The organism is Microseira sp. BLCC-F43 (genome assembly GCF_041929235.1).
Classification (GTDB): Bacteria; Cyanobacteriota; Cyanobacteriia; order Cyanobacteriales; family Aerosakkonemataceae; genus Microseira.
Map to the genome: position 1 here is coordinate 1 of NZ_JBHFNP010000031.1, position 56,317 is coordinate 56,317.

Annotated in this window: 63 protein-coding genes, 1 tRNA gene and 1 pseudogene (1 of these 65 cut by a window edge); 46 read left to right on the top strand and 19 right to left on the bottom strand. The window is 46.7% G+C overall.

The annotated features are described in order from the left end of the window. The first annotated feature begins 302 nt into the window (after positions 1-302). A complete protein-coding gene (locus ACE1CM_RS04805; protein ID WP_374876274.1) occupies positions 303-2,162 on the top strand; it encodes a leucine-rich repeat domain-containing protein in 1,860 nt (619 codons plus the stop codon). A gap of 212 nt (positions 2,163-2,374) precedes the next feature. Here ACE1CM_RS04805 and ACE1CM_RS04810 read toward each other — a convergent pair whose 3' ends face one another. The 9 genes from ACE1CM_RS04810 to ACE1CM_RS04850 all read right to left on the bottom strand — a co-directional run bounded on the left by ACE1CM_RS04810 (position 2,375) and on the right by ACE1CM_RS04850 (position 10,797). Continuing rightward, positions 2,375-3,160: an HAD family hydrolase gene (locus ACE1CM_RS04810; RefSeq protein ID WP_374876364.1), complete on the bottom strand. Its 786-nt coding sequence runs from the start codon at positions 3,158-3,160 to the stop codon at positions 2,375-2,377. Positions 3,161-3,349: 189 nt separating this feature from the next. After that, positions 3,350-3,421: transfer RNA gene (locus tag ACE1CM_RS04815), tRNA-Gln, on the bottom strand. 154 nt (positions 3,422-3,575) lie between these two features. Then, positions 3,576-5,372: a R3H domain-containing nucleic acid-binding protein gene (locus ACE1CM_RS04820; RefSeq protein ID WP_374876275.1), complete on the bottom strand. Its 1,797-nt coding sequence runs from the start codon at positions 5,370-5,372 to the stop codon at positions 3,576-3,578. Positions 5,373-5,498: 126 nt separating this feature from the next. Next, positions 5,499-6,728, bottom strand: a complete 1,230-nt coding sequence (gene ldpA / locus ACE1CM_RS04825; protein ID WP_374876276.1) for a circadian clock protein LdpA — start codon at positions 6,726-6,728, stop codon at positions 5,499-5,501. Positions 6,729-7,153: 425 nt separating this feature from the next. Beyond that, positions 7,154-7,762, bottom strand: a complete 609-nt coding sequence (locus ACE1CM_RS04830) for a VWA domain-containing protein (protein WP_374876277.1) — start codon at positions 7,760-7,762, stop codon at positions 7,154-7,156. Between the two features lie 186 nt (positions 7,763-7,948). Next, entirely contained in the window at positions 7,949-8,554 is a 606-nt protein-coding gene (locus tag ACE1CM_RS04835; RefSeq protein ID WP_374876278.1) for a VWA domain-containing protein, read from the bottom strand. Between the two features lie 318 nt (positions 8,555-8,872). Next, positions 8,873-9,505, bottom strand: a complete 633-nt coding sequence (locus tag ACE1CM_RS04840; protein WP_374876279.1) for a salt stress protein, Slr1339 family — start codon at positions 9,503-9,505, stop codon at positions 8,873-8,875. An 11-nt stretch (positions 9,506-9,516) separates the two neighbouring features. Beyond that, a complete protein-coding gene (locus tag ACE1CM_RS04845; RefSeq protein ID WP_374876280.1) occupies positions 9,517-10,122 on the bottom strand; it encodes a VWA domain-containing protein in 606 nt (201 codons plus the stop codon). A gap of 198 nt (positions 10,123-10,320) precedes the next feature. Then, positions 10,321-10,797, bottom strand: coding sequence for an NAD(P)H-quinone oxidoreductase subunit N (locus ACE1CM_RS04850; RefSeq protein WP_226591246.1), 477 nt, complete (start codon positions 10,795-10,797; stop codon positions 10,321-10,323). 761 nt (positions 10,798-11,558) lie between these two features. Here ACE1CM_RS04850 and rplC point away from each other — a divergent pair. The 33 genes from rplC to ACE1CM_RS05015 all read left to right on the top strand — a co-directional run bounded on the left by rplC (position 11,559) and on the right by ACE1CM_RS05015 (position 31,231). After that, positions 11,559-12,194, top strand: a complete 636-nt coding sequence (gene rplC / locus ACE1CM_RS04855; RefSeq protein WP_374876281.1) for a 50S ribosomal protein L3 — start codon at positions 11,559-11,561, stop codon at positions 12,192-12,194. Positions 12,195-12,290: 96 nt separating this feature from the next. Then, entirely contained in the window at positions 12,291-12,926 is a 636-nt protein-coding gene (gene rplD / locus ACE1CM_RS04860; RefSeq protein WP_374876282.1) for a 50S ribosomal protein L4, read from the top strand. Continuing rightward, positions 12,919-13,233: a 50S ribosomal protein L23 gene (locus ACE1CM_RS04865; protein WP_374876283.1), complete on the top strand. Its 315-nt coding sequence runs from the start codon at positions 12,919-12,921 to the stop codon at positions 13,231-13,233. The genes rplD and ACE1CM_RS04865 overlap by 8 nt, the downstream gene beginning before the upstream one ends. Before the next feature lie 96 nt (positions 13,234-13,329). Next, complete coding sequence (gene rplB, locus ACE1CM_RS04870) at positions 13,330-14,193, top strand: 50S ribosomal protein L2 (RefSeq protein WP_374876284.1); 864 nt, start codon at positions 13,330-13,332, stop codon at positions 14,191-14,193. 104 nt (positions 14,194-14,297) lie between these two features. Continuing rightward, positions 14,298-14,576, top strand: a complete 279-nt coding sequence (rpsS, locus tag ACE1CM_RS04875) for a 30S ribosomal protein S19 (protein WP_226591235.1) — start codon at positions 14,298-14,300, stop codon at positions 14,574-14,576. A 109-nt stretch (positions 14,577-14,685) separates the two neighbouring features. Then, positions 14,686-15,039: a 50S ribosomal protein L22 gene (gene rplV / locus ACE1CM_RS04880; protein ID WP_374876285.1), complete on the top strand. Its 354-nt coding sequence runs from the start codon at positions 14,686-14,688 to the stop codon at positions 15,037-15,039. A 96-nt stretch (positions 15,040-15,135) separates the two neighbouring features. Continuing rightward, positions 15,136-15,867, top strand: coding sequence for a 30S ribosomal protein S3 (gene rpsC, locus ACE1CM_RS04885; RefSeq protein WP_374876286.1), 732 nt, complete (start codon positions 15,136-15,138; stop codon positions 15,865-15,867). A 104-nt stretch (positions 15,868-15,971) separates the two neighbouring features. Then, positions 15,972-16,391: a 50S ribosomal protein L16 gene (gene rplP / locus ACE1CM_RS04890; RefSeq protein WP_374876287.1), complete on the top strand. Its 420-nt coding sequence runs from the start codon at positions 15,972-15,974 to the stop codon at positions 16,389-16,391. Between the two features lie 3 nt (positions 16,392-16,394). Beyond that, complete coding sequence (gene rpmC / locus ACE1CM_RS04895; protein WP_374876288.1) at positions 16,395-16,631, top strand: 50S ribosomal protein L29; 237 nt, start codon at positions 16,395-16,397, stop codon at positions 16,629-16,631. Between the two features lie 12 nt (positions 16,632-16,643). Continuing rightward, positions 16,644-16,892, top strand: a complete 249-nt coding sequence (rpsQ, locus tag ACE1CM_RS04900; RefSeq protein WP_374876289.1) for a 30S ribosomal protein S17 — start codon at positions 16,644-16,646, stop codon at positions 16,890-16,892. A 49-nt stretch (positions 16,893-16,941) separates the two neighbouring features. Next, positions 16,942-17,307 carry a 50S ribosomal protein L14 gene (rplN, locus tag ACE1CM_RS04905; RefSeq protein ID WP_226591220.1) on the top strand — a complete coding sequence of 122 codons (366 nt, stop codon included), beginning with the start codon at positions 16,942-16,944 and terminating at the stop codon, positions 17,305-17,307. Continuing rightward, entirely contained in the window at positions 17,307-17,666 is a 360-nt protein-coding gene (rplX, locus tag ACE1CM_RS04910) for a 50S ribosomal protein L24 (protein WP_374876290.1), read from the top strand. Before rplN ends, rplX begins: the two co-directional genes overlap by 1 nt. Positions 17,667-17,784: 118 nt before the next feature. Further along, positions 17,785-18,330 carry a 50S ribosomal protein L5 gene (gene rplE / locus ACE1CM_RS04915; RefSeq protein WP_374876291.1) on the top strand — a complete coding sequence of 182 codons (546 nt, stop codon included), beginning with the start codon at positions 17,785-17,787 and terminating at the stop codon, positions 18,328-18,330. Between the two features lie 10 nt (positions 18,331-18,340). Then, on the top strand, positions 18,341-18,742 hold the full coding sequence (gene rpsH, locus ACE1CM_RS04920; protein ID WP_374876292.1) for a 30S ribosomal protein S8: 402 nt from the start codon (positions 18,341-18,343) through the stop codon (positions 18,740-18,742). A 122-nt stretch (positions 18,743-18,864) separates the two neighbouring features. Then, positions 18,865-19,404 (top strand): 50S ribosomal protein L6, encoded by a 540-nt coding sequence (rplF, locus tag ACE1CM_RS04925; RefSeq protein ID WP_374876293.1) that lies wholly within the window; start codon positions 18,865-18,867, stop codon positions 19,402-19,404. Between the two features lie 2 nt (positions 19,405-19,406). Beyond that, complete coding sequence (gene rplR / locus ACE1CM_RS04930) at positions 19,407-19,769, top strand: 50S ribosomal protein L18 (protein ID WP_374876294.1); 363 nt, start codon at positions 19,407-19,409, stop codon at positions 19,767-19,769. A 348-nt stretch (positions 19,770-20,117) separates the two neighbouring features. Continuing rightward, positions 20,118-20,684 (top strand): 30S ribosomal protein S5, encoded by a 567-nt coding sequence (gene rpsE / locus ACE1CM_RS04935; RefSeq protein WP_374876295.1) that lies wholly within the window; start codon positions 20,118-20,120, stop codon positions 20,682-20,684. Between the two features lie 62 nt (positions 20,685-20,746). Then, on the top strand, positions 20,747-21,205 hold the full coding sequence (gene rplO, locus ACE1CM_RS04940) for a 50S ribosomal protein L15 (RefSeq protein WP_374876296.1): 459 nt from the start codon (positions 20,747-20,749) through the stop codon (positions 21,203-21,205). A gap of 51 nt (positions 21,206-21,256) precedes the next feature. Then, the gene (gene secY, locus ACE1CM_RS04945; protein WP_374876297.1) at positions 21,257-22,555 is read left to right on the top strand and encodes a preprotein translocase subunit SecY; all 1,299 of its coding nucleotides are present in this window, start codon (positions 21,257-21,259) and stop codon (positions 22,553-22,555) included. After that, entirely contained in the window at positions 22,552-23,118 is a 567-nt protein-coding gene (locus ACE1CM_RS04950) for an adenylate kinase (RefSeq protein WP_226585455.1), read from the top strand. The genes secY and ACE1CM_RS04950 overlap by 4 nt, the downstream gene beginning before the upstream one ends. A gap of 222 nt (positions 23,119-23,340) precedes the next feature. Then, positions 23,341-23,565 (top strand): translation initiation factor IF-1, encoded by a 225-nt coding sequence (gene infA / locus ACE1CM_RS04955; RefSeq protein WP_006196724.1) that lies wholly within the window; start codon positions 23,341-23,343, stop codon positions 23,563-23,565. Positions 23,566-23,680: 115 nt separating this feature from the next. Then, positions 23,681-23,794, top strand: coding sequence for a 50S ribosomal protein L36 (gene rpmJ, locus ACE1CM_RS04960; protein WP_006618079.1), 114 nt, complete (start codon positions 23,681-23,683; stop codon positions 23,792-23,794). 263 nt (positions 23,795-24,057) lie between these two features. Beyond that, positions 24,058-24,441: a 30S ribosomal protein S13 gene (gene rpsM, locus ACE1CM_RS04965; protein ID WP_374876298.1), complete on the top strand. Its 384-nt coding sequence runs from the start codon at positions 24,058-24,060 to the stop codon at positions 24,439-24,441. Between the two features lie 83 nt (positions 24,442-24,524). Further along, positions 24,525-24,920, top strand: a complete 396-nt coding sequence (rpsK, locus tag ACE1CM_RS04970) for a 30S ribosomal protein S11 (RefSeq protein WP_226585451.1) — start codon at positions 24,525-24,527, stop codon at positions 24,918-24,920. Positions 24,921-25,106: 186 nt separating this feature from the next. Then, on the top strand, positions 25,107-26,060 hold the full coding sequence (locus tag ACE1CM_RS04975; RefSeq protein ID WP_374876299.1) for a DNA-directed RNA polymerase subunit alpha: 954 nt from the start codon (positions 25,107-25,109) through the stop codon (positions 26,058-26,060). Between the two features lie 98 nt (positions 26,061-26,158). Continuing rightward, the gene (gene rplQ, locus ACE1CM_RS04980; protein WP_374876300.1) at positions 26,159-26,521 is read left to right on the top strand and encodes a 50S ribosomal protein L17; all 363 of its coding nucleotides are present in this window, start codon (positions 26,159-26,161) and stop codon (positions 26,519-26,521) included. Between the two features lie 114 nt (positions 26,522-26,635). Next, positions 26,636-27,460: a tRNA pseudouridine(38-40) synthase TruA gene (gene truA, locus ACE1CM_RS04985; RefSeq protein WP_374876365.1), complete on the top strand. Its 825-nt coding sequence runs from the start codon at positions 26,636-26,638 to the stop codon at positions 27,458-27,460. A gap of 109 nt (positions 27,461-27,569) precedes the next feature. After that, positions 27,570-28,022, top strand: a complete 453-nt coding sequence (rplM, locus tag ACE1CM_RS04990) for a 50S ribosomal protein L13 (RefSeq protein ID WP_374876366.1) — start codon at positions 27,570-27,572, stop codon at positions 28,020-28,022. Then, positions 28,022-28,435 carry a 30S ribosomal protein S9 gene (rpsI, locus tag ACE1CM_RS04995; RefSeq protein ID WP_374876301.1) on the top strand — a complete coding sequence of 138 codons (414 nt, stop codon included), beginning with the start codon at positions 28,022-28,024 and terminating at the stop codon, positions 28,433-28,435. Before rplM ends, rpsI begins: the two co-directional genes overlap by 1 nt. A 541-nt stretch (positions 28,436-28,976) precedes the next feature. After that, positions 28,977-29,234: a 50S ribosomal protein L31 gene (gene rpmE / locus ACE1CM_RS05000; protein ID WP_374876302.1), complete on the top strand. Its 258-nt coding sequence runs from the start codon at positions 28,977-28,979 to the stop codon at positions 29,232-29,234. 113 nt (positions 29,235-29,347) lie between these two features. Then, positions 29,348-30,442: a peptide chain release factor 1 gene (gene prfA / locus ACE1CM_RS05005; RefSeq protein ID WP_374876303.1), complete on the top strand. Its 1,095-nt coding sequence runs from the start codon at positions 29,348-29,350 to the stop codon at positions 30,440-30,442. A gap of 13 nt (positions 30,443-30,455) precedes the next feature. Beyond that, positions 30,456-30,980, top strand: coding sequence for a type II toxin-antitoxin system RelE/ParE family toxin (locus tag ACE1CM_RS05010; protein WP_374876304.1), 525 nt, complete (start codon positions 30,456-30,458; stop codon positions 30,978-30,980). Then, positions 30,977-31,231 carry a hypothetical protein gene (locus tag ACE1CM_RS05015; RefSeq protein ID WP_374876305.1) on the top strand — a complete coding sequence of 85 codons (255 nt, stop codon included), beginning with the start codon at positions 30,977-30,979 and terminating at the stop codon, positions 31,229-31,231. Before ACE1CM_RS05010 ends, ACE1CM_RS05015 begins: the two co-directional genes overlap by 4 nt. Before the next feature lie 15 nt (positions 31,232-31,246). Here ACE1CM_RS05015 and ACE1CM_RS05020 read toward each other — a convergent pair whose 3' ends face one another. After that, positions 31,247-31,726, bottom strand: a complete 480-nt coding sequence (locus tag ACE1CM_RS05020; RefSeq protein ID WP_374876306.1) for a hypothetical protein — start codon at positions 31,724-31,726, stop codon at positions 31,247-31,249. Positions 31,727-31,957: 231 nt separating this feature from the next. Here ACE1CM_RS05020 and ACE1CM_RS05025 point away from each other — a divergent pair, with 231 nt between their 5' ends. From ACE1CM_RS05025 to ACE1CM_RS05050, 6 genes and pseudogenes are all read left to right on the top strand, one after another. Then, positions 31,958-32,308, top strand: coding sequence for a helix-turn-helix domain-containing protein (locus tag ACE1CM_RS05025; protein WP_374876307.1), 351 nt, complete (start codon positions 31,958-31,960; stop codon positions 32,306-32,308). A 14-nt stretch (positions 32,309-32,322) separates the two neighbouring features. Continuing rightward, a complete protein-coding gene (locus ACE1CM_RS05030; protein ID WP_374876308.1) occupies positions 32,323-32,685 on the top strand; it encodes a helix-turn-helix domain-containing protein in 363 nt (120 codons plus the stop codon). Between the two features lie 254 nt (positions 32,686-32,939). Then, positions 32,940-34,067 (top strand): RNA-guided endonuclease InsQ/TnpB family protein, encoded by a 1,128-nt coding sequence (locus tag ACE1CM_RS05035; protein WP_374876309.1) that lies wholly within the window; start codon positions 32,940-32,942, stop codon positions 34,065-34,067. A gap of 42 nt (positions 34,068-34,109) precedes the next feature. Continuing rightward, complete coding sequence (locus ACE1CM_RS05040; RefSeq protein ID WP_374876310.1) at positions 34,110-34,460, top strand: helix-turn-helix domain-containing protein; 351 nt, start codon at positions 34,110-34,112, stop codon at positions 34,458-34,460. A gap of 14 nt (positions 34,461-34,474) precedes the next feature. Beyond that, the gene (locus ACE1CM_RS05045; RefSeq protein WP_374876311.1) at positions 34,475-34,837 is read left to right on the top strand and encodes a helix-turn-helix transcriptional regulator; all 363 of its coding nucleotides are present in this window, start codon (positions 34,475-34,477) and stop codon (positions 34,835-34,837) included. 83 nt (positions 34,838-34,920) lie between these two features. Continuing rightward, positions 34,921-35,695: pseudogene (locus ACE1CM_RS05050) on the top strand (Rpn family recombination-promoting nuclease/putative transposase); the annotation flags it as partial. Positions 35,696-36,089: 394 nt separating this feature from the next. Here the strand turns inward: ACE1CM_RS05050 and ACE1CM_RS05055 are convergent. The 3 genes from ACE1CM_RS05055 to ACE1CM_RS05065 all read right to left on the bottom strand — a co-directional run bounded on the left by ACE1CM_RS05055 (position 36,090) and on the right by ACE1CM_RS05065 (position 38,287). Continuing rightward, positions 36,090-36,956, bottom strand: coding sequence for a DUF4465 domain-containing protein (locus tag ACE1CM_RS05055; protein WP_374876312.1), 867 nt, complete (start codon positions 36,954-36,956; stop codon positions 36,090-36,092). A gap of 352 nt (positions 36,957-37,308) precedes the next feature. Then, positions 37,309-37,482 (bottom strand): hypothetical protein, encoded by a 174-nt coding sequence (locus tag ACE1CM_RS05060; protein ID WP_374876313.1) that lies wholly within the window; start codon positions 37,480-37,482, stop codon positions 37,309-37,311. 520 nt (positions 37,483-38,002) lie between these two features. Beyond that, positions 38,003-38,287, bottom strand: coding sequence for a DUF2470 domain-containing protein (locus ACE1CM_RS05065; RefSeq protein ID WP_374876314.1), 285 nt, complete (start codon positions 38,285-38,287; stop codon positions 38,003-38,005). Between the two features lie 52 nt (positions 38,288-38,339). Here ACE1CM_RS05065 and ACE1CM_RS05070 point away from each other — a divergent pair, with 52 nt between their 5' ends. The 5 genes from ACE1CM_RS05070 to ACE1CM_RS05090 all read left to right on the top strand — a co-directional run bounded on the left by ACE1CM_RS05070 (position 38,340) and on the right by ACE1CM_RS05090 (position 46,894). Then, on the top strand, positions 38,340-38,465 hold the full coding sequence (locus tag ACE1CM_RS05070) for a hypothetical protein (protein ID WP_374876315.1): 126 nt from the start codon (positions 38,340-38,342) through the stop codon (positions 38,463-38,465). Between the two features lie 15 nt (positions 38,466-38,480). Then, complete coding sequence (locus ACE1CM_RS05075; protein ID WP_374876316.1) at positions 38,481-38,627, top strand: hypothetical protein; 147 nt, start codon at positions 38,481-38,483, stop codon at positions 38,625-38,627. 13 nt (positions 38,628-38,640) lie between these two features. After that, positions 38,641-39,165, top strand: a complete 525-nt coding sequence (fabG, locus tag ACE1CM_RS05080) for a 3-oxoacyl-ACP reductase FabG (protein ID WP_374876367.1) — start codon at positions 38,641-38,643, stop codon at positions 39,163-39,165. A 703-nt stretch (positions 39,166-39,868) separates the two neighbouring features. Continuing rightward, a complete protein-coding gene (locus ACE1CM_RS05085) occupies positions 39,869-43,258 on the top strand; it encodes a PAS domain S-box protein (protein WP_374876317.1) in 3,390 nt (1,129 codons plus the stop codon). Between the two features lie 492 nt (positions 43,259-43,750). After that, positions 43,751-46,894: a PAS domain S-box protein gene (locus ACE1CM_RS05090; RefSeq protein WP_374876318.1), complete on the top strand. Its 3,144-nt coding sequence runs from the start codon at positions 43,751-43,753 to the stop codon at positions 46,892-46,894. A gap of 175 nt (positions 46,895-47,069) precedes the next feature. Here ACE1CM_RS05090 and ACE1CM_RS05095 read toward each other — a convergent pair whose 3' ends face one another. After that, positions 47,070-47,768 carry a pirin family protein gene (locus ACE1CM_RS05095; RefSeq protein WP_374876319.1) on the bottom strand — a complete coding sequence of 233 codons (699 nt, stop codon included), beginning with the start codon at positions 47,766-47,768 and terminating at the stop codon, positions 47,070-47,072. Between the two features lie 96 nt (positions 47,769-47,864). Continuing rightward, on the bottom strand, positions 47,865-48,113 hold the full coding sequence (locus tag ACE1CM_RS05100) for a CDGSH iron-sulfur domain-containing protein (RefSeq protein WP_374876320.1): 249 nt from the start codon (positions 48,111-48,113) through the stop codon (positions 47,865-47,867). A 121-nt stretch (positions 48,114-48,234) separates the two neighbouring features. On the opposite strand from ACE1CM_RS05100, the gene ACE1CM_RS05105 reads away from it, so the two are divergent. Next, positions 48,235-48,552 (top strand): winged helix-turn-helix transcriptional regulator, encoded by a 318-nt coding sequence (locus ACE1CM_RS05105; RefSeq protein ID WP_374876321.1) that lies wholly within the window; start codon positions 48,235-48,237, stop codon positions 48,550-48,552. Positions 48,553-48,629: 77 nt separating this feature from the next. Here ACE1CM_RS05105 and ACE1CM_RS05110 read toward each other — a convergent pair whose 3' ends face one another. The 4 genes in view from ACE1CM_RS05110 to ACE1CM_RS05125 are tightly spaced (at most 56 nt apart) and all read right to left on the bottom strand, a layout consistent with a single transcriptional unit that may run on beyond the window. After that, the gene (locus tag ACE1CM_RS05110; protein WP_374876322.1) at positions 48,630-50,192 is read right to left on the bottom strand and encodes a phenylacetate--CoA ligase family protein; all 1,563 of its coding nucleotides are present in this window, start codon (positions 50,190-50,192) and stop codon (positions 48,630-48,632) included. Positions 50,193-50,244: 52 nt separating this feature from the next. After that, positions 50,245-51,738: a diguanylate cyclase domain-containing protein gene (locus ACE1CM_RS05115; RefSeq protein ID WP_374876323.1), complete on the bottom strand. Its 1,494-nt coding sequence runs from the start codon at positions 51,736-51,738 to the stop codon at positions 50,245-50,247. A gap of 56 nt (positions 51,739-51,794) precedes the next feature. After that, positions 51,795-53,813, bottom strand: coding sequence for an adenylate/guanylate cyclase domain-containing protein (locus ACE1CM_RS05120; protein ID WP_374876324.1), 2,019 nt, complete (start codon positions 53,811-53,813; stop codon positions 51,795-51,797). Further along, positions 53,813-56,317, bottom strand: the 3' portion of a protein-coding gene (locus ACE1CM_RS05125; RefSeq protein ID WP_374876325.1) for a PAS domain S-box protein. Its footprint extends 1,806 nt past the window's final position; only the last 2,505 of its 4,311 coding nucleotides appear in the window; the start codon falls outside the window, past its right edge — the gene reads right to left on this strand; its stop codon occupies positions 53,813-53,815. Before ACE1CM_RS05125 ends, ACE1CM_RS05120 begins: the two co-directional genes overlap by 1 nt.

Here is a 56,317-nt window from a genome sequence, read left to right on the forward strand (position 1 = left end):
AAGCAACGATTAAAATCGCGCCTATACAAACAAAACCTGCCTCCGCAGGTTTTAAATTCAAATCCGCCTGCGCGGACTTTGTGGAAGCAACGATTAAAATCGCGCCTATACAAACAAAACCTGCCTCCGCAGGTTTTAAATACCTTGCTTTTCTTATAGTCCGCGCAGGCGGACTTTGTTTGTGTAGCCGCGATTTTAATCGTTAAGGCATTGTTTGTGTAGCCGCGATTTTAATCGTTAAGGCATATTCGGGGATATAAATCATCCAAATTAAACACACATTTATAAAATACCATTGCGCCATGTCCGAACAAAAGCCAAACCACAACCCCACATTCAGCAGCTTTGCTGACTGGTGTAAGAACAAAGACAGCCTTTCAAAAGAGGCAAGGAAGACGGTTGAAGCGTTGTTAAAGGATGCTCGCACTTCGGATTGTAATGAAGCAGAGCGGATACTTTCAAGCTGTACTGAACTTAGCGTTTATAGCTATCGGGACATTTCCGACCTGAGTCCGCTGTCAACCTTGACCAACCTGAATAAACTGTGGATCTCGGACAATCAAATTTCCGATCTTAGTCCGCTATCAACCCTGACCAACCTGACTAAGCTGAAGAGTGGTAGCAATCAAATTAGCGAATTAAGTCCACTGTCAGGACTGACCAACCTGACTCAACTGGGGATCTCGAACAATCAAATTTCCGATCTTAGTCCGCTGTCAACCCTGACCAACCTGACCGAACTGAACCTCTACGTCAACCAAATTTCTGACCTTCGTCCGTTGTCAGGACTGACCAACCTGACTCAACTGATTCTCGGTCACAATCGAATTTCCGATCTCAGTCCGCTGTCAACCTTGACCAATCTGACCTGGCTGTGTATCTGTGACAATCCAGTTACCGACTTAAGTCCGCTGTCAACCTTGATCAACCTGACCAGCCTAGATATCGGCGAGGATAAGTATGACCCATTCGGCTACGATTTCAGCGGTCAAATTTCTAACCTCAGTCCGCTGTCAACTCTAACCAATCTGACCGAACTGAATCTCAATGACAATCAAATTTCTGACATTCGTCCGCTGTCAAACCTGACTAACCTGACCAAACTGCATCTCGCTGATAATCAAATTTCTGAGATTGGTCCGCTGTCAACCTTGACCAACTTGACTAAACTGAATCTCGGTCCAAATCCAATTTCCGACCTGAGTATAGCGCGATCGCACGAAGAAAAATGGCACACCCTCTCCCAAAAGCCAATCGATCCTCAAAAAGCAAAAGAAGCGATAAAATCTGCCTACGCAGTTATTGGCAAAGCAGAACCTGAGATGATTTTTTGCAGTAGCCCATACGCAGGTATTCCATTATTACAGGCATGTGAGAACTTAGGAGAACCACTAGCAGATGAATTGTCCCAATCGACAAGCAAACTGCTCAATCCAGAACTGTGGGACTCTTTATCGCGGCTAACCGTATTTCAACCAGGAGAGGACATCAAACAACAACTGGATCAACAGTTGGAAGATGATGGCTTCGACGTATATGGTTACATTACCCCGGAAGACCCGCTTTGCACGATCGCCCTGACTGAATACTGTGTCTCTAAATTAGGTTGCGTACTCGATAGAGAAACACAGGAAGCGTTTTACTGTCTCAACCAGCTTTTTGAGCATTGCGGCTGGATCTGGGCTTATGAGAAGGTTTGTATTGTATGCGATCGCCCCACTCAACTCTTTTTCGACAATGAATATCGCCTCCACGCCGAAGGACAACCCGCGATTCAATTTTCCGATGGATACAGCTTATATTCCTATCACGGCGTCACCTTACCTGAAAAATCCGGCAAATTGCACCCAAACTATTGGCAATCCGAATGGATTTTATCTGAAGAAAACGCCGAACTCAGACGAGTGCTAATTCAAGCCATTGGTTACGCCCGAATTTGTCAGGAATTAGCAGCCCAAGAATTAGATAATTGGCGAGAATACACCTTGCTAAAAATTGATAATGATCTAGATGTTGCTCCAGTTTATTTATTAAAAATGACCTGTCCCAGCACCGGACACATTCATGCCTTGCGCGTACCACCCGACATGCAATCTGCACGGGAAGCAATTCGCTGGGTAAATTGGGGAATCGATCCAGAAGAATTTTCAGTCCAAACTTGAACTCAGTAGGTATGTATAAATCAACTGAAAACTGGGCAGGCAAGATGCCTACCCCACAAGAAACATCACTCTCTTGTGGGGTGGGTGGGCAGGCAAGATGCCTACCCCACAAGAAACATCACTCTCTTGTGGGGTGGGTGGGCAGGCAAGATGCCTACCCCACAAGAAACATCACTCTCTTGTGGGGTGGGCGTCCCGCCTGCCCCGCTATATTAAACCCAACTAGAAAAATCTTCAGCAAACTGAGATAAAGACAACAACCCAATTCTAGGATTATCCCGCACTAATTCATGGTGAGCCGCAGTATTATAACCCCAGTCAGCTAAATAAAGCCTCACCTCATTTAAATCTGGCTGCTTTGCCACCGATTGCAAAGTTTTCAATCGATCTTCTATAAACCAAATACTGACGGGTTCTGCATCAGAAGCCGCAATTAATTCTCGCAGAATCTGGTGTTTCGGACGCTTACACTCTTTACCAAATATCGATCCAGAAGGCATGTCTATATCTTCCTGCTGCAACAATTGCTGCACGAAGCGCCCTTCTTTAGTGGTGATAATGTACGGTTTTACACCAGAAGTGGGGAGACTTCGCAATCTCTCCACCACACCCGGATAAAATCGATGCAAACTCAGCCACCCCGCCAAATCCCGATCGATCCACTCATCCCGAAACCGATCCAGTTTCGCCCCAATATCCGCCGCCTGCAAACCTTCCTCGCCGACAATTTGCTCGCTTACCCCCGCCCAATCTTGCCAAATCTTTTCCTCTGCCACTCCCAGCAGCAGCGCCCGAATTAACACCGGCATTTCCCAACCAACTTCGATCACAGGTCGCAACCGATAGAACTTTGGCACTAAATCCTCTGGCGGCGTTTCACTAGAAGGCGACCAAATTTGACAGTAAGTACTCCAAGCAGTTTGAAAATACTCAATCAGACCGTCACAAATTACACCATCAAAGTCCAAAGCCAGAATTGTAGGAGCGATCGCACTCATGCTATTTCTTATTCTCAAATCGATTTAGCTTAGTTATCGCAGATTCTTGCCGCCTCTGAAGTATCCAGCGCGTCAGCCTTCCAGATAACTATACTTAGCGCGAGCGCTTTCCTGACAGTGAGCTAGACTGCTTATCAAGCTAGCCATTAGCCATTAGCCATTAGCCATTAGCACTATCTATTTTTTTAACTGGGGTGCAAGGATTCGAACCTCGGAATGTCTGGACCAAAACCAGATGCCTTACCACTTGGCGACACCCCATCGCGTTGCCTCTAATATCTTAACAGTATATTAAGGGATTTTGTCAAGCACTTTTATAGAAGATCGGGGAGAGGGGGCAGATGAGCAGAGGGGAATTTGAATCTATATTTTCCCATGCACACCCGCACACCTGCACACCTGCTCACCCACTCGCTTAAGCTGGATAAATCCTCAGCCGTCGGTTCGGTTCATCCCCGAAACTGGTCGAGCGCAGGCGGTAATGCTCTACCAGTTCATGTTGCATTTTCCGCACGTTGGCAGAACGAGGCAGCAATTCCACTGGCTGCTTTTTGGGAATGACAATTTGCTCGACCGCCAAACGAGCTTCTTCTAAAGCTTCCAGTTCGTCATCGCTGCCGTTCTTGGTAAACAACCGCAGATCTAGGGTTTCCGGCATAGCGATATCGTCCATATTCAACATCCGCTGCAAGGCGTGGGTAATGTCAGGGATGCTGCCAGACTTGATCGCGTGGATGGGAATATGACGCGCTTTAGCGATGTGCCGCAGTTTGGAATGGTTTTTTACCTGCGTCCGCACCGCCAAAACCGCATCCGCACCATCGATATCTTTGGTTAGCACTACCGGCAACTTCAACATCTCGATCACTTGGTCTAGCTGATGCCGACCGACGCCGTAAGGATAGATGTGCAGCGGCAAATCTTCCCCATTCGGTCCAGAAGCACTGACGTTTTTACCAAAAGCATTCAACTGATACGTCGAGGCATTCAGCAAGCGCTCAAAATCATTCGTCTGGGAAAATCGATCGGGTTCTGGGGATTTGTGTACCGGCACCATCTGTCCGGAAGCGCGCCATCCCGTCGGGCGCAATGACGTTACCGCAGCAGTTACGACTGGGGCGCTGGGTGTCTCGCGGGTAATTTTCACCTCCCCAGTTTCGCTGACGCTTCTGATTTGCGGCGAAGGAGTTAGTCCCCGCAGCAGGGTATCTACCGTATCGGCGACGCTCTCGTGAACTGTCCAGCGCTGCCTTTCTTGCATTTCTACCGCAATCTCAAACGTCGGCGGTGCTTTGCGTTCCAAAACCGTTTTCTGCGAACCCCGGCGGCGCGCTTCTTCATCCCCCAAAGTCACGGCTTGAATCCCGCCCACCAAATCGGATAAAGTTGGGTTTTTAATCAAGTTTTCAATTTGGTTGCCGTGGGCAGTACCGACCAATTGTACGCCCCGTTCGGCGATAGTCCGCGCCGCTGCGGCTTCTAGTTCCGTGCCGATTTCGTCAATCACGATCACTTCCGGCATGTGGTTTTCCACCGCCTCGATCATCACTTGATGCTGGAGTTCGGGACGAGCGACTTGCATCCGGCGGGCGCGACCAATCGCCGGGTGGGGAATGTCACCATCTCCCGCAATTTCATTGGAGGTGTCGATTATTACCACCCGTTTTTCTAGTTCATCTGCCAAAACCCGGGCAATTTCTCGCAGAGCCGTTGTTTTTCCAACACCCGGACGCCCCAGCATCAGGATCGACTTGCCGGTTTCTACCAAGTCGCGGATCATACCAATCGTTCCGAAAACGGCTCGCCCGACGCGGCAGGTTAAGCCAATGATTTCCCCGGTGCGATTGCGAATGGCGCTGATTCGGTGCAAAGTTTGTTCGATGCCAGCGCGGTTATCGCCGCTAAAATTTCCCACCCGCTGGATGCTATAATTCAAATCTTCGCGCGAAACTGGTTTCTCAGACAGGTATTCTGTTTTCCCTGGGAAGCGGGCTTCTGGGCGTCGGCCTAAATCCATCACCACTTCCACTAAGCGGTTGAGCAAGTGGTGTCTTTCTAAGGGTTGGCGGATTTCTGCTGGCAAAATATCCAGCAGTTTGTTCAAATCGTCTGTAATTGAAGTGCTTCCTACGGCGACGTTTTCGACAGGGACTGAAGGTTGGACTAAAGTCAGCTTGTTTTCAGGAGGCGTCGTACCGTGAGGACTCATCATATTTATTCGCATCAACAAGGTTGTTACAAAAGGTTAATTGGTCAACGAAACTTCAAGTTTTAGCAAGGGAGAGCATGGGCGAGGAGCTATCGAATTCAGATGATACATTCATAATACAATCCTACTTCACAGGCGAAGGTTGGAAGAAAATTGGGGTAACTTAAGTTGGGAAACGAGGGAATGAGCGTAAGCAACAGCTTGCCAAAGAAGATCGAGGTTATCTTCTAAGCGCGCATTCATTGCAGTTTGGTTATCGGGTGGACTGGGACAGTCTTCGTTCATAGGGGTTGTTTCTAACAGGTCTAGAACGGGTGACAAAAGCACGCGGGCGTAGCTGCCATAGGCAACTCCTGCAATGTGGGCATCGGGCATGGGGCATGGGACGGACATAGGAGAATCAGAGGGGACTGGAAAATTCCCCCCGTCCCCGCATCCTTGAGTCCCCATGTCTTCTTCCCCATAACCCAAAATGGGATTGAGCAAGCCTACTGCCTTAAGCTTGATAACTGTGTGGCTGTTAGTGCCTCCTGCTAATTGCACATATCCGGGCAGTCCTGCGGATAGAACTTTTTGACCTAATTTGATCGCCGCGTGGGTAGTGCCTGCACCAATGTCGCCACTCATCGGGCGTCCATCTGTTTGCCAGACGAGAGGAATAGGCAGAGGTTCCATTAATTCGTAAAGCGACCTCAAGTATTCAATTAATCCTTCGTCATCGGGACAGCTAACCGCGATCAGCTTCAATCGGTGGAGATTTGGCGCTAAAGCACCCCACAATCTTTCAAAATCGGCCTTTCTCCCCACCTGGGTATGAATTTCTACCGCGTCGATTCCCGTTGGCAACACTTGTCTTGCGATCGCATCCGGCGTCGATACGTAAGAACGAGCATAAATCAAATTGTATGGACATACGGGAATACACCTGCCACACCCGTAACAGCGCGAGTCGATCACCCCAGAATTATTACCGGGGAGATGGAAAGCGATCGCGTCTGCCGGACAAATCTTTTCGCAAGGACGGGGACAGTCCGCCGGACATTGGGTTGGGTCAAACTCTGCTTTGCGAAAATGAGGATCTTCGCCATCATTGAGGCTGACCATCAGCCAAGGCAAACCCTTGAAGCCAAATCCTCGCCTCTGTGCCTCAGAAGCCAACTCGCCCGCCACTTCTAGCGCTGCTTGCGCCGCCGCAATCACAGCAGGATCTGCGGCAACGTCGATGCAGTCAGCGCCTGCCAGGGTATAGGCCAAAGTTAGATTCCTAACAGCAGGGAGGTGTTGGAAGCTGGCTCCGCAGATCAGCTTAAACCAGTGACCCTCCCTTAAGGAATGTAAGGGAAAGTGCAGATTGGTCACCCTTATATGCTAAAACGTTCCTCAAACAATTGGCGATGCATGATTACCAATGTGCTATGACCGGGCAAAGAAAGCAAGGGGATGGAGAAAATTTATTTGAAGCGGAAAATAGTCACGGGACTGACGCCAAATCTCCATCCGTAGAGTTTGGCTTCCCACCCTACCCTTACAGGTAGCGTCTGTATTTTATGTTTGCGTAAGTCCACGTAGGAAAAAATCAATCGAAAGTAACAAATCTTTGCTTTTTTTCCAGGGGAGGGGGAGGCATGAAGCAACCTATGCCCCCTGCCCTTGGCTAATTGCTAATTGCTCATGGCTAATTGCTAATTGCTAATTGGGAGATAAGCTTACTAATATAGCATTTTTCCTGATATTAGCCATTAGCTATTAGCCGCTAAGCATGAGAGAACTAGCAACTTGAGTTATTAGTCAGCGATCGCATTCATCAAAACTTCTGCTAGCGTCATATCTGCCATATCGTCGATCGTGAGTGTATCGCAGATATCGAACTTAGCACCCGCCCCTTGCAGTTCATCATCCAACGCCCTCAAAAACCGAGTCGCCGTCGCATCCGAACCAACTTGAATAATAGAAATCCCCAATTCCTCATCTCTGTCCATCCGGCGAGATGCTTCGATAATTACCCGCATCACGCCTTTACGATCGTCAGGTTCCCCATCAGTAATCACCAAAATTATTTCGCCACCCGCCTTAGTTTGACCCGCAGCTTTACGCTCAAAATAGCGATTGGTAGCATCTTGCAGCACACCTGCTAAGTTAGTAGTCCCAGCTGGGTCATTTTCTTGGAAAATTTGCACAACCGTACTAGAAGTAACATTATCGTAGCGTCTAAATCGGCTGGAAAATAGATAAACAGTAATACCATCCTGGTCAAACTGTTCGCACTTTCTCGCCAATGCCAAAGTAGACTCTTGTGCAGCATCCCAGCGACTTCTACCACCGGGTTGATCTGGAGTGGACATGCTGCCACTTTTGTCAATAATTAACGTGTAGTCGCGGTCTTCCATACCCATATTTGTTTCTTCCCTGCAATTAATTGGACTGACGCAAAGAAACCGGGTTTCTCGGAAAACTCCTCGGTTGTCAACTAGAGATCGCAGCTTGAAACCCGGTTTCTACCCTCGTCGCGCCTAATTCCTGACACAGACAATTTTTGCCTGCCACCCTAAATTTTATCTCCTTGCTTCACCCTCTCCGTGCTAGTCCGTAATAGCATTCAAAAGCACTTCAGCTAGGGTCATGCCCTCCATATCATCTAGGGTTACGGTGTCGCAGATATCAAACTTTGCCCCAGCACCTTGTAACTCATCGTCCAAAACTTTGAGAAACTTGGTAGCTTGAGGATCGCCGCCCACTTGGATAAAAGAAATCGCCAGTTCTTCATCTCTTTCCATGTGGCGCGATGCTTCAATAATCACTCGCATCACCGCTTTGCGGTCATCTGGTTCCCCATCTGTCACCACCAAAATTGTCTCGCCGTTCTCCTTAGTTTGACCCGCCGCCTTGCGCTGAAAATAGCTATCGGTAGCATCCTTTAGTACAGCGGCTAAGTTAGTCGTGCCAGAAGGGTCGTTTTCTTGAAATATTTGCGCCACTTTGGTGGAAGTTACATTGTCATAGCGTCTAAAGCGACCGGAAAACAAGTAAACCGTAATTCCATCTGGATCGAATTGTTCGCATTTTCTCGCTACCGCTAAGGTAGACTCTTGGGCCGTATCCCAGCGAGTTCTACTGCCCGGTTGGTCTGGGGTTGACATACTGCCGCTTTTGTCAATAATTAACGTGTAATCGCGGTTTTCTACCATAAAACATTACCCCAATTGTAATCGTTTCTATCTCCAGATTATACGAATTCTCAGCTTATGGTATATTTATTATAACAAAAATTAAAAATTTTTAATTTAAGCGATCGCAGAAACCCGGTTTCTGTTGCCTTATCTGCATCTACTTACCGCAAAATGCCCCTCAAAAAACCAAAAAGGCGAGCATATTAACTAAATTACAGATAATATAGTTTCCGGTTGCATCGTAATTACGACCTGTAGGAGCAATTACCAATTACCAATTCCCAATTACCAATTCCCAATTCCCAATTCCGCTACAACCGGATTTAATATAATTTGTCAAGGTTGAACTTCCTTCAAAGCTTGCAAATAATCAATTGCCGCCTCTAATTTAGAAGGATAACCATAAGCAAACTCTTCAAACCATAACCCTTCCTCTGAACGCGGCTTTAACTTTTTCAACCACCGCTCAGCTTCCTGAATTAATGCTTGTTTTTCTTGCTGCTTAATTTGTTCTTGTCGCCGCTGTTCTTCTTGCAACTGTTGCTGTCTTTTCAGTTTTTCTGCTTTTTCCTGTTCTTCAAACTCCGATTTGATGTCAGTTAATAATTTTTCCTCAGACCGCGAGAGGAAAGTTGTTGTTCGCGACAGCTGAGTTTGATGATTTGGTATAACGGGAAGTTGTGGACTTGATTTTACTCGCCGTTGTTCTGCTTGCGACTGTTGCTGTCTTGTCAATGTTTCTGCTTTTTCCTGTTCTTCAAACTCTGATTTAATGTCAGCTAATAGTTGTGACTCAGAGCGAGAGAGGAAACTTGTTGTTGGCGAAACCTGAGTTTTATCGGTCGGTACGACGGTAATTTCTGGACTTGATTCTATCGGCAACGGCTGCTGTTTTGGCGGTTTTTTAGGATTATCTTTTTCCTCATACTCAGCTTTAAGCTGAGCTAATAAATCATCCATAGATTCCATACTCTAACCATTTAATCAACAATTGCATTGAGTAACACTTCTCGCAGTGTCATTTCTTCCATGTCATCCATCGTTACAGTGTCAACGATGTCAAATTTAGCACCAGCACTTTGCAAATCATCATCCAAAATCTTGAGAAACTTGGTTGCTTGGGCGTCAGTGCCAATTTGAATGAAGGAAATTGCCAGTTCTTCATCTTTATCCAGGCGGCGAGACGCTTCTATAATTACTTTCATCACCGCTTTGCGGTCATCCGGTTCGCCATCGGTGACAACTAAAATAGTTTCTCCATTTGCCTTTGCCTGCTGGGTGGCTTTGCGGTGAAAGTAACTGTTAGCGGCATCTTGCAGCACACCTGCCAAGTCAGTACGACCAGAAGGCTCATTTTCTTCGAAGATTTGCGATACTTTGCCAGAGGTCACATTGTCGTAGCGTTTAAAGCGACCTGAAAATAAGTAAACCGTGATGCCATCCGGGTCAAGTTCTTCGCACTTGCTAGCTAAAGCTAGCGTTGACTCTTGCATCACTTCCCAACGGCTTTTTCCACCCGGCTGATCTTTTACCGACATACTGCCGCTTTTGTCGATAATTAAAGTATAATCTCGGTTTTCCAGCATCGGAGTATTCCCTATTAGCTCAGTCTTTATTCCAAGGTATCAAAACTGAGAGGGGATGGGGCAGTTGTGCAGGTGGGCCCAGGGGCAAAAGGGCCCAGGGGCAAAAGGGGAATTTGAATGTACATTCTCCCCATCTCCCCATCTCCCCATCTCCCCATCTCCCCATCTCCGGGTGCTCACCTGCTTTGAATTGCCAACCTAAGCCGCAGCCAAAGTATCTTTAAGGGGCATCCAGCGGAAGAAGCGATCGCCTCCCATTTCTACCACGACTTTGACTTTTGGCTCCATCTGCGGCAAACTCGCCAGATACTCAACTTCCTGACGGGAAAGAATATTGCCCTCAATTATCCACAGCAGCAAACCCTTAGACTTGGGTGGCAGTTGTTCCAGTTGAGTATTCACAATCGGCGGCACGTAGTAAACATACCCAACTGCTGCGCCGGTGCCAAGGCTTTTTTTACCCAAATGCGGCGGGCGTACCCCGTGAACCCCGGTTAAATACATCCCCACATCCCCCAGTCCTCTGGCGGTGATGTTCAAAGCAGTATAACCTGCTGCCCGCAGCCGCCGCTGGTAGCGACCTTCAAACCCTCCCTCTAAAGGCACGTAGACGCCTAAAGCGCCCGACTTTTCCAGATCCCGGAGCAATTGGTTGCCAGTTGCGATCAGTGCCATATTTTTGCGTCCTATCCCGCCTAAAGTTTTACTTACTCGCAGCCAGATGGCTTAGGAAAACGTTACATATAACGCTATTCTAGTCGGGAACGTACCCCCGCCAGAACCCAACGCGATCAAAAAAATCTGTCACGCACTAGACAAACTTAAACAAATCGGCTATATTGATTGATTGTGGCTAAAATTTGCTCGCTCGTCGTTCTCGGCAGAGAGCGATGCCGACAATGGCTCTAAAATCTGGGCATAGACCAGATAGGTTGAGCAAGAATATTTTATTCCTGCTTAAGTTAAGAGCCAGCAGTTGAAAGCAAACGTGAGGGAAGCTGTCAAGTCAACCAAATAGCCACCTGTCAATCTGGCCTAAAAGGGATACTAAGCAGCAAGCTGTTTAAGTCCTGGTGCCAGGAAATGCCCCCAGCTAGTGCTTGGCCTTCTCACAGCTTCAAGATTAGCTAACTAAAAACCTTGCCAGCGCAAGGATTTTAGCGTCTGAAAAAGTAGGGATGTGCTTGTCGGCTGTATCAGTCTCCAAAAGGGTAAAACCCGCGATTGGAGCCAGTATGGCGGTAAGTGGTTAAAAGATTAGTCTTCTGACATTCCCGCAAAAAAGTTTTCTGACCTGAGTTACTCCCGTTAAGGGTAGTTAAGGTGTGGGAAAAACTGAGGGTGGTAAAAGCTGCCCATCTTATATAAATAAGCGGAAGCGCGGAATATCCGCATCCGATTGATTGTAGTGAGTAAAAAAGGAGAGACCAGGTACTGTGTCTATCGGTATCCTCGGCACCAAACTGGGCATGACCCAAATATTTGACGACAAAGGGAGAGCTATCCCCGTCACCGTCGTTCAAGCTGGCCCATGCCCGATTACACAAATCAAGACGCCTCAAACCGATGGTTATGGGGCAATCCAAGTTGGCTACGGCGAAGTGAAGCCCAAGGCGCTGACAAAGCCGGAACTGGGACACCTGGCGAAGTCAAACACCATGCCCGTGCGTCACCTGCACGAGTACCGCGTAGAAAATACGGGGGAGTACCAGCTGAGTCAGGCAATAACAGCAGATATTTTTACCCCTGGTCAAATCGTAGACGTGACCGGGACGAGTATTGGTAAAGGGTTTGCGGGTTATCAGAAACGCCACAACTTTAAACGCGGACCAATGGCGCACGGTTCCAAAAATCACCGCTTGCCCGGTTCCACGGGTGCGGGAACCACACCAGGGCGGGTTTATCCCGGTAAGCGGATGGCAGGTCGTTTGGGCGGGTCGCAAGTGACGATTCGCAAGCTGACGATTGTGCGGGTCGATGCCGAACGCAATTTGCTGCTGATTAAAGGCGCGGTTCCTGGTAAAACAGGTGCTTTGCTCAGCATTAAACCAGCCAAAAAAGTGGGTCGTTAAATTTTAGAGTTGAGAGCTGTGGATTTGAGATCGTGGGGCTGATGAAAAAGCCCCAATCCTCCGATCCAGGCGGTGGTAACAGGACTGGGGAAAAATATGGTTAACTGCGTAGTACGAAACTGGGACGGGCAAGAAACCGGGCAGCAAGTCAGCCTGGAGTTGAAGGTAGCAAAAGAAGAAAACGCGGCACATATTGTCCACCGGGCATTAGTCCGCCAAATGACCAATGCACGCCAGGGAAATGCCAGCACCAAAACTCGCTCGGAAGTTAGAGGTGGGGGTCGCAAACCTTGGCGGCAAAAAGGAACGGGACGCGCCCGTGCCGGGTCGATTCGTTCGCCATTATGGCGGGGCGGCGGCGTTATCTTTGGGCCAAAACCGAGAGAGTTTAATATCAAAATGAACCGCAAGGAACGGCGGTTAGCATTGAGGACGGCGCTGATTAGCCGAGAGGCAGATTTGATTGTGGTGGAGGAGTTTGGGGAAAAGCTGCCTCGCCCAAAAACAAAAGAATTGGCAAGTGCAATCGCGCGCTGGGGCGTAAAACCCGAGGCCAAAGTATTGTTAATCCTGCACGAGGCAAGCGAGACAGTATATTTGTCGGCTCGCAATATCGGCAATCTCAAAATGATACAAGCCACGCAGTTGAATGTGTTCGATCTGCTCAATGCCGACAAAATCGTCACCACAGCCGCTGCTATGGTAAAAATTCAGGAGGTCTACGGTGAATAAATTAGATCCGCGCACGCTGCCAGACTTGATCCGTCGCCCCATCTTGACCGAAAAAGCCACCATGCTCATGGAGCAAAACAAATACACGTTTGAAGTGGTGCCAAAGGCAAGTAAACCGCAAATTAAAGCGGCGATCGAGCAACTGTTTAAGGTAAAAGTTGTAGCGGTTAATACCCAAAACACCCCGCGGAAAAAGCGTCGGGTTGGTAAGTTCCTGGGGTACAAACCGCAATACAAAAAAGCGGTTGTCACCTTGGCAGAATCAGACGCAGAAACAATCAGAAAGGTCTTGTTCCCTGAAGTGTAATCAAGTTGAGATTTCTAATTTCAAATTCAAAATCTGAAATCTGAAATCTTGCAGCGAACGGCGTTTAATTAACCCATCGAAAAAGCAGACATTGTTATGGGCACACGTTCTTATCGACCCTATACGCCCAGTACGCGGCAGGCGGTCGTTTCCGACTTTAACGAAATTACCAAAAGCGAACCAGAAAAATCGCTTGTCAAATCAGTTCACCGCGCCAAAGGTCGCAACAACCGAGGCGTTATTACCAGCCGTCACCAAGGTGGCGGACACAAGCGCCTTTACCGCATCATCGATTTTCGCCGCGACAAGCACAACATCCCTGCCAAAGTAGCAGCGATCGAGTACGACCCCAACCGCAACGCTCGCATCGCCCTGCTTTTCTACAAAGATGGGGAAAAGCGCTATATTTTGCATCCCAATGGCTTGAAAGTCGGGACAACGATTATATCCGGCCCCGATGCTCCCATAGAAGACGGCAACGCCTTGCCCCTGGGCAACATTCCTTTGGGTACTCAGGTGCATAACGTGGAGTTAAAGATCGGTCGAGGCGGACAAATCGTTCGCGCTGCCGGTGCTAGCGCTCAGGTTGTCGCCAAAGAAGGCAACTACGTCACCCTCAGACTGCCCTCTGGGGAAGTCCGCATGATCCGCCGCGAGTGCTACGCCACCATCGGTCAAGTGGGCAACATCGACGCCAGAAACCTCAGTTCGGGTAAGGCGGGGCGGACTCGTTGGAAAGGACGTCGCCCCCACGTCAGAGGTAGCGTCATGAACCCAGTCGATCACCCCCACGGCGGTGGTGAAGGGTGCGCCCCCATCGGTAGAAGTGGCCCCGTCACGCCTTGGGGTAAGCCAACCTTGGGAGCCAAAACCCGTAAACCCAACAAACCAAGCAGTAAGTTGATCGTCCGCCGTCGTCGTAAAGCCTCCAAGCGGGGCCGTGGCGGTCGGGAATCCTAATAGATTTTAGATTTTGGATTGTAGAGTTTAAGACGAAAAACCGTTCAATCCAAAATCGAAAATCTAACCATTAAAAATCCACGCATCCTTGCATCCAAAATCCTATGGGTCGTTCTCTTAAAAAAGGGCCGTTCGTCGCCGATAGTCTGATGAGCAAAATTGAAAAATTGAATGCTCAAAGCAGAAAAGAAGTGATCAAAACTTGGTCGCGGGCTTCAACGGTATTGCCGCAAATGGTAGGTCACACCATCGCTATCCACAACGGTCGCACTCACGTGCCGATATTTATTTCGGAGCAGATGGTCGGACACAAATTGGGTGAGTTTGCCCCAACTCGCACCTTCCGGGGTCACGCCAAAGGCGATAAAAAAGCCCGTCGATAAAATGGCTAATGGCGTTCCCAGGCAGGAGCTGTGGGAACGAGGCTAATGGCTAATAGCCAGTCAGAAAAATTAGCAATTAGCAATTAGCAATTAGCAGAAGGAGAAATTTATGGCTACCGATACAACTGAAATTAAAGCGATCGCGCGCTACATCCGCATGTCCCCGTTTAAGGTGCGTCGCGTCCTCGACCAAATTCGTGGGCGTTCCTATCGGGAAGCGCTGATCGTTCTGGAATTTATGCCCTACCGGGCTTGCGAACCGATCCTCACCGTGCTGAGATCCGCAGTGGCTAACGCCGAGCATAACGCCGGGAAAGACCCAGCCAAACTGATCATCAGTCAAGCCTACGCCGATGGCGGGCCAAGCTTAAAGCGTTTCCGCCCCAGGGCGCAAGGTCGCGCTTATCAGATCCGCAAGCCAACTTGCCACATTACCATCGCCGTTGCTGAAGCGGAAGAATAATCAAAGGATTGCAAATTTTAGATTTCAGATTGCCATTAATTCCATCGAATCTAAAATCTAAAATCCAAAATCTAAAATTATATTGAGGACGCATTCGTGGGACAAAAAATTAATCCAGTCGGGTTTCGCCTGGGCATTACTCAAGAACACCAGTCTCGTTGGTTCGCCAGTCCAGATCGCTACCCCGAAATCTTGCAAGAAGACCACAAAATCCGCAATTACGTCGAAAAAAACCTGAGTAATGCCGGGATTGCCGCCGTGCGGATCGAGCGCAAAGCAGATCAAATCGACTTAGAAATTCGCACCGCTAGACCTGGGGTTGTTGTCGGTCGGGGCGGGACGGGGATTGAAACCCTGAGAACGGGACTGCAAGAAAAACTCGGCGGTCAACGCCAGATCCGGATTAACGTTGTAGAAGTGGCTCGCGTCGATGCAGATGCTGGCTTGATTGCCGAATACATCGCGCAACAACTAGAGCGCCGGGTTTCCTTCCGCCGCGTCGTCCGTCAGGCGATTCAACGCGCCCAGAGAGCAGGCGTACAGGGGATTAAAGTGCAAGTTTCCGGTCGGCTGAACGGGGCAGAAATCGCTCGCACCGAGTGGACGCGGGAAGGTCGGGTGCCGTTGCACACCTTACGGGCAGACATCGACTACGCTTACCGCACCGCCAAAACCATTTACGGTATTCTTGGCATCAAAGTTTGGATATTCAAGGGCGAAATCATTCCAGGACAGGAGGAAATCGCTCCAGCTGCGGCTCCCGGAACGCCTCGTCGTCGCTCTGGCAAACGGCGGCAGCAATTTGAAGACCGTTCTAATGAGGGATAGCTAATCGCTGATAGCTAACAGCTAAGGGTTACTAAAAAGTAGCAATTAGCAATTAGCAATGAGCAATTAGCAATGAGCAATTAGCGATGAGCAAATGACAAGCCATGTTAAGTCCTAAAAGAACTAAATTCCGCAAACAACAGCGCGGGCGCATGACCGGCTTAGCGACGCGAGGCAGTTCGCTCAACTTTGGCGAATATGGCCTGCAAGCTTTAGAACCAGCTTGGATTACCTCCCGTCAAATCGAAGCCAGCCGTCGTGCCATGACCCGCTATATCCGCCGGGGTGGCAAAATCTGGATCAGAATTTTCCCCGACAAACCCGTAACGATGCGCCCCGCAGAAACCCGGATGGGTTCTGGTAAAGGTTCGCCGGAATTCTGGGTGGCTGTGATTAAGCCAGGAAGGGTTTTGTTTGAAATTACGGGCGTGACTGAAGAAATCGCCCGCGAAGCTATGCGCTTGGCGGCGTTCAAGTTGCCAATCAAAACGAAGTTTATCATGCGCACTGAGGAGACTGTATAAGTTATGCCGCTCCCCAAAATCGAAGACGCCAGAAAATTGAGCGATGAGGAACTGGCGGAACAAATTCTCGCCGTCAAGCAGCAACTATTTCAACTGCGCTTGCAAAAGGCAACTCGCCAATTAGAAAAGCCGCATCAATTCAAACACGCCAAACACCGGCTAGCGCAGTTAATGACTGTAGAAGGCGAACGTAAAAGGGCTCAAGCCTCCTCCGCCCAAGAATCGGTTGCACAATCATAGGAATCGGTAGCGATGGCAGTTAAAGAACGAGTTGGCCTCGTGGTCAGCGACAAGATGAATAAAACCGTAGTGGTGGCAGTGGAAAACCGCGCTCCCCACCCCAAGTACGGGAAAATTATGGTCAATACAAAGCGGTATAAAGCTCACGACGAAGAAAATAAGTGCAAAGAGGGCGATCGCGTCCGCATCCAGGAAACCCGACCTCTGAGCAAAACCAAACGCTGGGTCGTAGCAGAAATTCTCAGTTCAACGGGTTCGTAGTAGGCACTTAAGTGCCTACTACTAGCCGAATTACCAATTACCACGCGCTATGATTCAACCTCAAACTTACCTCAACGTTGCAGACAATAGCGGCGCCCGAAGATTAATGTGTATCCGGGTCTTAGGAGCGGGTAACCGCCGCTACGGTTTTGTCGGCGATGTGATTATCGCTGTTGTTAAAGACGCCCTTCCTAATATGGCGGTGAAAAAGTCAGATGTGGTGAAGGCGGTCATCGTTCGCACTAAGAAAAATATCCGTCGCGATAGCGGTATGAGCATTCGCTTCGACGATAATGCGGCGGTCATTATCAACAACGATGGCAACCCCAGGGGAACCCGCGTTTTTGGCCCCGTGGCGCGGGAGTTGCGCGATAAATACACCAAAATTGTGTCCCTCGCTCCGGAGGTACTCTAATGGCAAATACTCGTAAGGGTTCTGATACCCCTAAACGGTACAAAATGCACGTCAAAAAAGGCGACACCGTTCAGGTTATTTCTGGCAAGGATAAAGGCAAGGTGGGTGAAATCCTCAGCGTTTATCCCAAGCTCAGCAAAGTAATCGTTAAAGGGGTGAACATCAAAACCAAGCACGTCAAACCAAAGCAGGAAGGGGAATCAGGTCGTATTGCTACGATGGAATTTCCTATCCATAGCTCGAACGTGATGCTTTATTCCACCAAGCAAAACGTTGCCAGTCGCGTTTGCTATACCTTTACCGAAGCTGGTAAAAAGGTGCGGATGCTGAAGAAGACTGGTGAAATTATCGACAAATAATTTCGGATTTTAGATTTGGATTGTAGGTTGAAAGAATATCTAAAATCTAAAATCTAAAATCTGAAATTAGCAACTACACAAGATCCCTGACCACGCCCAGGGGAGATAAAGATTAAAGATGACTCAACGACTCAAATCTCAGTATCAAGAAACGATTGTCCCGAAGCTGATGGATCAGTTCAAATACCAGAATATCCATCAAGTGCCGAAGCTGGTGAAGGTGACGATTAACCGAGGGTTAGGGGAAGCGGCGAATAATGCTAAGGCACTCGAATCGTCTTTGAGCGAAATTGCCACGATCGCAGGTCAAAAACCTGTGGTGACGAGGGCGAAAAAAGCGATCGCCAGCTTCAAAATTCGCCAAGGTATGCCTGTGGGCATCATGGTTACCCTGCGGGGCGATCGCATGTACGCCTTTCTAGACCGGCTGATTAACCTAGCCCTGCCCCGCATTCGCGACTTTCGCGGCATCAGCCCCAAAAGCTTCGACGGTCGCGGTAACTACAGCTTGGGCATCAGAGAGCAGTTGATTTTTCCCGAAATCGAATACGACAGAATTGACCAAATTCGCGGCATGGACATCTCCATCATCACAACTGCCAATACAGACGAAGAAGGCCGAGCCTTGCTGAAAGAAATGGGGATGCCTTTCCGGGATCAATAAGGAGAAAAAGATGGCGGTGAACGACACAATAGCAGATATGTTAACGCGCATTCGCAATGCGACTCAAGCGCGGCATCAAACAACTTTAATTCCATCTACTAAGATGACCCGCAGCATTGCTAAAGTCCTCAAAGATGAAGGCTTTATCACTGATTATTCTGAAGATGGAGAAGGAGTAAAGCGCAATTTGGTGGTGTCCTTAAAATACAAGGGAAAAAATCGCCAGCCGATTATCACGGCGCTGAAACGAGTCAGCAAGCCCGGTCTGCGCGTGTACTCGAATCGCAAGGAGTTACCGCGAGTCCTCGGCGGCATTGGCATCGCCATCATCTCCACTTCCAGCGGTATCATGACGGACCGGGAAGCCCGTCGTCAAGGTTTGGGAGGAGAAGTCCTCTGCTACGTTTGGTAATAGGTAATCGGGAATTTTAGATTTTAGATTTTAGATTTTAGATTAAATCTGCAATCTCAAATCTGCAATTACCAACTACCAATTACCAATTACCAATTACCAATTAGCAATTCAGGTGAGTTATGTCTCGGATTGGTAAGCGTCCGATCGCGGTTCCCGCGAAGGTAGAAGTGGCAATTGATGGTCAGAGTATTGCCGTTTCTGGACCCAAAGGCGAACTATCTAGAGTTTTGCCAGATGCGATCGCTCTGGAACAAGAAGGAGCAACCCTCAAGGTTTTGCGACGGAATGAGTCGCGCAGCGCCCGTCAACTCCACGGTCTGTGCCGCACCCTAGTTGCCAACATGGTCGAAGGGGTTGCGGCTGGTTTTACTAGGAAGCTGGAAATTCAAGGCGTTGGTTACCGGGCGCGGGTTGACGGTCGCAATCTCGTTTTAACTGTAGGTTACAGCCACGAAGTCCGGATCGAACCCCCCGCTGGTGTTCAAATGGCGGTGGAAAACAACACTAACGTCATCGTCAACGGCATTGACAAAGAAATAGTGGGGAACTTGGCGGCTAGAATTCGCGCCGTCCGTCCGCCAGAAGTCTATAAAGGCAAAGGCATTCGCTACGCCGGTGAATTTGTCAGACGTAAAGCTGGTAAGGCAGGTAAGAAGTAGTAATGAAACTAACACGCAAAGAATCAAGACAGCGGCGGCACGAACGCATCCGTCGCCGGGTCGATGGCACCCCAGAACGTCCTCGGTTGGCAGTCTTCCGTTCCAACGAGCATATTTATGCTCAGGTAATAGATGATACCAAGCAACATACCCTGGTGGCTGCCTCCACGTTGGAGCCAAACCTCAAATCCAGTTTATCCTCTGGGGCTAATATGTCTGCTGCTACTGAGGTAGGCAAGTTGGTGGCGCAGCGATCGCTAGAAGCTGGCATTACCAAGGTTGTATTTGACCGAGGTGGCAATCTTTACCACGGTCGGATCAAAGCCCTCGCCGATGCGGCTCGCGAAGCTGGACTAGACTTCTAATGTGGCTAATGGCTAATGGCTAATGGCTAATAAACCCAAGAAAATTAGCAATTAGCATTCTAATGTGGCTAATGGCTAATGGCTAATGGCTAATAAACCCAAGAAAATTAGCAATTAGCATTCTCATGTGGCTAATGGCTAATGGCTAATGGCTAATAAACCCAAGAAAATGAGCAATTAGCATTCTAATGTGGCTAATGGCTAATGGCTAATGGCTAATACCCCCAAGAAAATTAGCAATTAGCATTCTAATCTGGCTAATGGCTAATGGCTAATGGCTAATAAACCCAAGACAATTAGCAATTAGCAATTAGCAGTTAGCAATTACCAATTACTAAAGGACACACTATGGCAGAACAACGAGAACGTCGTAAAAAAGCCAGCAGCCGCACAAGGGAAAAAGAAACATCCTCCTGGCAAGAGCGAGTTATCCAAATTCGTCGGGTAAGCAAAGTCGTTAAAGGCGGTAAAAAACTCAGCTTCCGCGCTATTGTCGTCGTCGGTAACGAACGCGGACAAGTAGGCGTCGGTGTTGGTAAAGCCAGCGACGTAATCGGTGCGGTGAGAAAAGGCGTTGCCGACGGCAAAAAACACCTGGTTGATGTGCCGCTGACTAAGGCCAACTCGATTCCCCATCCAGCCAAAGGCACCGGCGGTGGCGCCTCGGTGATGATGCGACCCGCTGCCCCAGGTACGGGCGTAATTGCAGGCGGTGCCGTCCGCACGGTTTTAGAACTGGCTGGGGTGCGCAACATATTAGCCAAACAGTTGGGTTCAAATAACCCTCTCAATAACGCTAGAGCCACGATCAACGCCCTAGAAACCCTGAGAACCTTTGCTGATGTTGCCAGCGATCGCGGTATCCCCATCGAAAATCTCTATGCTCAGCCAGCAGTTAGCCGCCAACAATCGTAACTGATGTGGGCGGGTTGATTTAATCTGCACGATACAACTGACAACTGACAAAGGACAAAAATATGAGACTAAACGATGCCGTGCCAAAGGCTGGCTCTAAAAAACGCCCCCGCCGACTAGGTAGGGGAGTTTCCGCCGGACAAGGCGCCAGCGCCGGTAAAGGGATGCGCGGTCAAAAAGCTCGTTCCGGTGGCAGTACTCGACCCGGTTTTGAAGGTGGTCAACAGCCCCTATACAAGCGCATCCCCAAGTTAAAGCACTTTACTGTCATTAATCGTCGCGAATACACTACGATCAATGTCAGTAAGCTGGCATCACTCCCTGCTAATACAGAAGTAACCCTGGACTCTTTGATCGCAGCTGGCATTGTCACAACCAATGACGGACCGCTGAAAATTTTGGGAGATGGAGAACTCTCTGTACCCCTAAACATAAAAGCAGCAGCATTTACCGCAGGCGCTCGCAGCAAAATTGAAGCGGCTGGCGGAACTTGCGAAATCATCGAGAAGGCTAAGGGTTAGGGCTTTTTGTGCTGCAGATAGTGGCCCAGATCGCGTAGAGGTCCCTTTTATATGGTTAGTCAAAATAAAGCCCCAACAGCTCAGGAAACCTTTATGCAGATGGCTCAAGCAGCTGGACTGAGAAGTCGGCTGCTTGTCACCATTGGGCTGCTCGTTTTGGTACGCCTGGGCGTTTTCCTGCCAATGCCAGGAATTGATCGAGCTGCCTTTGCTGCAAGCCTGCAAAATAATCCGTTAATTGGATTTTTGGACATTTTCACCGGCGGCTTCCTCACCTTGGGCATTTTTGCTCTGGGAATTTTGCCCTACATTAATGCTTCGATTATCGTCCAACTGCTGACACAAGCCATCCCCAGTTTAGAAAACTTACAGAAAAATGAGGGCGAAGCCGGACGCCGGAAGATTTCTCAGATTACCCGCTATGTGGCTTTGGGATGGGGGTTGCTTCAAAGTACATTCATTTCCGCTCGCTTAATTGCCCCCTACGCACAAGATCCGGGATTTTTGTTCGTCGTCAAGACAACATTGGCGCTGACGGCAGGGTCGATGTTTGTGATGTGGGTGTCGGAATTGATTACCGAACGGGGTGTCGGTAACGGAGCATCGTTGTTGATTTTCCTCAACATTGTGTCGGCTTTACCTAAATCTTTGGGCGACACGATCAAGTTGGCTGAAAGTGGTGGCAGGGAACAGGTGGGTAAAATCATCATCCTGCTGGTCGTGTTCCTGGTGACAATTGTTGGCATCGTTTTCGTCCAAGAAGGCGCTCGCCGCATCCCGATTATTTCGGCACGTCGGCAGGTGGGACGGAAGGTTTTTCTGGAAAAAAATAGCTATTTACCTTTGCGGTTAAATCAAGGCGGCGTAATGCCGATTATTTTTGCTTCGGCTGTCTTGATTATTCCCACGTCTCTGGCTCAGGTATTTCCCAATCCAACTGTGATTCAAATTGCCAATTTATTGGCTCCGGGAACTGCTGTTCACGTCGCGTTTTATCTGCTGTTTATCGTCTTTTTCAGTTATTTCTACGCCTCTTTGATCGTTAACCCGGTAGATTTGGCACAAAATCTGAAAAAGATGGGTTCTAGCATTCCCGGTATTCGTCCCGGTCGCACCACCAGCGAGTATGTAGAGCGGGTGTTGAATCGCTTGACCTTCTTGGGAGCAATCTTTTTGGGAGCAGTGGCTATCATACCTACTGCTGTTGAAAGCGCCACTAATATCAGAACCTTTCAAGGGATAGGGGCAACTTCTCTATTGATTTTAGTTGGTGTGGCCATTGATACAGCAAAACAAATTCAAACATACGTGATTTCCCAGCGATACGAAGGAATGGTGAAACAAGAGTGACGCGATTGATTTTTTTGGGGCCGCCAGGAGCAGGAAAAGGAACTCAAGCCAAGATTTTAGCCGAAATTTGCCAAATTCCTCATATTTCGACCGGGGATATTTTACGCAATGAGGTAGCAAAAGGCACGCCTTTGGGTCAAAAAGCCAAGTCGTACCAGGAAAAAGGCGAGTTGGTTCCGGATAGCTTGATTTTAGATATGATGCGCGATCGCCTGTCTCAAAGCGATGCCGCCCAAGGTTGGATACTCGATGGCTTTCCTCGGAATTGTACTCAAGCGGGTTTTTTGGAAGCTTTGCTGTTGGATATGCATCAAGAATGCGATCGCGTCCTCAGTCTGGAAGTGCCAGATGAAGTTTTGATCGCCCGCCTGTTGGGACGCGCCAAAAAAGAAGGCCGTGCCGATGATACCGAAGAAGTGATTCGCCGTCGTCTAGAAGTCTATCGCGAACAAACCGAACCCCTGATCGATTTTTATCGCCAGCGAATGAAGCTTACCGCTGTCAATGGCGATCGCTCAATGTCGGAAGTCACCGAACAACTCAAAGACGCCATCGATCTATAAACTCAACTTGCCCGGTGGATTATCCTTGCCCCGATTGCAAAATAATTCCATCCGATGGTTGAAATCGGGTAAAAGTCAAGAGCCGTTTCACCCTTTTTGTCGCACAATTTGATAAAATCTGTTAAGGGTGTCTGAGCTTTGATTCAGATGCCTTTTAACAGGCTGGGGTGAAAAACCAATAACCCTGGCAAGCACGACCCACCGAGTTGAGGAAAAAATACATTGTCTAAACAAGATTTGATTGAAATGGAAGGCACGGTAACAGAATCCCTACCGAATGCCATGTTTCGCGTAGACCTGGATAACGGCTTCAACGTCTTAGCCCATATTTCCGGCAAGATCCGGCGGAATTACATCAAAATATTACCGGGCGATCGCGTCAAAGTCGAGCTGACCCCCTACGACCTGAGCAAAGGCAGAATTACTTACCGCCTGCGTAAGAAATAAGCCCGCACGAAACATTTCTAAAGAAGACATAAACTTCCGATTCGTGCTACCTTTTTAGCTTACAAAAAAAACTAAAAATGATATAATGTTTAGTTTGTAGCGCAGCCCAGTAGGCATGAAAGTTCGAGCATCTGTCAAGAAAATTTGTGAAAAATGCCGCGTAATTCGGCGGCGCGGTCGAGTGATGGTGATCTGTTCTAACCCAAAGCACAAGCAACGCCAAGGGTAGAAGGTCGAGTAACTGTACTGTAATGTACTGTTGTATACCCGCGTAAATTCAGCTATTTTCTAGCATGAGAAATGGTACGTGGGGAATCCACGAACGCCCAAAACAATGTCAGGACATATCACCACGCCGTTGTGGCAACAGTGGTGAGAGCAACAGGAACCTTAGAAATAAGGATATTAAGGCTGTGAGGTCTTAATAATCCCCGTAGCAATAGGCGCGGGGAGTGTAAATAGAAACAAAGGCAAAATAAGGGAGAAAAAAGCGTGGCAAGGATTGCCGGTGTAGACCTTCCGCGCGATAAGCGCGTCGAAATAGGTCTGACATACATTTACGGAATTGGGCTATCCCGGTCTAAAGAAATTTTAGCGACAACGGGCATAAATCCAGACACCCGCGTCAAGGATCTATCAGATGCCGAAGTCGCTGCTTTGAGAACGACCGTAGAAAACGACTATCAAGTTGAAGGCGACTTGAGACGTTGGGAAGCGATGAATATCAAGCGCCTGATCGACATCGGCACTTACCGGGGACGGCGTCATCGCTTGGGCTTACCCGTTCGAGGTCAAAGAACCCGTACCAACGCCAGAACCCGTCGGGGTAGAAGGCAAACCGTTGCAGGCAAGAAAAAGCCAGCAGCTAAGAAATAACCGTAAGATTTTCGCCTGGAATAAGGTTGGGCGGAACAGACTACAACTAGCAACCAAGTTAAAACCGAAGCACATAAACCGATATGGCGCGACAAGTAACCAAAAAAACTGGTGCCAAGAAGCAAAAGCGGAACGTACCCAACGGGATAGCCTACATCCAATCAACCTTCAACAACACCATAGTCACAATTTCCGATCAAAATGGGGATGTAATCTCCTGGGCTTCTGCCGGGTCTAGCGGCTTCAAGGGTGCCAAGAAGGGAACGCCCTTTGCAGCGCAAACCGCAGCCGAAGGAGCAGCTCGCCGAGCGATGGACTCCGGAATGCGGCAGATAGAAGTAATGGTCAGCGGGCCGGGAGCAGGCCGCGAAACCGCGATTCGAGCGCTTCAGGGTACTGGATTGGAAATTACTCTAATTCGGGACATTACTCCCATTCCCCACAACGGCTGTCGCCCACCTAAGCGGCGTCGCGTTTAGAAGATTTTAGATTTTAGGTTTTAGATTTTGGATTGAAGTTAACCGGACAAAAAACAAAAAACCAAAGCAACCTTGGGGTTATTTCTTGAATCCAAAATCGTTTCATCCGCAAGGGGGTGCAACCCGATGAATCTAAAATCCTTTCATCCAAAATCCAAAATCCACAAAGGGTAGGGGGATCGCTCTGTGGCGCAATTTCAAATTGAATGTGTCGAGTCTAGCACTGAGAAAAATCGAGGTCAATACAGCAAATTTGTAATCGAGCCGCTAGAAAGAGGTCAAGGGACAACCGTTGGCAACGCTTTGAGGCGGGTGCTGCTATCTAACCTGGAAGGATGTGCAGTCACGGCGGTTCGCATTGCCGGTGTGAATCACGAATTTGCCACAATTCCGGGAGTGCGGGAGGATGTGCTGGAAATCCTGCTCAACATGAAAGAAGTAGTTTTCAAAAGCTATACCTCCCAACCCCAGATTGGTCGGTTAGAAGTCACGGCAAACAACGGCCCTGTAATCGTTATGGCGGGGCAGTTTAACATGTCTTCTGAGGTACAGGTGGTCGATCCGGCGCAGTACGTCGCCACCTTGGCACAAGGAGGCAAACTGGAAATGGAATTCCGGCTAGAAACCGGGAAGGGATATCGCTCCGTAGATCGGGGTCACGACGAAGCCACAGCCTTGGACTTTCTCCAGATCGACGCGGTTTTTATGCCAGTGCGGAAAGTCAACTACAGCGTTGAAGAAATTCGCGGCGATGGCGATCGGGAAAAAGACCGTCTGCTGATGGAAATCTGGACAAATGGCAGCATGTCACCCGAAGAAGCACTCTCCCAGGCAGCGAATATCTTGGTAGATCTGTTCAACCCACTCAAAGACATCAAGACCATCCCTCCAGAAATAGATGATTCCGGTGATGTAGAGCCTCAAATTCCGATTGAGGAATTGCAACTCTCGGTGCGGGCTTATAACTGCCTGAAACGGGCTCAGATTAACACAGTAGCAGATTTGCTGGGCTACACCTACGAAGACTTACTGGAAATCAAAAACTTTGGTCAAAAGTCGGCAGAAGAAGTGAGTGAAGCCCTACAGCGACACTTAGGAATTACCTTGCCGCAGGAAAAAGCAGCAAAACCTAATGGCTAATTGCTAATGGGTAATTGGTAATGGCAAAGAAAACCAATGACCAATTACCCATTACCCATTACCAATCACCGATTACCAATTACTAGCTAACAATCACTATGCGTCACGGTCGTCGCGTTCCTCAACTTGGTAAGCCAGCAGATCAGCGTCGGGCGCTCTTAAGAGCGCTGACAACCCAACTGCTGCGTCACGGTAGGATCGAAACCACAAAAGTAAGAGCTAAGGCAGTTAGGTCTGAGGCTGAAAAAATGATCGGTTTAGCCAAGGATGGCTCTTTGGCAGCGCGCAGACAAGCGTTGGGCTATATCTACGATAAAGATCTCGTCCACGCGCTGTTTGATGAAGGACCAAGTGGAGCAAAAGCTCGCTATGGCAATCGCGCTGGTGGCTATACCCGCATCCTGCGAACCGTCCCTCGCCGGGGCGATAATGCCGAAATGGCAATTATTGAACTGGTTTGAGGTAATTGGTAATGGGTAATGGCGTTCCCAGGCTCTGCCGTGGGAACGAGGGTAATGGAATCAGTAATGGAAATTACGCGATCGCCTTTTTACCAATTACCAATCGGCAACAAAATGGACAACGGACAGCAGATCACAGGCAAGCAGCGAGTCGCCCTGGTAATTCAATACCTGGGCACACATTTTCATGGGTGGCAACGGCAAAAGAGCGATCGCACGGTACAAGAGGAAATCGAAAACGTACTTTCTGGTATTCTCAATCATCCCGTGACGCTGCACGGCGCCGGTCGAACCGATGCCGGAGTTCACGCCGCCGCCCAAGTGGCTCATTTTGACCACAGCAGTTCCATCCCTGCCGACAAGTGGGCGGCAGTTCTCAATACTCAACTGCCGAAAGATATATTAATTCTGGCATCTGCTGCCGTAGATTCTCACTGGCACGCCCGCTTTAGTGCCAGCTGGCGGCGCTATCGCTATACGATCTATACAGACGCGCAACCGAACTTGTTCCTCCGACCCTTGGCTTGGCATTATTATTATGCCCCGCTCGACGAATCGCTGATGCAAGCGGCGCTTAACCCACTAATCGGTCACCACGATTTGGCTGCCTTTCATCGCGCAAATTCTGGTCGATCTCATTCTAAAGTCGAGGTGCAGGAAGTAGTGTGCTACCGGAAAGGGCCATTGATTCACATCGAAATTCAAGCCGATGGATTTTTGTATGGCATGGTGCGACTACTCGTGGGGTTGCTAGTTCAGGTGGGTCGAGGCGATCGCTCAGAAGCAAATTTTACCTCGCTCTGGGTACACCAAAAGCGATCTGAAGTCAAGTATGCAGCTCCACCACAAGGCTTGTGTCTGTTGCGGGTCGGCTATCCGGAATTTCCATTGGCAAAAGAAATCTGGTTTGACAACCAGCCCAAATTTGTTTTTTGCTAATCGGTAATGGCGTTCCCAGGCTCTGCCGTGGGAACGAGGGTAATGGTAAAATATAAAGTTTTTGACCAATTACCAATTACCAATTAGCGATCGCTATCACGAGAAAAAGATGAACAAAACCTACCTTCCTAATAAAGATACCCTCGAGCAACAGTGGTACGTTGTAGATGCTGCCAATCAAAGATTGGGGCGTCTGGCTAGCGAAATTGCCGCGATCTTGCGGGGGAAAAACAAGCCGACTTATACCCCCCATATGGATACGGGGGATTTCGTGATCGTCGTTAACGCCGAGAAAGTAATGGTCACTGGGAAAAAACGTTCCCAAAAAATTTATTGGCGCACTTCCCAAAGACCAGGGGGTATGAAAACCGAGACTTTTGCTCAATTACAAGCACGCATACCAGAACGGATAGTCGAACACGCCGTGCGCGGGATGCTGCCAAAAAATTCCCTCGGTCGCAGCTTGTTTACCAAGCTGAAAGTATACGCTGGGCCAGACCATCCCCACGCGGCTCAAAAACCCCAAGCATTGAAAATTAACACCATTCCAGGAGAAGAATAATGCAAGCAACAGAAGCAAGCGATCGCGTCATGTACTGGGGCACCGGGCGTCGCAAATCAGCCGTAGCCCGCGTGCGCCTAGTGCCCGGTAGCGGTCAAATGACAGTCAACGGAAAACCAGGGGATCTATACCTCCAGTTCAACACCGCCTTTCTGTCCCTCGCCAAAGCCCCTTTGGAAACCTTGGGACTGGAAAATGAATACGATGTCCTCGTCAACGCCCACGGTGGCGGCGTCTCAGGTCAGGCAGATGCCATTCGCTTAGGCGTGGCTAGAGCTTTGTGTCAATTAGACCCAGACAACCGCAAGCCGCTCAAAACCGAAGGCTATCTCACCCGCGACCCACGGGCGAAAGAGCGCAAGAAATACGGCTTGCATAAAGCTCGCAAAGCACCTCAGTACTCTAAGCGTTAAAATATGGTATAGGAGTCAGCACCCCGCTCTAAAGAGACGGCGGCTCACTGCCTCATCTTTTTAGGTAGCTGACCAGCCATAGTCCCGACAATGGGGAAACGAAGTTATCAGTAAGCGTTCAAGTTCCTACCTACAAATGCGTAGCCAGTTTGTAGCTCTAGAACTCGGTCGTTAAACAGTTTTACTCGGGGTAAGACAGTGCGACTGAGATAGTACCGACCGATAACAATGGCCTTGGCTAACTTTACCCCAGCAATGGGCGTTTCGGGGACAACCATATCCCCACCGAGGGGCAACCATACCCCTATAATCCGCGCCGGGTACAGCAATTAAAATGGCTCGTTAAGTATTTCATCCCCACTTAAAAGATGGGGGTTTGCATACTCCCGCAGGTTTAAGGTGATTTCAGATGGGAGATTGCAGATTGCAGATTTAAGCTGGAGAGCTTTCTTAAAATCTAAAATCTGAAATCTAAAATCTGAAATTACCAATTACCAATTACCAATGACCAACCAGAGAAATTTGTCGAGGAGCGAACAAAATGCCAAAACCTGATATTCACCCTAAGTGGTACCCGGAAGCCAAAGTTTACTGCAACGGTCAAGTTGTGATGACCGTTGGTTCCACCCAGCCAGAACTCCACGTAGACGTGTGGTCGGGTAACCATCCCTTCTTCACCGGCACCCAAAAAATCATCGACACCGAAGGTCGCGTTGAGCGCTTCCTGCGTAAGTACGGCATGTTGGAAGGTGGCGACCAATCTCCAGCTGGTGGTACTGGCGGCAAAAAGAAACGGTAGCGGGATAGTCATTTGTCTGTAGTCCGTTGTCCGTAGTCTTCTACTGACAACCGACGCTTAACTTATTTTTCGAGCTTGTTTAATCAACGACAACTGACAACTGACAACTGACTATGGCTGAAACTTACCTGCTAGACAAACTTAAATCCGTTGAGCTAACTTTTAACGAACTCAACCGCAAATTAGCCGATCCAGATATTGCTTCCGATCCTCAAGAGTATCAAAAAGTAGCCAAGGCGCGCTCCTCCTTGGAAGAAGTGGTTAATACTTATGAAGATTGGAAAAAAGCCACCGAAGATCTGGTAGGAGCTAAACAAATCCTCAAAGAAGCAAGTGGCGACCCAGAGTTGCAGGAAATGGCATCTTTGGAAGTCAAAGAATTAGAGGAAAAAATAGAGCATTTAGAAAATCGCCTCAAGATCTTACTTCTGCCCCGCGATCCCAATGATGATAAAAACATCATGTTGGAAATTCGAGCCGGGACGGGTGGTGATGAAGCGAGTATCTGGGCGGGTGACTTACTGCGGATGTACTCGCGCTACGCCGAAACTCAAGGCTGGAAAGTAAAACTGATGAGCGAGTCGCTAGCTGAGATGGGCGGCTTTAAAGAAGCCGTGTTGGAAATTCAGGGCGACCAAGTTTACAGCAAGCTGAAATTTGAAGCTGGGGTTCACCGCGTGCAGCGGGTTCCTGTAACTGAAGCGGGCGGACGGGTTCACACTTCAACGGCTACCGTGGCGATCATGCCGGAAGTCGATGAGGTGGAAGTGCATATCGACCCGAAGGATATTGAAATGAAAACTGCTCGTTCCGGCGGTGCTGGCGGACAAAACGTCAACAAGGTGGAAACGGCGGCTGACTTGTTCCACAAACCGACGGGTATTCGCATTTTCTGTACGGAAGAGCGAAGTCAGCTGCAAAACAAAGAACGGGCGATGCAGATTTTGCGAGCGAAGCTTTATGAAATGAAGCTGCGCGAACAACAAGAAGCAGTCAGGTCGATGCGACTGATGCAAGTCGGTACGGGTTCCCGTTCGGAAAAAATCCGCACTTACAATTACAAAGATAATCGCGCTACTGACCATCGCTTGAATCAGAATTACACCCTAAGTACGGTGTTGGAAGGTGACTTGGAGCCTGTGATTCAAGCCTGCATTAGCCAAGACCAGCAGGAACGCTTGGCTGAACTGGCGGCTTCTGGGTCTTAATGCAATTGATTGAGTGAAAATTACAGAGGAAGAGTCAAAGGTAATTGAAATGCCAGAATTTTTGCATGTTAATTCTTTAACTTTACCTTCTCTTCCTCTCACAGAAAAACATAATTTACCTAGCTCACCCGCTATATACTTTGCCTTTGGGCAAGCGGGTGAGATTATTTATATAGGTCGTTCCAAAAAATTAGCGGATCAATGCGCCGATCGCTATTGGTATGATGAAATGTATGACATCGAATATACGGACGAAGCGCTGATTGATTTGGAGTATTTTCGCAAGGCTGAACGGCGGCTAATTGTTGATGAAATCGATCTACAGCTTACTTACGAGCCAACCGTTGCAACAAACAACCGCAAGCGCCTTCGTCCGAATCAGGTTGCCGAGTGGGAATTGCGGATTGGTAGGTACCGGGTGTTCTATGATGTTATCAGTGAAGAAAGTCCTGAAATCGTCAGAGTAGTTAAAATTGAGGTTGTGGGCTTTAAAGAACACAACAAACTTTATGTTCGGGGAAAGGAGTTTAACCTATGAAGGTTATTGATGTTTCGTTGGATTCAGTATCTTTAGCTACCGTGCTGACAGAAGCTAGACATCAAAATCTAATTCTGCGAACTCCTGATGGTCTAGAATTTATCCTGGCTGAGATTAATGACTTCGATCGAGAAATTGAGTTAACCCGCCAAAATCGGGAATTTATGGCGTTTCTTGATGAGCGTGGGCAGCAAACAAAAACTGTTTCAGCAGCAGAAGCGCGAGCTAGATTGGGTTTAACTGAGGAATAATATTTTGTCAAGACTTTAGCGCGAACTTGCCAAAGAAAGGGCGGGTTTTGCGGCTAGGCTTTGTTCTATTTCGGCTTCTCGTTTGGCGACTAAAAGTTGGGATTGGCGGTTTTTGAGGGCATCCCAGATGGCGTCTGCCATTTCTACCGGGTAAGGAAACTGTACTAGGTCGTATTCAACTATCTGTGCCAAATACTCGAATTGTGGGATAGTTTGAGTGGTGGCAATTAGTTGCTCTACTGCTTGCTGCCAAGTGGGAAAGGCTCGGTAGCTGAAAAACGAACTGCACGCTTTGTCTTGTTCGTTCCAGTAGGAGACGCAAACCTGATGCGGGAGACAGCGGACTTTTCTCACTTGTTTGACGGCGATACCCAGCGCTTTGAGGGCAAAGGCTGCTTCTTGTGGCGAGATGTTCCACTTTTCGGGGTGGATTTTCCCAGCAGCTGTCAGGCTTTGTCCCGTTTGGCGAGTTTTGCGAGTTTTGCGCCTTTTCATGGTATCCTCATCTGTGAGCGATCGCTCTAAATTTGAATAACACCGCAACCCGATCCCTTAAATGCCGTCGTAGGCTCAATCCGGTCGGGATGACTAAATTGTTATTTATAAATGTAATTATATACTAAAAAGGCTTGTTAGCGCAAGTGGCAAGTTATCCTTTAAAAGGATAAATAATAATAATGTAAGAATTGACCAGTTGACTTGTAGAGGCGGTGGGGTAGCCCTCCAGTGTTGAATATCGAAGCTAGGGATAAACTGATTGCGATCGTAAAAAAGGCTCGTGGTGCGATGAGTCAACGAGCCTTTGGCAAGCTGTTGGGAGTTTCTGCTACAGCAGTTCAGCTTTGGGAAAGGGGCGATACAGTTCCCGACACCGAAAATTTGGCGAAAATAGCTGCGAGATCGGGTTATACATTAGAAGAACTACTTGGTTTTTTGGAGGGTAAACCCCTGTCAGAACCCTCTGAAATTAATCAAATTCTCAATAAAATTAAAGTCATGCCCCTGTCTCAGGTGGCGATGATTAGTAGAGCGGTGGCGGATAGATTTTCTGAGGAAGCTGAATCTTTGGGAGGGTGAACTAGAAAATTACTGTGAACGCAGAAGGAAAAGAGAAGCTAATCGAGGTTGTAAAACGGGCGCGTGGCGAGATGAGTCAGCGGGCGTTTGGTAAGCTTTTGGGAGTCTCTGCGACTGCGGTGCAACTGTGGGAAAAGGGGCAAACTATCCCAGATACAGAGAATTTGGCTCAAATTGCAGTTAGAGCAGGCTTCACGATGGAAGAGCTACTTTGTTACCTGGAAGGGAAGCCACTGCCAGAACCTGTGGATTTGAATGAAATGCTGAAAAAAATTCAATGTATGCCTATTAGTGACGTGGCAGTGCTTGGTCAAGCTATTTTGGAGCGACTCGCTGCTGCTGCTAAGTCTTCCAACGAGCAAGCAAAAGCTAGTTGAACCGATCGTAGAGCGTATTCATATAAGTGATATATTGTCAATAACTGTTGGTGAGTGGAATAGCCAATCCAGTGTTGAATATTGAAGGGAGAGTGATTACTAGGAACGCAAAAACTTAGACATTTTCTGAAAAAGTACTACATCTCGCTGTAATAATATTTAACTATTAGCGCTGGATATCGCCACGGCTGGTGATGGTTATAATTGGTTATGACGCTCGGCAACACGGCTGGTATTCGATTAAGATTTAAGCTTTGTTTAAAGGACATTTTTCTCTGTTGTTAACCGCCATTAAAACCAAGCTGAAATTGACCGAATCCCAAAAAGTTTTGATGGCAAAACATGCGGGAATATCTCGGTTTACTTATAACTGGGGGCTAGCAACTTGGCAAGCTTTATACCAATCGGGACTTCAGCCAAATCATTACCTGCTAAAGAAATTCTTTAATAATGAAGTTAAGCCGCTTTTTCCTTGGATTAAAGAAAAAGGTATCTGTCAAAAAATTACTGAATTTGCGTTTGAGAATTTAGGGAAAGCCTTTAAAAACTTTTTTGCTCGGCGAGCAGAATTTCCCAAATTTAAAAGGAAAGGCTGTCATGAGAGTTTTACAATCAATGCCGGGGGAAAACCAATTGCCATAGGCGGAAACCGAATTAAATTACCAACGATTGGATGGGTGTCAACTTATGAATCTTTACCTCACACCACAACAACCAAGGTTACTATATCCCAAACAGCGGGCGATTGGTATATTGCTTGCGCTTATGAAATCTACCCAGAAATCACCTCTAAAAAATCTGATTATGTCGGGGTAGATTTAGGAATAAAAAATTTAGCTAATTTATCAACAGGAGTAGTTTTTGTCAATCCCAAAGCCTTAAAAAGAGGCCAAGCGCTTTTAAAGAGATTGCAACGTCAAATTGCTAGAAAAGTTAAAGGGAGTAATCGCTATAAAAAACAAAAACTGAGGATAGCTAAACTGCATAGAAAAATTGCTAATATTCGTACTGATGCAACGCATAAAGCAACCACATATATCTGCAAAAACCACGCAGTAGTTGCTTTAGAAGACTTGAATACCTCTGGAATGTTAAAAAATCATCGGTTAGCTGGTGCCCTCAGGGATGCTAATTTCTCAGAATTTCGGAGACAGGTTGAATATAAAGTTATTAGATACGGTGGAACTCTCATCATAGTTGATAGATTTTACCCATCTAGTAAAACTTGTTCAAGTTGTGGAGAGGTTCAAGACATTAGTTTGGCTCAACGTGTTTATGTTTGCCATAATTGTCAGCTAAGTATTGACCGAGACTTAAATGCATCTAAAAATTTAGAGAAATATGCACGGAGGGCTAAGCCGTGCCTGGACGTTAAGGGATAACCCCTCCCATGCTCCTGATGAAACGTCAAGTAATGTCTAGTTTTGTCTAGATTTTATCTAGCAGATAAACTGATTGCGATCGTAAAAAAGGCTCGTGGTGCGATGAGTCAGCGAGCTTTTGGCAAGCTGTTGGGAGTTTCTGCTACAGCAGTTCAGCTTTGGGAAAGGGGCGATACAGTTCCCGATACCGAAAATTTGGCGAAAATAGCTGCGAGATCCGGTTATACCTTAGAAGAACTACTTGGCTTTTTGGAGGGTAAACCCCTGTCTGAACCTTCTGAGATCAATCAAATTATTAATAAAATTAAAGTCATGCCTCTGTCTCAGGTAGCGATGATTAGTCGAGCTGTGGCGGATAGATTTACTGAGGCGGCTGAGTCTTTGGGAGCGTGAACTAGAAAAGTACTGTGAACTCACAAGGAAAAGAGAAGCTAATCGAAATTGTCAAACGGGCGGGTGGCGAGATGAGCCAGCGAGCGTTTGGTAAGCTTTTGGGAGTGTCTGCGACTGCGGTGCAACTGTGGGAAAAGGGGCAGACTATCCCAGATACAGAGAATTTGGCTCAAATTGCAGTTAGGGCAGGGTTCACGATGGAAGAGCTTCTTTGTTACCTCGAAGGGAAGCGGCTGCCAGAACCTGTGGATTTGAATGATATGCTCAAGAAAATTCAGTGTATGCCGATCGGTGACGTGGCAGTGCTTGGTCGAGCGATATTGGAACGACTCGCTGCTGCTGCTAAGTCTTCCAACGAGCAAGCAAAAGCTAGTTGAACTGCTTCTAGTGCCTATTCATATAAGTGATATATTGTCAATAACTTTTGGTGAGTGGAGTAGCCCTTTAGTGGTGAAAATCCTTGAAAACTGACACCATCTTCTATAACTTGTTTCAGGCATTTCCTAGTATCTTCTTTGAACTAATTGAACGTCCGCCTGGAGAAGCCAATTTTTATGAGTTTACTTCCAGAGAAATCAAACAACTATCCTTCCGCCTTGATGGTTTATTCTTACCCAGCACTAACGACCTAAAAAAACCCTTTTATGTCGTAGAAGTGCAGTTTCAACCGGATGAAAATTTATACTACCGCTTATTTGGGGAACTGTTTCTATTTTTACGACAATATCAGCCACCCTATCCCTGGCAAGTGGTGGTAATTTATCCCAGTCGCACTGTGGAAAGGCTGCAAACTCTTCAGTTTGGCGAATTGCTTAACCTCAACCGCGTCAAACGTATTTACTTGGATGAGTTAGGGGAAGCTGCCGAAAGTTCTTTGGGGGTGGGAGTTGTTAAGCTGGTGATAGAGTCTGAAGAGACAGCACCCCCAACTGGCAAGATGGTTAATTGAGGAAGCTAGGGAACATCTAACAGATGAAGGGATAAGACGTGACCTAATCGATCTAATTGAGACAATAATAATTTACAAATTACCGCAAAAGAGCCGTAAGGAGATTGAAATTATGTTAGGTTTAGCTGAACTCAAACAAACGAAAGTTTATCAGGAAGCCAAGGAAGAAGGTAAGCAGCAAGGTAAGTTAGAAACTATACCGAGACTGCTAGAGTTGGGTTTGAGTTTGCAGGCGATCCCAGAAGCCTTAGATTTACCTCTGGAACTCGTTCAACCAGTAGCAGAGCTGTTTTACCAACAGAATATTACCGCTTTTATCGAGTTATTAAAGAATCAGCGATCGCTATTTTCTGCTGAAGACTTAGCTGAGTTGGCTGGGTTAATTGCACCATTACCGGATCAAATTGAAGATTTATCGAGTGCCATATCCCTTTGGTGCAAACAGGAACAGCGTTCAGCACAGCGTAATGCTCTCAAGCAGGTGCGTCAAACTCTCAGTAGCGATACCCTTATTGGTGAGGTTAATAGTTCTGAGTTGGCGATTAATAAACAAATGCTGCTAGAAAGTATCGAACTCAGAGAGTTGGATAATTGAAGCAGCTAGAAATTAGTTTGAAGCGATCGCTTGACCTTAAGGACTCGACGGTGGATGCGATCGCGCAGGATAGTTTGTTGCTGTGTTAGTTGGCTTTCTGCTTCTCTGTTGATTTGTGATGCTTTTGCTGGCGAAGAAGTGCCCAAAGAGCGCCTAAAGTACCAAAAGCTAATAGATTCAGTGCGGAAGTTGGTTCAGGAACTCTGGCTGCATCCGACTGTTCCAGGGTAATGTTGTCAATAGCCACATATGCTGGTGTATTCAAGCCGAATGGACCAATATCTGATGAGGTCACTGCGAAAGATAGCCTACTGGCTTTTTTCAAACTAGATAAGTCAACCAGTTCCCATGTATCGACGATATAGTCCTTTGAATTGTCTTCAAAACGATAGTCCGCTAAATAGAAGTCAACGCTACCGACTGTTGCATTTTTTTGATCAAGACCTGTGATGGTCAACAGGAAAAAGTCTGGATCGTTACCACTGACTCCACCAAACTTCTTGGCGAATTGATCTCCATTAAGCATTGATAATACGGCATAAGTCGTATTAGTAATTCGAGCTGACTCGACACTAAAGCCAGATGGTAAATCGATGTAGCTACTACCAGGGAAAGTTGTACCAGGAAAATTCACATAACCGACCCCGTAGTTGCTCGAACCAGCAAAGCCTCCTCCAGTATAGGCACTGTATTGATTGGTAAATCCTGGCGTCGTTGTATCAGTTGTGTTGGAATAAGACCAACCAAACCAACTGTCAAATTTTGGGTTGTAGCTGTTGTTGAAAAAAGCCCCTCTACTTGTAAACCCACCACCACCATCAGAACCGTTGTAGAAAGATTGTGGCGGTAAAGTTAAGTCTTCAAAGTCAACAACTCGTTGTGCTAAGGCTGATGGAGAAGCCATAGCTCCCAGACCTATTGCCAACGCATAAAATATAAATTTGATTTTCATTATTTTTTATCCTCCACAAAACAAGTTTTAAGTTCTCCTATTAATTTACACAAAAAAATCCTATCTATCCCATCTTCACAGAATATTTAAACATCTGTTTATTCTTAACACTTATGTTTGTAAATAATAATTAATTGTAAACAAAAGGTAACAAACTCTCTAAAGCAATCGTGGCAGTGTTTGCGGCAGTCTGGTTGACTAAATAGAGTTCACCAGAGAAAAGTTACTTTTCTCCTTACCCTGATGTTTTTCCTAATTTTTGCTTCAGGTTAATCATACGATAGATTTATAGACGCGATCGCTTTACCTTAAGGAATGGAGGCACAGATGCGATCGCTGATTAATTTTGTGGCTACATTAGTTGGCTTTCGGCTTCTGTGTTGGTTTGTGCTGCTTTTGTTGGCGAAGAAGTGCCCAAAGAGCGCGAAGAAGTGCCCAGGGTTAGTAAACCTAGCGTGGCAGAAGGAACGGGCACTTTTGTCGGTTCTTGTGGTGGAGGTGTTTCTTCGCAGTTGACATTGATCATATTAGTTTTTGCTAAATTAATTCCAGTAAATCGCCGTTCAAAAAGAACAAAGACTTCGGCAGGATCGCCCGCTTTGGGCGAACTTCACAAAAATTGAAGGCGGAAACCCACTACATGCGCGGGGTGGCAGGAAGCCGTAGGCACTTTTAAGTGCCGTCATTGTTTGCCCCATGTGCTACAACTTTTTCATGCCGAAATCAACAAAGGCACTGTATGCTACGCAGAAACGGCTAGGCAGTAGGCAAGAGATGGCGCGTAATCTCGCAAACCGTAGCACAATGGGGCTGTCCGGGGTATCGAGGTTGTAGAAACTGGCATCGAGGTGCAACACCGGCAGTTTCATCAATAAACTATATTTATAGCTTGTCTCTCAGTGAGTATACGGAGCCGCTTCACACTATCTTCATAAAAGGGGACAGAAGTCTGACAAAGGTAGCGGTGTATCTACCGAGAAGGAGAGCGTGAGCAAAAGAAACCCGGTTTCTCTAAGAAACCGGGTTTCTATGTAGTGCGGGCTATTTTATTTAGCCTTAATTCTGGCTTGCTTTACCATATCAATCAGTGTATGGTGAGCATCTTCGGCATCTTTTAATACATGGTCAAATTGGATGCGGACGGGTACAGCAGCACCGTTCACCTGCGCGTTCAAATCCATGCCTTCTGAGTCGATGGATAACATCTGGGCGGCGGTGGCATCTGTTAAATTACTGAATGCTTTGGCATAAAGTAATACCGCGTCGGCGTGGTCGTCATTCATGTGGGAGCAAATGCGTTCGCTCACAGCGGCAGAAAACTGTTCAGACATGAGAAACTCCATCAGCTATCCTGTTGAATTTTACAGCGGATTGCAGCCGTTGATGGTACACCTTCGTGTGCCAGCAGCATTAATGCTGCTGGCACAGGAAGCGAAAATGCTGTACCAAGACGAGGCAAGCAATCCGCTGTACTATCCTATGTCGCGGTATGTTGAAAATGGGATGTGACAGGATTAAACAACCATGAAAGACAAGCATGTATTAGTCACCGGCGGTACTGGCGGACTGGGGTTGGGCGTGACGCCAACAGTTCTCGCCCAAGGTGCAACATCGGTAACCATTCCTGATCTCAATTTTCCTCAAGGGGATTCTAACGCCGAAGGATTTTGACAGGATTCAATTTATACTTAGCAATCTCACCGATGAAGGTTCGGTAGAGAACTTAATTAACCGCATGGAACGGGTGGATGTGCTAATTCACCTCGTGGGTGGTTTTTCGATCGGTAAAACCCACGAATACAGCTTTACAGATTGGAAACAACAGCTGGATTTAAACCTGAATACGACTTTTTTAGTTTGTCAGCACAGCCTGAAAAAAATGGTACAAAATGACTGCGGACCCATCGTCACCGTTGGTTCGCGGGGTGCCGTACAACCGGGGGGACAAATGGCAGCATACTGCGCGTCTAAAGCGGGAGTGGTAGCATTGACGCAAGCGATCGCCGACGAAACCAAAAACACTAACATCACCGCCAACGTCGTCCTACCCACCATCATCGACACCCCCAGCAACCGACAAGCAATGGGGGAAGAAAATGCTTCTAAGTGGGTAAAACCGGAATCTTTAGCGCAAGTCATTTGTTTCCTAGCGTCTGAAGCAGCTAAAGATGTGAGAGGCGCTGCTATTCCTGTTTATGGCAATATTTAGCGAATATGGGGGAACGAGGAGAAGAGATTACTTGCCAATCTGCCTCATTTGTAGCATCAGGCGATCGCGCTGTAGGTACTTTTAGTGCAGTGCAATTGTTGATTTGGGACTTGAACTGGGTACTTTAATAGTTAATTGACACTCCCATGACTGCGCTGCTTACGTCGCTAAAGTCGTGGGATTCTTGAGCTGGTATTGCCCCGTTCTGGTTGCCCATACTTGAGGTCTTACACATCATGTCCCAACCGAGCTTACTAGAATATCACTTGCTATCTAGATGCCCACTTAAGGTTGGCTCTCCAAGCGTTTTCTGCTTTGCAGCAGAAGTTTCGGTATGCCCTACCGTACCTGCCTTACAGCGAAATCTTTTTGGGTTGTCGCAATCCGTTGGGTATTGCCTAGCTGTTTTACGAGTTATCGCCATAGGCTGTCCTGTGGCACTGTTTGAGCCATATTTGTCGGGCAGGTCCAGTGGGTTTTTCAGCCTGTAAGAGTGGTGGGATTATACCATACAACAGAAAACTGCTGCCCGTGTCGCGTTTCATCCCACGACTAAAAGTCAGTGCGCTTTTAGGCTGCCAGACTATTCTGTAAGTCTAAAAAAACTCTGTTCCTACTTCCCAAGGCAATTAAGTCAAGTGGGTTGAGAGTTAGAGCATCAACTGATGCCAAAAAAACACAGATTAATTAAAGAGTTGAGTTTATGTACCCTAGATCGCAGAAACTCCCACAAGAGTTGCATAACAGTCAGCAACTATTGCAAAGCATCGTTGATAATACAAATGCCTGTATTTTTGTCAAGGAATTTAGGCAGACAAACGGCACTTATTTATTAATAAATCAGCAGTTCGAGACTTTGTTTAACATCAGCCGCGAAGAGATTCGGGGTCAGACCGATTACGATATTTTTCCGCCAGAAGCGGCAGAAGCTTTCCGACAAATAGATCTGCAAGTTTTTGCAAGCGGCAAATTAATCGAATTAGAAGAGTTGGTGCCTCAAGCAGATGGAATACACACCTACATTTCCCTCAAGTTCCCGCTTTTGAACGGCGAGGGGAAGCCTTACGCCGTCTGCGGCATTGCTAGAGATATTACTGATCGCAAACAGGCCGAATTAGCGCTGCAACAGGCTAAGGAAGAATTAGAAATTAGAGTTGTTGAACGCACTGCCAAATTACAGCAGACAGTTACTAGGTTACAGCAAGAAATTCGGGAACGGGAAAAAGCAGAAGCAAGACTGAGACAACTGTTTGAAAAATCAGCCGATGCCATTTTAATTTTTGATGGGGGAGTGTTTACAGACTGCAATCAAGCTGCCGTTGAAATGATGCGCTGCGCCAATAAAGAGCAGTTATTATCCCTACATCCGTCTGAGATTTCGCCTTTGACTCAACCTGATGGTCGTGGTTCATTCGAGAAAGCCAATGAATTGATTGAAACGGCATTGCAAAAAGGCAGTCATCGGTTTGAGTGGGTGCATCGCCGCATGGATGGAGAAGATTTTTGGGTAGAAGTTTTACTCACGGCGATCGCAGTAGATGGTAGGCAAATACTTCATGCAGTTTTGCGAGAAATAGGCGATCGCAAAGCCGCCCTTGCCGAACTCCAGCACAGTTATAACCTCTTGCAATCGGTGATTGAAAGCACCCCCGATGTCGTTTTTGTTAAAGATATTGAGGGACGCTACGTGATGATAAATTCGGCGTTTGCCGATTTTTTTGGCAAATCAATCAAGGAAATGAATAATAAGAAAGACGCGGAAATATTTGGCAAAAAAACAGCGCTTAAAATGAGAGAAAATGACTTGAAAATTATGAATACAGGCTTGTCCGAGACGATTGAAAAAATTTTAGATTACAAGGATAAAATAAAGACGTATCTAACCACTAAAAGTCCTTGGCGCGATGGGGAAGGAAACATTATCGGTTTGATTGGTATGGCGCGGGATATTAGCGATCGCATTGCCGCCGAAGCAGCATTAGCCGCCAGTGAAGCCAAGTTCCGCAGCATTGTAGAAAATGCCACTGATTTGATTTTCTCTTTCACCACAGACGGATTATTCACTTATCTCGCTCCTAATTTCACCGATATTTTGGGATATGACATCCAGGAGTTTCTAGGACAGTCGTTTGCACGCTTAATCCATCCGGATGATTTGCCGAGGTGTTACGCCTTTTTGGATCGAATTGTAGCAACTGGTCAAAAGCAAGCAGGGCTAGAATTTCGCGCCTTACGGAAAGATGGTAGTTGCTGTTCGATGATAGCTAATACTTCACCGATAAAAGACACCGATGGCAATGTGGTTGGTTTTCAGGGGATCGTGGGCGATATTAGCGAACAGCAAGCTGCGCGAAGCTTCCGCAAAATTGCCGAAAAAGAACAGCGAAGACTCGTTGCCATTCTGGAAGCAACCACCGACTTCGTTGGCGTTGCCGATGCTAACGGATATCATACATACATCAATCAAGCTGGACGCAAAATGGTGGGGTTGGAATTGGATGAAGACATCTCAACCATTAATTGCATGAGTTTAATTGCTCCCAGAGCAATAGAAGCAACGGAAAAGGCAATGTCAATTGCCTTGCAAGAGGGAACTTGGTCGGGTGAAAACGTTCTTTTGCATCGCAATGGGCAAGAAATTCCCGTTTCTCAGGTGATTATGGTACACAAGTCAGAACCGGGAGAAGTTGAGTTTCTTTCTACTATTATCCGCGATATTAGAGAGCGCAAACAGGTAGAAGCAGAATTACAACAGACCCAAAAGTTTTTGCAGTCCGTCTTAAATACTCTGCCAGTTGGGGTAGTAGCAAAGGAAGCCGAAGAATTACGGTTTGTCTTGTGGAATCCAGCCGCAGAAGAGGTGCTGGGTTTAACTGCCGAACAAGCCTTGGGCAAAAATGACTATGACTTTTTCCCCAAAGAACAAGCCGACTTTTTCACTAGCATTGATCGGGAAGTTCTCCAGAGCAAGAAAATTCTGGATATCCCTGAAGAAACCATCCGAAGCGGAACCGGAGAATCGCGCATATTACACACCAAGAAAACAGCGATTTTAGATGCAGAAGGTAACCCCCAATATCTGTTAGCAATTACTGAAGACATCACCGAACGCAAACAAGCAGAAGCAGCCTTGCGGGAATCGGAAGGACAGTTAAGGCAACAAGCCTTCGAGTTAGAGCAAACATTGCGAGAACTTCAACGCACGCAAGCTCAACTGGTGCAAAGCGAAAAAATGTCTGGTTTGGGACAACTCGTTGCCGGAGTTGCTCACGAAATTAACAACCCCACTAGCTTCATCTACGGCAACCTTACCCATGCCGATGAATACATCCAAGATCTGATTTCTCTAGTCGAACTTTACCAGAAACACTATGCCAATCCCCACCCAGAAATTATTGAATGGAGCAAAGCCATAGAGCTAGAATTTTTGTTAGATGATTTGCCCAAATTATTCAAATCCATGAAGTTCGGGGCAGACCGCATCCAGAAAATTGTTTTGTCTCTCCGTAACTTCTCCCGCATGGATGAAGCCGAAATGAAAGCAGTTAACATTCACGATGGTATTGATAGCACTTTGATGATTTTGTCACATCGGCTGAAAGCTCAACCTAACCGTCTGGCTATTGAAATAATCAAAGAATACGGTAACCTACCTTTAGTCGAATGTTATGCTGGACAACTCAATCAAGTCTTTATGAATATTTTGAGTAATGCTATTGATGCTTTGTTAGAGGGTAATACGTCATGGCATTCCCAGGCGGAGCCAGGAAACGAGGGTGATGAACAAGAAAATACCAATTACCAATTACCAATTCCCGATTCCCAATTACCCACAATTCGCATTCGTACCTACTTAGATAATAATTGGGTGGTAATTCGCATTGCCGATAATGGGTCGGGCATGACAGAAACTGTCCAAAAGCGAATATTTGACCCCTTTTTTACTACTAAACCAGTTGGTCAAGGAACTGGCATGGGTTTATCGATTAGCTATCAGATTATCACCTCACGCCATCAAGGGTCGTTGCAGTGTTTTTCTTCACCCGGAAAAGGGACAGAGTTTGAGATTAAAATTCCGCTTAAAGCTTGTTAAACTGGCGGCTAATGGCGTTCCCAGGCAGGAGCTGTGGGAACGAGGCTAATGGCTAATGGCTAATGTTATAAAATGCTATATTATATCATGTTCGGTTGCATCGTTAAAGCACTAAGGTCGCGGGTTTATTTATTCCTGGAGCAAGCCTTCAAATATCTCTCGTAAAACCCGACCCTACTATACACAACCAAAGCTTAAGGAGATGATATTACGAGCCATTAGCAATTAGCAATTAGCAATTAGCAATTAGCAATTAGCAATTAGCTATTGGTCAGCGATCGCTCAAATGCACTCATCCCCTACTGGCTAAATTGTTACATTTGATCGCGAGTTGGGCATTATTAAAGAGCGATATTTTAGCACAAAACCTGTCTTTGGTCAAACCCAAACAGTTAGCAATGACAGCCATCACACCCAGTGAGTGACTCCTATCTGCACGGGGTGGGAATTAACTGGTAAGAGTGAAAACACGGGTTTGCTCAAAAGTAACTTATGTCCGACCAATTGCTGCACCAACAGTTGACAACCTTAAGCCAGCACTTTGCTGAGTTAGAAATAGCGGTAAAGTGCCAACAAGGGCTGAAACGGCAAGAAGTACTCATGACCTTGGTTAGCAAAATTCGCGCCTCCCTGGATGCAGGGTTGATAATGCAATTGCAGCAGCAATCAACTCTAGAAACCGCTGCGGAACTAGAAAATAAGATAGAGGAAGCCACGACTGAGTTACGGCAAACGGTGACAAAGTTGCGCCAAGAGGTTCGCGATCGTACCCGCGCCGAAGAAAAATTACGCGCCGCCGAAGCCACGGCGCGCGAGCGCGAGAAAATGTATCAACAAATACTTGACTCCATCGCCGATATGGTGTTGGTCAAAGCGCCAAAATCTAAAATCTTCTGGGCTAATAAAGCATTCCGCGATTATTACGGCATGACCAACGAGCAACTCCAAGATATCGTTGATGCCCCATTTAACGAGCCGGATTATACTCTCCAATACATCAAAGACGATGCCTATGTATTTGAAACCGGAGAAATATTAGAAATTCCTGCCGAACCCGCGACGCGCCACGACGGCGAAGTACGCCTGTTCAGTACGGTCAAATCCCCCATCCGCAACAAGGAAGATGAGGTAATTATGACCGTGGGCGTATCCCGCGACATCACCTTTCGCAAACAAGCAGAAGCAGCTTTAGCGGAAAGCGAGGCAAAATTCCGCCGCTTTGTCGAAAATGCCAACGATATCATCCACTCTCTTGCACCCGATGGAACCTTCACCTATATCTCTCCTAACGTCACCGAGATATTAGGATATAAACCAGAAGAAATGATGGGAAAATTATTCGTACCCTTTATCCATCCGGAGGATCGCGAGGCTTATATTGACTTTGTCAAAGGCATTATTAAAACCGGACAAAAGCAAGCTGGATTTGAATTTCGCGCTCAACGTAAAGATGGTAGTTGGTGTTGGATGATTGCCAACAGTTCGGCAATCAAAGATGCTGATGGTAATATTGTCGGGCTTCAGGGTATTGTCCAAGATATTAGCGATCGCAAACAAGTTGAAACCGCCTTAATTGAAAGCGAGCGCAAGTATCGCATCTTGGTCGAAACTTCCCAAGACTTAATTTGGGCAACCGATAAGCAGGGGCGATATACCTTTGTCAACGCAGCAGTTAGACAGATTTACGGCTACTCACCAGAAGAAATGATCGGTCGTCCATTCGTCGATTTCATCGCACCCGAAGAATGGCAAAAAGATCTGGAGACTTATCAGCGCGTTTTAGCAGGGGAATCTTTCTTACAATACGAGACGACCCACATGGCTAAAAATGGTAACTCGATCCACCTATCATTTAATGCAATGGTGCTGCGCGACGAAGCGGGAAATGTTATAGGCGCAACTGGAACCGCGAGCGATATTACCAAGCGCAAGATTGCTGAAATCGAACGCGATCGCTTCTTTAATATTTCTCTCGATATGATGTGTATCTGCGATATGGATGGCTACTTTAAGCAAGCCAATCCCGCGTTTGAAACCGCATTAGGATACACGACGGCGGAAATCTTAGCCGCACCTTTTATTAATTTTGTCCATCCCGACGATATAGAAAAAACCCTCAAGCAATTCGATAAAGTTAGCGCGGGTGCGATGGTGGTTAACTTTGAAAACCGCTGGCGCTGCAAGGATGGTGCTTACAAGTGGCTGTCTTGGAAAGCCGCACCGTATCTGCAAGATGGCCTGATTTATGCCATTGCGCGGGATGTGAGCGATCGCAAAGCCGCCCTTGCTGCATTAGCCGAAAGCGAGATGAAGTTCCGCCATTTAGTAGAAAACGCCAATGACCTAATTTACGAACACTCAATCGATGGCATTTTCACTTATCTCTCTCCTAAGGTCAAGGACATTACGGGATTCGACGCAGAAGAACTTCTAGGACGGTCATTTATCCCGATCGTGCATTCTGAAGATTTGCCAGCGACTCAAGCCTTTCTCGACCGAATTGTAGCAACTGGAGATCAGCAGGCGGGGCTGGAACTGCGAGCCAAACGCAAGGATGGCAGTTGGTATTGGATAACGTGCAATATCTCGCCCTTCAAAGATGCCGAGGGCAATATTATCGGCTTTCAGGGGATTGCTCGCGATATCAGCGATCGCAAAATTGCCGAAGCTGCTCTGCAAAACAGCGAGCAACAACTCAAACAAAAAGCACGAGATTTAGAGCAAACTTTACAAGAACTTCAACGCACTCAATCCCAACTGCTGCAAAGCGAAAAAATGTCTAGTTTAGGTCAAATCGTCGCCGGAGTTGCCCACGAAATCAACAACCCGGTTAGCTTTATCTACGGCAACCTCACCCATGCCAAAGACTACATTACCGATCTGTTTTCCCTCATCGGACTTTACCAAAAATACTATCCCAATCCTGTTCCACAGATTCAAAAACAAGCCGAAGCAATCGAGCTTAATTTTCTCATGGAAGACTTGCCCAAATTATTTTATTCTATGAAAGTGGGAGCAGAACGCATCGAGAAAATTGTCGCTTCCCTACGCAACTTCTCCCGCATAGATGAATCTGAGCTTAAAGCCGTTGATATTCACGAGGGGTTAGATAGCACTTTGATGCTGTTGCAACATCGGATCAAAGCCCAACCGCATCGTCCTGGGATTGAGATAATTAAAGAATACGGTAATCTCCCCTTAGTCGAATGTTATGCCCGACAACTCAATCAAGTTTTTATGAATATTTTGAGTAATGCAATTGATGCTTTAGAAGAGGGTAATAGGTCATGGCATTCCCAGGCGGTTCCAGGGAACGAGAGTCATGGGAAAAAAAGTACCAATTACCAATTACCAATTACCAATTACCAATTACCAACAATTCGTATTTCCACGAAAATAAAAGATAATTGGGCGCTCGTTCGCATTGCTGATAATGGAGCGGGGATGACAGAAACTGTCAGGCAAAAATTGTTTGACCCTTTCTTTACAACCAAACCCGTTGGTAAAGGAACTGGAATGGGTTTATCGATTAGCTATCAGATTATCACCGCACGACACAAAGGTTCGTTGCAGTGTATTTCTTCACCCGGAAAAGGAGCGGAATTTGCGCTCAAAATTCCGCTGAAAGCTTGTTAGAAACCCGGTTTTTTAGAAAAGTCGATCCCCCCCAACCCCCCTTGCCAAGGGGGGCTAAGTGGCGCTGTCGATCCCCCCCAACCCCCCTTGCCAAGGGGGGCTAAGTGGCGCTGTCGATCCCCCCAACCCCCCTTGCCAAGGGGGGCTAAGACGAGGTCAAAAACCTGCCGATCGCTTATGCCAGATCGAATAGCAATACTTCCGATCTTTCCTGACCAAGCAGTGTCAGAGAATTCGCGTCGCTAACTGCTGCACCATCGCCTTGTTTTAGCAAACGGTCATTCACCATGACGCTACCTCTTGCTACCTGCACCCAAGCATAACGTTCGGGTTTAATTTGGTAGTCTAATTGCTGTTCTGCATCGAGTATGGTTGCGTAAATATTGACATCTTGATGAATCGTCACAGAAGCATCTCGACCATCTGGCGAAACAATCAAGCGTAACTGACCTTGCTTTTCTGCATCAGCAAACATTTTCTGCTCGTAACTAGGCTTTAAACCAATTTGATTGGGCAGAATCCAAATTTGCAGAAAATGTACCAAATCGCTGTCAGAATGGTTATATTCGCTGTGAGTAACCCCAGCACCAGCACTCATAATTTGCACTTCACCAGGGCGAATTATGGAACTATTACCCATGCTATCTTTATGCTCTAGCGCCCCTTCTAGCACGTAGGAAATAATTTCCATATCCCTGTGGGAGTGCGATCCAAAACCTCTACTGGGGTTGACTCTGTCTTCATTAATCACCCGCAAAGTTCTAAATCCCATATGCTCGGGGTCGTAATAGTTGGCAAACGAAAATGTATGGTAAGAATTCAGCCAACCGTGACTAGCATGTCCGCGTTCTTCTGATTTACGAAGTGTGAGCATTTTCTTCTCCTAACCCAAGTTAATTGCTAATTGCTAATTGCTAATTGCTAATTGCTGATTGCTCATGGCAATATTATCTGGTTCTACCATTAGCCATTAGCCATTAGCCATTAGCTTGTTGTGCGCTCCATCACAAAATGGTTGATTTTTGGTGTATTTGCATTGGCATAACGCCACGCGCTTTGTCTCTTCGATTGTGAACTTTAATGGCACAAATTCGCTGCCTTTATGGGAACCATCGCAGTAAGGTTGGTTTTTAGATTGACCGCAGCTACACCAGTAGTAAGTTCCGGGTTCCAGCTCGAGTCCGGCAGGTTTTTTATCAGCAATAAAAGGTTCGCTCATTGTGTTCTCCTGTTTCTGGAATCTCAGTTGTTTTGTATATTTCTAATTTAAAGGCTTTAAATTATGATGTAAAGTACGCACTTTATAGTAAGATAGTTACTAAAAAGATACTGGATTCAACATGGAAGCCAGAAGCGAGAATTACCAAAGAAAGACTTGTCCGGCGGAAAATACCTTAAAAGCGATTAGCGGACGCTGGAAGCTTTTGATTCTGCGGGAACTGTTTACCGGCGTCAAACGGTTTGGTGAACTGCAACGCGCTTTGGAGGGAATTACCCAGAAGATGCTGACGCAGCAACTGCGGGAGATGGAGGATGATGGAATTATCCATCGCCAGGTTTATCCGCAAATTCCGCCGAAAGTCGAGTATTCTTTAACGCCTTTAGGAGAAAGTTTGAAACCGATAATTGAAGCGATGCATGAATGGGGGGAGAGGTAATTGGGAATTGCTAATTGCTAATTGCTAATTGGTAATTGGTAATTGGTAATGGGTAATTCTCCTCTGCTCACCTGCTATTATTTGCGAGTGTAGCGGTGTTTGACGCCTATGGGGAAATATTCTGGATCGCCGCTGGGGGTAAGTGTGACTTGGGGTGTTTGATATTCTGGGGGGACGTAGTTGGCAAATTCGCTGTTGAGGCGGCGTAATTGGGAGAGAATGGAGTTGGCGATCGCTTCCGTTTTTTCCTCACTCCCTTCCACCCCCGGTGCTAATTCCACTACAACGGATAAAAACCGATTTTTATCCGCATTTTCCTTAACTTGCAGCACAAATTTACCCGTCACCCATTCTTTAATCCCAGGTTGTTCTAATCCCACGGTCACATTTTCTGGGTAAATATTCGCGCCGAAATAAGAAACTGTAAAATTAGACCTGCCAAAAACATAGGCGAAAGGTAATTGATGAATTCCTCTGATATCTCTTGTAGGGTGGGCATCTTGTTTGCCCCTTTCTGCTGGCAAGCTAGAAGTCTGCCCCACAAGAGATAATTCAGCTACTGGATCGAAGCCCCATTCTGATAAAAACTTAAGCATTTCCTCATAATAAATGATTCCCCCCGTATCGGAAATGTGATAGCGAATCAACGGAATGCCGTTATCTCCAGAAAACAATAAAGTGCCATCTTTGACTTCAAAAAATCGACTCAAAGGGTCATACTGAACGAGCGTCGGGAGGCGAGATTCTCCGAACAAAGCACGGGAAGCATCGGGATTTTCTGCTAGAAAGCGGCGAATGCAAATACTCAGAGGCGTTTCGTTACCCAAAACTCCGGCATCGGCGGTTCCATACAGGGAGGCACAGTCGTAACAAGGATGAATTGAACCGACTCTTTCCCCCACCAAACTGCGCCATTCCTCGCTAAAAACTTCTCCGGCAAACACCATTTTAATATTATATTTTTGCCACTCTACACCCCGCGCCTTCCCCGTATCGATGACATCTTTAATAAAGGGTGGATAACCCAACAATACAACTTGCTCAAACGCCGTACCGAGTTCTTGAACAACTCGGAATATTTCTTCTTTGTTATTACCGGGAGCAATTACCGTAATGGGATAGCCTTTACTGGCAAGATAGCGACAGCAATTTGTCGTATAAATCCCGCCTACCCAAGTACCTAACGTGAAACAAATTACAGCTAAAGTGCGGCGATTATCGGCATAAAAACTCTCGTGAAATATCTGTTCAAACCTGGTGGCAATTTGAAGTTCATCAGCAAAAAAACGAGGCCAAAATGTAGGTTGGCCCGTGGAACCAGAGGAAACAGCTATCATGTCGCAGGTTTCCAACTGTCCCCCACGACACAAGTCTGCCAGGGGGTGACGCTGTAAGTAATTTTCTTTGGTAATTAACGGCAGTGTTTGGAAATCTTCAAAGGTTTGAATCGAAGCAGGATCTATATCTTGTTCCTTTAAAAAAGCTTTGTAAGCAGGAACCTGCGCCGCCACATCGCGAAATAAAGAAAGTACAGTCGTTTGGGGAGAGTCATTTTGATATCGATTTAAGCGCAAATCGAGGGGCGTATTGAGGAAGTCTTGAAAGGCAGAAACTGCGCGTTGACTTTGTTCTTTTCTCATGGTTTATTTTATCCTTTTAGCAAATCTGAAATCTGAAATCTAAAATCTGAAATTATTTCGTAGCAATCGCATAACTACGCGCCACAGCGCAATTGCGCCCCTGCTGTTTGGCTGAGTATAGCGCTAGATCGGCGATCTCGATCAAGTCCAGAGGCGAACTATCCCCAGTTGGAACAATCGTACTGACGCCCAAACTCAAGCTAACATATTGACTTGCATTAGATAAAGCGTGGGGAATTTTGAGTTGTTGCACTTGATTTCGGATTAATTCAGCGACTTTTAACGCTGCCTCAGCACTTGTATTAGGTAGAATCACCGCAAATTCTTCTCCTCCATATCGCGCTACTAAATTTGCTGGGCGTCGTGAGGCGCTGGCGATCGCACTAGCAACCTGTCTTAAACAATTATCTCCTTCCATGTGTCCGTAGCGGTCATTGTAGCATTTGAAATAATCCACATCACACATAATTAACGATAAAGGCAACTGTTCCCGTTTTAGTCTGTACCATTCCTGTTGGAGAATTTTGTCAAATTGGCGACGATTGGCAACAGAGGTTAAACCATCTAACGCCGCCAGTCGTTCTAATTCCTGATTGGCTTTTTTGAGAGCGGTTTCGGCTTTTTTGCGCTGAATCAGCGCACCCAATTGCGTGGCGACGCCATTAACTAATTCAATTAAGCGCCCATCGGGTGTGATTTGATTTTTATGCAAAAATACTAATACCGCAAACACGCGATATCCCACAATAATCGGCACGCCCAAAGCTGCTTTAATTCCGACAGCAGCGGCAATTTTATCCCGCAGAAAACTGCGAGCGTTTGTTTGAGAAATATCTTCGATCCATGCAGGTTTTTTTGATAACCAAACTCTTCCTGGCAATCCTACATTGGGTGGAAAAGTCAACGCTTGACTGAGTTGGCGAAAGAGTAACAGACTGCTATCGCTAGCATACCAACCCCGACTGCATACGAGAGCTTTTAATTTAAGGTTAGGCAACCAAGCTTCTGCAAAATTCCAACCAATAGTTTGACAAATTTTTGACAAAATTACTTTTAATGCCGAGTCTACATTAGCCGCTTTGCTAATCCCTTGGGTAGTTGTTAGCAAGAGTTGCAGTTGGGCATTTTGCTCTTTTAGCTGTAACTCGAGCGATCGCCAGCGCAATTGATTCTCGCTCCTCGCTAAAATTTCTAAAGGTTCAAAGGGTTTTGTTACGTAGTCTACCCCACCCACCGCAAACGCTTGCACTTTATCCAGCGCTTCGTTCAAACCACTCAAAAAAATCACCGGGATGTCGCGAGTGAGTTCATCTGCTTTTAACTGTTCGCAGATTTCATAACCATCCATTGATGGCATCATAATATCCAACAAAATCAGATCTGGGGGAGTCGCCGACGCAGATTGCCGCCCCAATTTACCGTTGGTTGCGACTCGCACTTTATACCCTTTATCTGACAATATTTGGGTTAACAAACTTAAATTTGTAGGGCTATCATCAATGACCAAGATATCTGAACCTGCTATGAAAGACCGATCCTGAATCATAAATTTTTGGCTTTCAAGGTGCTACACATCCGTTGCTCCAAGAGCTTAAAATAATTTTATCCAGAGGATTCATGGCTATTCACTAGAAAATAAGTCGTCATTTCCCCTTTGCCTTTAATCGCAATATCACCTCGTTTTTTAAAGGCAAATTTGTGCTTTAATCGAGCGTAAACTGCTGAAGTAACCTGAATTTTGCCGGGTATACCGCTTGATTCCATGCGCGAAGCAACATTAACCGTATCGCCCCACAAATCGTAGATAAATTTAGTCAGACCAATTACCCCAGCGACAACGGGGCCGATATTGATACCAATGCGGAGACAAAAACTTTGACCCAGCTTATGATTAACGCTATCCAGAGACGCTTGCATATCCAAAGCCATGCGCGCGATCGCTTCAGCATGATCCTCGCGATAAGTCGGCAAACCTCCTACTACCATATAAGCATCTCCAATAGTTTTAATTTTTTCCAAACCATGTTGTTGAGATAATAAGTCAAACTTACTAAAAATCAGGTTGAGTATTTCCACCAATTCGGTCGGACTTTTTTGGGATGAAAAATCGGTAAACCCGACCAAATCCGCAAATAAAACGCTGACTTCAGAGAAGCTATCGGCAATAATCTGCGGCTGTTCTTGCAATCGGTCGGCAATTGGTTTGGGCAAAATATTTAACAAAAGTCGCTCGGTTTGTTCCTTTTGATATTTTAAAGCTTCTTGGGCTAGTTTCCGCGCCGTAATATCAGAAACCGTCCCTTCGTAGTACAACAACTTTCCCTGAGAATCGCGCACCGCACGGGCATTTTCAGAAATCCAAATTTTTTGCCCATCCTTACGGTAAATCATCGACTCAAATCCAATTACTGCATTATCTGTTTCCATTGCAGCAACAAACTCGTTCCGGCGGTTGGGGTCAACATAAAGCTGTTGCGAAATATCTTGTAAACTCGTCATCAATGCTGCGGGAGAGTCATAACCATACAGTTTTGCCAGCGCTGGATTAGCACTCAACAAACGTCCAGAAGGCGTCGCTTGATAAATGCCTTCCACCGCATTTTCCACAATACTGTGATAGCGATCTTCCGCAATTCGCAGCGTATCTTCCATTTGCTTGCGCTGGATCAGCGCCCCTAACTGAGTTGCTACCGCCGTCACCAACTCGATTAACCGCGAACTGGTAGCCGCCGTTGTTTTCTTATAAAAAATCAAAATTGCTAACACTTGCTCGTTCACCAGAATCGGCACCCCAAAAGCGGCTTTTAATCCGGCGGCGATCGCAATTTGAGAACGCAGGAAACTTTGCTCGTCTTCTGCGGAAATATCTTCTATCCATTCGGGCTGTTTAGAAGTCCAAATCCTCCCTTGTAACCCAACATTGGGGCCAAATTTTAAACTTAAACTTTGATGTCTGAAATCCGAGAAACTGGGGTCGCTAGCATACCAACCTTGACTGCATTCTAAAACCCTGCCATCATTGCTGGGAATCCAAGCATCTCCATAATTCCATTGAATAGTTATACAAACTAAACGCAAAACTGCTGCTAAAGCCGAGTGAACGTCATCGCAGCGGCTAATCGCTTGGGTTGTTGCCAGCAACAGGCGAATTTCCACCTCAGCTTGTCGGCGGGATTCAATTTGCTTTTGCAGCAGTGCATTTTGATCGATTAGTTTTAATTCGACCTCCCGCAAGCGCAAGTGATTCTTGATGCGCGCTACAACTTCTACCGGATCGAAGGGTTTCGTAATGTAGTCTACCCCGCCCACATCAAAAGCTTTTACCTTATCCAATGATTCTCCCAAAGCACTTAAAAAAATCACTGGAATTTCGCGAGTTCTCTTATCTGCTTTAAGCCGATCGCAGACTTGATAACCATCCATTTCCGGCATCATAATATCCAGCAAAATCAGGTCAGGGGGAGTTGCCTTAGCAGATTTCAGCGCCAGTTTGCCGTTGGGTGCAACTCGCACTTCATACCCTTCCTCGGACAACACCTGAGTTAATAGGCTTAAATTGGCATAGTGGTCGTCAACAACTAAAATATTTCCCTTGGATGGTAGAAGCTGTTCGGGATTCATTAATCGGTTCTAGGCTGAGTTAAGATTAATAGTTGCTCAAATTGGTACTGATTAGCCAAATCTAACAAAGCTTTGGCAACAAAGTCATGTTGTGGACGAATTTCCTCGATCAGCGCCTGCATTCGTTTAATATGCCCTTCGAGGGTTGCCTGGTGTAAATTAGCCAACCAATCCCCAGGTAAAGCAGCTAAGTCAGCTAAAGTCAGCATCCGATCTCCAATTGGGATTGCATTCCCCTCCTCTGACCCTGCGCCAACGGGCAAGGAAATCGCTTCCGCGTCGATATATCGCACCCCTAAATGATTGCTCAGACAAATAAATATTTCTTCCTCACGGAAAGGCTTGCGGATGAAATCATCGCAGCCAACCGATAAGGCAGCAGCCCTCTCTTCTTCAAAAGTACTAGCAGTCAAAGCAATAATTACAGTACGCTTCTGGGGCATTGGAGATGAATCAAGAGGGGCGGGTTTAGTTAAATTGTCTGTACCAGTTGTATGGTTATTGGTCAAAGTAGCCCCTACAATTCTCCCCTGCTCCCCTGCTCCCCTGCTCTCCTGCTCAAGATCTCGAATGCGTTGAGTTGCCTCATAACCATCCATAACGGGCATCCGCATATCCATCCAAATCAAATGTGGCTTCCAACTCGACCAAATTTCCACAGCTGCTTTACCGTTGTTAGCAACTTGTAATTCAAATCCCAGAGAATTAAAAATTTTTATCAACAGTCGCCGACTGTCATCTTGGTCATCGACAATTAGTAGGCGATAGCGGGTTTGGTTGGGTTCAATAGCGAGCGTGCCCCGCTTAGGTTGTTTATTCTCAATCTCGGTGCCAGCAACTACGCTGGCTTGAATATCAAACTTAAAAATACTACCTTTTCCGACTTGCGAGCTGACAGTAATTTCACCCCCCATCAACCGCACGAATTGGCGGCTAATCGTTAATCCTAAACCCGTTCCTTCCCGCACTTTTTGACCTGATAAAGTTTGCACGAACGGTTCAAAGATTTTATCTAATTCATCAGGGTCAATACCACTTCCCGTATCTTCTACTTCAAAATGCAATTGTTGCAGCAAAGACGGAGACACGGTGACGCGGCGACGCGGGCAGGAAGACGGGATGACGCTCTGAGTGGGAGATGCGGAAAGTTCTTGTAGTACATTCCCCGCGTCAGAGTGTCTCCGTGTCCCCCTGTCTTCTTCAACCGCGTTTTCTTGGTAATTGGGTGTTTCTTTTCCATCACCCAGTCCCACTCTGACTGATATGCTACCCGTTGTGGTAAATTTCATTGCATTACCGAGCAAATTAATCAGCACTTCCCGTAACTTAACTTCATCAGTTAGCACGTATTGGGGAACATCAGCAGCCCGCTCGAACAGTAACTGCAATCCCTTATCCTTTGCTTTCAAAGAAAACATAAGTTTAACATCATCCAGCAATTGATAAAGGTCGAAATTTTGTTCGTTAAGCGTCAGGCGTCCGGCTTCGATTTTAGATAGGTCAAGCACTTGGTTAATTAAGGTGAGCAGGTGTTCGCCACTGCGGCGAATAATGCCCAGATTTTCTAGTTGGTCTGGGGATAAGTTTGGACTGTGACTCATGAGTTGGGAAAAGCCGAGAATGGCGTTGAGGGGCGTCCGCAATTCGTGGCTCATATTGGCAAGAAACACACTTTTGGCGCGATTGGCGGCTTCGGCGGCTTCCTTGGCTTTGGCTAATTCTTGTTCTACCCGCTTGCCATCGCTCACGTCAATCGCCACCCCATGCCAGACAATATCGCCGTTTTCCCGCCGTTCCGGTCGAGAATTTCCTTGCAGCCACTTGACCTTCCCAGATGGCGTGACAATCCGCCATTCACGGGCAAAAGGTTCTAAAGTTTTAGAACTTTGTCTAGTCGCTGCATAAAAACTTTCTCGGTCATCCGGATGAATGCAGTCATAAATTAACTGAGCATTTTTCATCACCTGCTTCGGTTCTAATTCATAAATTTCTAAACAAGCCGCACTCATATATTCATAATCTACCGACCCATCTGGGTGAAACACAACTTCATAAATCGCTCCCGGTACGTTTGCCGCTAATTTCTGAAACCGCGCTTGGCTCTTTTGCAATTCCTGTTGCGCTTCTTTGCGCGCTGTAATATCTTGAATTTGACAAATAAAATAAAGCGGTTTTTGCTGCAAATTCCGCACCAAAGAAACGCTTATTCGCGCCCATATCGTCTGCCTATTTTTATGCAGAAAACGCTTCTCCATGTGATAATAAGGTCGCGTCCCAGCCAATAATTCCCGCACGTATTCCTGGTCACTACCTCGGTCATCTGGATAAGTTATATCCCCAAACGATAAAGATAGCAACTCTGATTCTGCATAGCCAAACATTTGGCAAACTTGAGGATTGACAGCCAAAGGCTGACCCTCTAAAGAAACCAAACACATGCCAATTGCTGCCGTATCAAAAGCTCTTCTGAACCGTTCTTCACTCTGCCGCAATGCTTCTTCTGT

What these genes read in the sequence shown, in the direction of transcription:
- ACE1CM_RS04805 (WP_374876274.1), top strand. Translation starts at nt 303, where the DNA reads ATGTCCGAACAAAAGCCAAACCACAACCCCACATTCAGCAGCTTTGCT.
- ACE1CM_RS04810 (WP_374876364.1), bottom strand. Translation starts at nt 3,160, where the DNA reads ATGAGTGCGATCGCTCCTACAATTCTGGCTTTGGACTTTGATGGTGTA.
- ACE1CM_RS04820 (WP_374876275.1), bottom strand. Translation starts at nt 5,372, where the DNA reads ATGATGAGTCCTCACGGTACGACGCCTCCTGAAAACAAGCTGACTTTA.
- ACE1CM_RS04830 (WP_374876277.1), bottom strand. Translation starts at nt 7,762, where the DNA reads ATGGGTATGGAAGACCGCGACTACACGTTAATTATTGACAAAAGTGGC.
- ACE1CM_RS04835 (WP_374876278.1), bottom strand. Translation starts at nt 8,554, where the DNA reads ATGGTAGAAAACCGCGATTACACGTTAATTATTGACAAAAGCGGCAGT.
- ACE1CM_RS04840 (WP_374876279.1), bottom strand. Translation starts at nt 9,505, where the DNA reads ATGGAATCTATGGATGATTTATTAGCTCAGCTTAAAGCTGAGTATGAG.
- ACE1CM_RS04845 (WP_374876280.1), bottom strand. Translation starts at nt 10,122, where the DNA reads ATGCTGGAAAACCGAGATTATACTTTAATTATCGACAAAAGCGGCAGT.
- ACE1CM_RS04850 (WP_226591246.1), bottom strand. Translation starts at nt 10,797, where the DNA reads ATGGCACTGATCGCAACTGGCAACCAATTGCTCCGGGATCTGGAAAAG.
- rplD (WP_374876282.1), top strand. Translation starts at nt 12,291, where the DNA reads ATGGTTAACTGCGTAGTACGAAACTGGGACGGGCAAGAAACCGGGCAG.
- rplB (WP_374876284.1), top strand. Translation starts at nt 13,330, where the DNA reads ATGGGCACACGTTCTTATCGACCCTATACGCCCAGTACGCGGCAGGCG.
- rpsS (WP_226591235.1), top strand. Translation starts at nt 14,298, where the DNA reads ATGGGTCGTTCTCTTAAAAAAGGGCCGTTCGTCGCCGATAGTCTGATG.
- rplV (WP_374876285.1), top strand. Translation starts at nt 14,686, where the DNA reads ATGGCTACCGATACAACTGAAATTAAAGCGATCGCGCGCTACATCCGC.
- rplP (WP_374876287.1), top strand. Translation starts at nt 15,972, where the DNA reads ATGTTAAGTCCTAAAAGAACTAAATTCCGCAAACAACAGCGCGGGCGC.
- rpmC (WP_374876288.1), top strand. Translation starts at nt 16,395, where the DNA reads ATGCCGCTCCCCAAAATCGAAGACGCCAGAAAATTGAGCGATGAGGAA.
- rpsQ (WP_374876289.1), top strand. Translation starts at nt 16,644, where the DNA reads ATGGCAGTTAAAGAACGAGTTGGCCTCGTGGTCAGCGACAAGATGAAT.
- rplN (WP_226591220.1), top strand. Translation starts at nt 16,942, where the DNA reads ATGATTCAACCTCAAACTTACCTCAACGTTGCAGACAATAGCGGCGCC.
- rplX (WP_374876290.1), top strand. Translation starts at nt 17,307, where the DNA reads ATGGCAAATACTCGTAAGGGTTCTGATACCCCTAAACGGTACAAAATG.
- rplE (WP_374876291.1), top strand. Translation starts at nt 17,785, where the DNA reads ATGACTCAACGACTCAAATCTCAGTATCAAGAAACGATTGTCCCGAAG.
- rpsH (WP_374876292.1), top strand. Translation starts at nt 18,341, where the DNA reads ATGGCGGTGAACGACACAATAGCAGATATGTTAACGCGCATTCGCAAT.
- rplF (WP_374876293.1), top strand. Translation starts at nt 18,865, where the DNA reads ATGTCTCGGATTGGTAAGCGTCCGATCGCGGTTCCCGCGAAGGTAGAA.
- rplR (WP_374876294.1), top strand. Translation starts at nt 19,407, where the DNA reads ATGAAACTAACACGCAAAGAATCAAGACAGCGGCGGCACGAACGCATC.
- rpsE (WP_374876295.1), top strand. Translation starts at nt 20,118, where the DNA reads ATGGCAGAACAACGAGAACGTCGTAAAAAAGCCAGCAGCCGCACAAGG.
- rplO (WP_374876296.1), top strand. Translation starts at nt 20,747, where the DNA reads ATGAGACTAAACGATGCCGTGCCAAAGGCTGGCTCTAAAAAACGCCCC.
- secY (WP_374876297.1), top strand. Translation starts at nt 21,257, where the DNA reads ATGGTTAGTCAAAATAAAGCCCCAACAGCTCAGGAAACCTTTATGCAG.
- rpmJ (WP_006618079.1), top strand. Translation starts at nt 23,681, where the DNA reads ATGAAAGTTCGAGCATCTGTCAAGAAAATTTGTGAAAAATGCCGCGTA.
- rpsK (WP_226585451.1), top strand. Translation starts at nt 24,525, where the DNA reads ATGGCGCGACAAGTAACCAAAAAAACTGGTGCCAAGAAGCAAAAGCGG.
- rplQ (WP_374876300.1), top strand. Translation starts at nt 26,159, where the DNA reads ATGCGTCACGGTCGTCGCGTTCCTCAACTTGGTAAGCCAGCAGATCAG.
- truA (WP_374876365.1), top strand. Translation starts at nt 26,636, where the DNA reads ATGGACAACGGACAGCAGATCACAGGCAAGCAGCGAGTCGCCCTGGTA.
- rplM (WP_374876366.1), top strand. Translation starts at nt 27,570, where the DNA reads ATGAACAAAACCTACCTTCCTAATAAAGATACCCTCGAGCAACAGTGG.
- rpsI (WP_374876301.1), top strand. Translation starts at nt 28,022, where the DNA reads ATGCAAGCAACAGAAGCAAGCGATCGCGTCATGTACTGGGGCACCGGG.
- rpmE (WP_374876302.1), top strand. Translation starts at nt 28,977, where the DNA reads ATGCCAAAACCTGATATTCACCCTAAGTGGTACCCGGAAGCCAAAGTT.
- prfA (WP_374876303.1), top strand. Translation starts at nt 29,348, where the DNA reads ATGGCTGAAACTTACCTGCTAGACAAACTTAAATCCGTTGAGCTAACT.
- ACE1CM_RS05015 (WP_374876305.1), top strand. Translation starts at nt 30,977, where the DNA reads ATGAAGGTTATTGATGTTTCGTTGGATTCAGTATCTTTAGCTACCGTG.
- ACE1CM_RS05020 (WP_374876306.1), bottom strand. Translation starts at nt 31,726, where the DNA reads ATGAAAAGGCGCAAAACTCGCAAAACTCGCCAAACGGGACAAAGCCTG.
- ACE1CM_RS05055 (WP_374876312.1), bottom strand. Translation starts at nt 36,956, where the DNA reads ATGAAAATCAAATTTATATTTTATGCGTTGGCAATAGGTCTGGGAGCT.
- ACE1CM_RS05060 (WP_374876313.1), bottom strand. Translation starts at nt 37,482, where the DNA reads ATGATCAATGTCAACTGCGAAGAAACACCTCCACCACAAGAACCGACA.
- ACE1CM_RS05065 (WP_374876314.1), bottom strand. Translation starts at nt 38,287, where the DNA reads ATGTCTGAACAGTTTTCTGCCGCTGTGAGCGAACGCATTTGCTCCCAC.
- ACE1CM_RS05070 (WP_374876315.1), top strand. Translation starts at nt 38,340, where the DNA reads ATGGTACACCTTCGTGTGCCAGCAGCATTAATGCTGCTGGCACAGGAA.
- ACE1CM_RS05075 (WP_374876316.1), top strand. Translation starts at nt 38,481, where the DNA reads ATGAAAGACAAGCATGTATTAGTCACCGGCGGTACTGGCGGACTGGGG.
- ACE1CM_RS05085 (WP_374876317.1), top strand. Translation starts at nt 39,869, where the DNA reads ATGTACCCTAGATCGCAGAAACTCCCACAAGAGTTGCATAACAGTCAG.
- ACE1CM_RS05090 (WP_374876318.1), top strand. Translation starts at nt 43,751, where the DNA reads ATGTCCGACCAATTGCTGCACCAACAGTTGACAACCTTAAGCCAGCAC.
- ACE1CM_RS05095 (WP_374876319.1), bottom strand. Translation starts at nt 47,768, where the DNA reads ATGCTCACACTTCGTAAATCAGAAGAACGCGGACATGCTAGTCACGGT.
- ACE1CM_RS05100 (WP_374876320.1), bottom strand. Translation starts at nt 48,113, where the DNA reads ATGAGCGAACCTTTTATTGCTGATAAAAAACCTGCCGGACTCGAGCTG.
- ACE1CM_RS05105 (WP_374876321.1), top strand. Translation starts at nt 48,235, where the DNA reads ATGGAAGCCAGAAGCGAGAATTACCAAAGAAAGACTTGTCCGGCGGAA.
- ACE1CM_RS05110 (WP_374876322.1), bottom strand. Translation starts at nt 50,192, where the DNA reads ATGAGAAAAGAACAAAGTCAACGCGCAGTTTCTGCCTTTCAAGACTTC.
- ACE1CM_RS05115 (WP_374876323.1), bottom strand. Translation starts at nt 51,738, where the DNA reads ATGATTCAGGATCGGTCTTTCATAGCAGGTTCAGATATCTTGGTCATT.
- ACE1CM_RS05120 (WP_374876324.1), bottom strand. Translation starts at nt 53,813, where the DNA reads ATGAATCCCGAACAGCTTCTACCATCCAAGGGAAATATTTTAGTTGTT.